This window comes from Micromonospora matsumotoense, assembly GCF_900091525.1.
Taxonomy (GTDB): Bacteria; Actinomycetota; Actinomycetes; order Mycobacteriales; family Micromonosporaceae; genus Micromonospora; species Micromonospora matsumotoensis.
In genome coordinates, this window is the sequence record NZ_FMCU01000033.1 from 1 (window position 1) to 48,634 (window position 48,634).

The 48,634-nt window shown below is 74.0% G+C and carries 52 protein-coding genes; 19 read left to right on the forward strand and 33 right to left on the reverse strand.

Annotated features, from left to right (window positions below; translation table 11 throughout):
- Positions 1-143: 143 nt before the first annotated feature.
- The 5 genes from sepX to GA0070216_RS32070 all read right to left on the reverse strand — a co-directional run bounded on the left by sepX (position 144) and on the right by GA0070216_RS32070 (position 6,420).
- Positions 144-956, reverse strand: coding sequence for a divisome protein SepX/GlpR (sepX, locus tag GA0070216_RS32050; protein ID WP_176739252.1), 813 nt, complete (start codon positions 954-956; stop codon positions 144-146).
- A gap of 178 nt (positions 957-1,134) precedes the next feature.
- Entirely contained in the window at positions 1,135-1,743 is a 609-nt protein-coding gene (locus tag GA0070216_RS32055; protein WP_091254274.1) for a GNAT family N-acetyltransferase, read from the reverse strand.
- Positions 1,744-1,828: 85 nt separating this feature from the next.
- The gene (locus GA0070216_RS32060; RefSeq protein ID WP_091254152.1) at positions 1,829-3,121 is read right to left on the reverse strand and encodes a molybdopterin molybdotransferase MoeA; all 1,293 of its coding nucleotides are present in this window, start codon (positions 3,119-3,121) and stop codon (positions 1,829-1,831) included.
- Positions 3,118-4,119, reverse strand: coding sequence for a UTP--glucose-1-phosphate uridylyltransferase (locus GA0070216_RS32065; RefSeq protein ID WP_091254155.1), 1,002 nt, complete (start codon positions 4,117-4,119; stop codon positions 3,118-3,120). The genes GA0070216_RS32060 and GA0070216_RS32065 overlap by 4 nt, the downstream gene beginning before the upstream one ends.
- Positions 4,120-4,128: 9 nt before the next feature.
- Positions 4,129-6,420, reverse strand: a complete 2,292-nt coding sequence (locus tag GA0070216_RS32070; protein WP_176739253.1) for a GGDEF domain-containing protein — start codon at positions 6,418-6,420, stop codon at positions 4,129-4,131.
- A gap of 85 nt (positions 6,421-6,505) precedes the next feature.
- Here GA0070216_RS32070 and GA0070216_RS32075 point away from each other — a divergent pair, with 85 nt between their 5' ends.
- The 3 genes from GA0070216_RS32075 to GA0070216_RS35940 all read left to right on the forward strand — a co-directional run bounded on the left by GA0070216_RS32075 (position 6,506) and on the right by GA0070216_RS35940 (position 8,615).
- Entirely contained in the window at positions 6,506-7,171 is a 666-nt protein-coding gene (locus GA0070216_RS32075) for a 5-formyltetrahydrofolate cyclo-ligase (RefSeq protein WP_091254162.1), read from the forward strand.
- A 61-nt stretch (positions 7,172-7,232) separates the two neighbouring features.
- A complete protein-coding gene (locus tag GA0070216_RS32080; RefSeq protein WP_091254165.1) occupies positions 7,233-7,634 on the forward strand; it encodes an FmdB family zinc ribbon protein in 402 nt (133 codons plus the stop codon).
- Between the two features lie 282 nt (positions 7,635-7,916).
- Positions 7,917-8,615: a flagellar biosynthesis protein FlgA gene (locus tag GA0070216_RS35940; protein WP_245722877.1), complete on the forward strand. Its 699-nt coding sequence runs from the start codon at positions 7,917-7,919 to the stop codon at positions 8,613-8,615.
- A 105-nt stretch (positions 8,616-8,720) separates the two neighbouring features.
- Here the strand turns inward: GA0070216_RS35940 and GA0070216_RS32090 are convergent, their stop codons facing one another.
- Both GA0070216_RS32090 and GA0070216_RS32100 read right to left on the reverse strand, forming a co-directional pair.
- Positions 8,721-8,903 (reverse strand): hypothetical protein, encoded by a 183-nt coding sequence (locus GA0070216_RS32090; RefSeq protein WP_091254168.1) that lies wholly within the window; start codon positions 8,901-8,903, stop codon positions 8,721-8,723.
- Between the two features lie 1,108 nt (positions 8,904-10,011).
- Positions 10,012-10,494 (reverse strand): DUF2231 domain-containing protein, encoded by a 483-nt coding sequence (locus tag GA0070216_RS32100; protein WP_091254172.1) that lies wholly within the window; start codon positions 10,492-10,494, stop codon positions 10,012-10,014.
- Positions 10,495-10,727: 233 nt separating this feature from the next.
- On the opposite strand from GA0070216_RS32100, the gene GA0070216_RS32105 reads away from it, so the two are divergent.
- Positions 10,728-11,567 carry an oxygenase MpaB family protein gene (locus GA0070216_RS32105; RefSeq protein ID WP_091254175.1) on the forward strand — a complete coding sequence of 280 codons (840 nt, stop codon included), beginning with the start codon at positions 10,728-10,730 and terminating at the stop codon, positions 11,565-11,567.
- A gap of 96 nt (positions 11,568-11,663) precedes the next feature.
- Here GA0070216_RS32105 and GA0070216_RS32110 read toward each other — a convergent pair whose 3' ends face one another.
- The 10 genes from GA0070216_RS32110 to GA0070216_RS32150 all read right to left on the reverse strand — a co-directional run bounded on the left by GA0070216_RS32110 (position 11,664) and on the right by GA0070216_RS32150 (position 19,519).
- Positions 11,664-12,500, reverse strand: a complete 837-nt coding sequence (locus tag GA0070216_RS32110) for a RecB family exonuclease (protein ID WP_176739255.1) — start codon at positions 12,498-12,500, stop codon at positions 11,664-11,666.
- Between the two features lie 126 nt (positions 12,501-12,626).
- Positions 12,627-13,241 (reverse strand): MarC family protein, encoded by a 615-nt coding sequence (locus GA0070216_RS32115; protein WP_091254181.1) that lies wholly within the window; start codon positions 13,239-13,241, stop codon positions 12,627-12,629.
- A 40-nt stretch (positions 13,242-13,281) separates the two neighbouring features.
- Complete coding sequence (locus tag GA0070216_RS32120; RefSeq protein ID WP_091254184.1) at positions 13,282-14,148, reverse strand: PHP domain-containing protein; 867 nt, start codon at positions 14,146-14,148, stop codon at positions 13,282-13,284.
- A 35-nt stretch (positions 14,149-14,183) separates the two neighbouring features.
- Positions 14,184-15,437 carry a WD40 repeat domain-containing protein gene (locus GA0070216_RS32125; protein ID WP_091254187.1) on the reverse strand — a complete coding sequence of 418 codons (1,254 nt, stop codon included), beginning with the start codon at positions 15,435-15,437 and terminating at the stop codon, positions 14,184-14,186.
- Positions 15,434-16,231 (reverse strand): SigE family RNA polymerase sigma factor, encoded by a 798-nt coding sequence (locus tag GA0070216_RS35945; RefSeq protein WP_245722878.1) that lies wholly within the window; start codon positions 16,229-16,231, stop codon positions 15,434-15,436. The genes GA0070216_RS32125 and GA0070216_RS35945 overlap by 4 nt, the downstream gene beginning before the upstream one ends.
- Before the next feature lie 103 nt (positions 16,232-16,334).
- Positions 16,335-17,201 carry a PH domain-containing protein gene (locus GA0070216_RS32135; protein ID WP_091254189.1) on the reverse strand — a complete coding sequence of 289 codons (867 nt, stop codon included), beginning with the start codon at positions 17,199-17,201 and terminating at the stop codon, positions 16,335-16,337.
- A gap of 6 nt (positions 17,202-17,207) precedes the next feature.
- The gene (locus GA0070216_RS34900; protein WP_165942702.1) at positions 17,208-17,366 is read right to left on the reverse strand and encodes a hypothetical protein; all 159 of its coding nucleotides are present in this window, start codon (positions 17,364-17,366) and stop codon (positions 17,208-17,210) included.
- Positions 17,367-17,482: 116 nt separating this feature from the next.
- Positions 17,483-18,244, reverse strand: a complete 762-nt coding sequence (locus GA0070216_RS32140; RefSeq protein ID WP_342670818.1) for a DUF6758 family protein — start codon at positions 18,242-18,244, stop codon at positions 17,483-17,485.
- 98 nt (positions 18,245-18,342) lie between these two features.
- Complete coding sequence (locus tag GA0070216_RS32145; protein ID WP_091254192.1) at positions 18,343-18,966, reverse strand: TrmH family RNA methyltransferase; 624 nt, start codon at positions 18,964-18,966, stop codon at positions 18,343-18,345.
- Positions 18,967-19,033: 67 nt separating this feature from the next.
- Complete coding sequence (locus GA0070216_RS32150; RefSeq protein ID WP_091254282.1) at positions 19,034-19,519, reverse strand: hypothetical protein; 486 nt, start codon at positions 19,517-19,519, stop codon at positions 19,034-19,036.
- A 657-nt stretch (positions 19,520-20,176) separates the two neighbouring features.
- Here GA0070216_RS32150 and trxA point away from each other — a divergent pair.
- The 4 genes from trxA (at position 20,177) to GA0070216_RS32170 (ending at position 22,941) form a co-directional block, all read left to right on the forward strand.
- A complete protein-coding gene (gene trxA / locus GA0070216_RS32155; RefSeq protein ID WP_091254194.1) occupies positions 20,177-20,539 on the forward strand; it encodes a thioredoxin in 363 nt (120 codons plus the stop codon).
- 85 nt (positions 20,540-20,624) lie between these two features.
- Complete coding sequence (locus GA0070216_RS32160) at positions 20,625-21,671, forward strand: Rv2578c family radical SAM protein (RefSeq protein WP_091254284.1); 1,047 nt, start codon at positions 20,625-20,627, stop codon at positions 21,669-21,671.
- 191 nt (positions 21,672-21,862) lie between these two features.
- Positions 21,863-22,270 (forward strand): CoA-binding protein, encoded by a 408-nt coding sequence (locus GA0070216_RS32165; RefSeq protein WP_091254198.1) that lies wholly within the window; start codon positions 21,863-21,865, stop codon positions 22,268-22,270.
- Positions 22,271-22,383: 113 nt separating this feature from the next.
- Positions 22,384-22,941: a DUF4190 domain-containing protein gene (locus GA0070216_RS32170; protein WP_091254201.1), complete on the forward strand. Its 558-nt coding sequence runs from the start codon at positions 22,384-22,386 to the stop codon at positions 22,939-22,941.
- Here GA0070216_RS32170 and GA0070216_RS32175 read toward each other — a convergent pair whose 3' ends face one another.
- Positions 22,942-23,778: an SDR family NAD(P)-dependent oxidoreductase gene (locus GA0070216_RS32175; protein WP_176739256.1), complete on the reverse strand. Its 837-nt coding sequence runs from the start codon at positions 23,776-23,778 to the stop codon at positions 22,942-22,944. It lies immediately after the preceding gene.
- 184 nt (positions 23,779-23,962) lie between these two features.
- On the opposite strand from GA0070216_RS32175, the gene GA0070216_RS32180 reads away from it, so the two are divergent.
- Positions 23,963-24,526, forward strand: coding sequence for a DUF4190 domain-containing protein (locus GA0070216_RS32180; RefSeq protein ID WP_091254206.1), 564 nt, complete (start codon positions 23,963-23,965; stop codon positions 24,524-24,526).
- Here GA0070216_RS32180 and GA0070216_RS32185 read toward each other — a convergent pair.
- The gene (locus tag GA0070216_RS32185) at positions 24,508-24,699 is read right to left on the reverse strand and encodes a hypothetical protein (RefSeq protein WP_091254209.1); all 192 of its coding nucleotides are present in this window, start codon (positions 24,697-24,699) and stop codon (positions 24,508-24,510) included. The two genes, GA0070216_RS32180 and GA0070216_RS32185, sit on opposite strands and share 19 nt — an antisense overlap.
- Positions 24,700-24,773: 74 nt before the next feature.
- On the opposite strand from GA0070216_RS32185, the gene GA0070216_RS32190 reads away from it, so the two are divergent.
- Entirely contained in the window at positions 24,774-25,598 is an 825-nt protein-coding gene (locus GA0070216_RS32190; protein WP_091254213.1) for an SDR family NAD(P)-dependent oxidoreductase, read from the forward strand.
- 241 nt (positions 25,599-25,839) lie between these two features.
- On the opposite strand, the gene GA0070216_RS32195 is transcribed toward GA0070216_RS32190, so the two are convergent.
- The 4 genes from GA0070216_RS32195 to GA0070216_RS32210 form a co-directional block, all read right to left on the reverse strand.
- Positions 25,840-28,065, reverse strand: coding sequence for an APC family permease (locus GA0070216_RS32195; protein WP_091254215.1), 2,226 nt, complete (start codon positions 28,063-28,065; stop codon positions 25,840-25,842).
- Between the two features lie 120 nt (positions 28,066-28,185).
- Entirely contained in the window at positions 28,186-29,148 is a 963-nt protein-coding gene (locus tag GA0070216_RS32200) for a DMT family transporter (protein WP_091254219.1), read from the reverse strand.
- A 198-nt stretch (positions 29,149-29,346) separates the two neighbouring features.
- Positions 29,347-29,811 carry a hypothetical protein gene (locus tag GA0070216_RS32205; RefSeq protein ID WP_425413214.1) on the reverse strand — a complete coding sequence of 155 codons (465 nt, stop codon included), beginning with the start codon at positions 29,809-29,811 and terminating at the stop codon, positions 29,347-29,349.
- A gap of 86 nt (positions 29,812-29,897) precedes the next feature.
- On the reverse strand, positions 29,898-30,767 hold the full coding sequence (locus GA0070216_RS32210; protein WP_091254224.1) for a PhzF family phenazine biosynthesis protein: 870 nt from the start codon (positions 30,765-30,767) through the stop codon (positions 29,898-29,900).
- Positions 30,768-30,800: 33 nt separating this feature from the next.
- Between GA0070216_RS32210 and GA0070216_RS32215 the strand changes: the two genes are divergently transcribed.
- The 3 genes from GA0070216_RS32215 to GA0070216_RS32225 all read left to right on the forward strand — a co-directional run bounded on the left by GA0070216_RS32215 (position 30,801) and on the right by GA0070216_RS32225 (position 34,027).
- Positions 30,801-32,117, forward strand: coding sequence for a magnesium transporter MgtE N-terminal domain-containing protein (locus tag GA0070216_RS32215; protein ID WP_091254228.1), 1,317 nt, complete (start codon positions 30,801-30,803; stop codon positions 32,115-32,117).
- The gene (locus GA0070216_RS32220) at positions 32,110-32,745 is read left to right on the forward strand and encodes a DUF1003 domain-containing protein (protein WP_091254230.1); all 636 of its coding nucleotides are present in this window, start codon (positions 32,110-32,112) and stop codon (positions 32,743-32,745) included. The genes GA0070216_RS32215 and GA0070216_RS32220 overlap by 8 nt, the downstream gene beginning before the upstream one ends.
- Positions 32,746-32,878: 133 nt before the next feature.
- Complete coding sequence (locus tag GA0070216_RS32225) at positions 32,879-34,027, forward strand: Mrp/NBP35 family ATP-binding protein (protein ID WP_091254233.1); 1,149 nt, start codon at positions 32,879-32,881, stop codon at positions 34,025-34,027.
- Between the two features lie 343 nt (positions 34,028-34,370).
- Here the strand turns inward: GA0070216_RS32225 and GA0070216_RS32230 are convergent, their stop codons facing one another.
- Both GA0070216_RS32230 and GA0070216_RS32235 read right to left on the reverse strand, forming a co-directional pair.
- Positions 34,371-34,796, reverse strand: a complete 426-nt coding sequence (locus GA0070216_RS32230; protein ID WP_091254237.1) for a twin-arginine translocase TatA/TatE family subunit — start codon at positions 34,794-34,796, stop codon at positions 34,371-34,373.
- A gap of 73 nt (positions 34,797-34,869) precedes the next feature.
- Positions 34,870-36,219, reverse strand: coding sequence for a S1C family serine protease (locus GA0070216_RS32235; RefSeq protein WP_176739257.1), 1,350 nt, complete (start codon positions 36,217-36,219; stop codon positions 34,870-34,872).
- 388 nt (positions 36,220-36,607) lie between these two features.
- Here GA0070216_RS32235 and GA0070216_RS32240 point away from each other — a divergent pair, with 388 nt between their 5' ends.
- Positions 36,608-37,216 (forward strand): O-methyltransferase, encoded by a 609-nt coding sequence (locus tag GA0070216_RS32240; RefSeq protein WP_245722879.1) that lies wholly within the window; start codon positions 36,608-36,610, stop codon positions 37,214-37,216.
- A 181-nt stretch (positions 37,217-37,397) separates the two neighbouring features.
- Here GA0070216_RS32240 and GA0070216_RS32245 read toward each other — a convergent pair whose 3' ends face one another.
- Positions 37,398-38,867, reverse strand: a complete 1,470-nt coding sequence (locus GA0070216_RS32245) for a leucyl aminopeptidase family protein (RefSeq protein WP_091254244.1) — start codon at positions 38,865-38,867, stop codon at positions 37,398-37,400.
- Positions 38,868-39,008: 141 nt separating this feature from the next.
- Positions 39,009-39,176 carry a DUF3117 domain-containing protein gene (locus GA0070216_RS32250; RefSeq protein ID WP_007455245.1) on the reverse strand — a complete coding sequence of 56 codons (168 nt, stop codon included), beginning with the start codon at positions 39,174-39,176 and terminating at the stop codon, positions 39,009-39,011.
- A 191-nt stretch (positions 39,177-39,367) separates the two neighbouring features.
- On the opposite strand from GA0070216_RS32250, the gene GA0070216_RS32255 reads away from it, so the two are divergent.
- Both GA0070216_RS32255 and GA0070216_RS32260 read left to right on the forward strand, forming a co-directional pair.
- Entirely contained in the window at positions 39,368-40,186 is an 819-nt protein-coding gene (locus tag GA0070216_RS32255) for a PaaX family transcriptional regulator (RefSeq protein WP_091254247.1), read from the forward strand.
- A 4-nt stretch (positions 40,187-40,190) separates the two neighbouring features.
- On the forward strand, positions 40,191-40,982 hold the full coding sequence (locus GA0070216_RS32260; protein ID WP_091254250.1) for an enoyl-CoA hydratase/isomerase family protein: 792 nt from the start codon (positions 40,191-40,193) through the stop codon (positions 40,980-40,982).
- A 71-nt stretch (positions 40,983-41,053) separates the two neighbouring features.
- Here GA0070216_RS32260 and GA0070216_RS32265 read toward each other — a convergent pair whose 3' ends face one another.
- The 5 genes from GA0070216_RS32265 to GA0070216_RS32285 all read right to left on the reverse strand — a co-directional run bounded on the left by GA0070216_RS32265 (position 41,054) and on the right by GA0070216_RS32285 (position 44,308).
- Positions 41,054-41,806: an SDR family NAD(P)-dependent oxidoreductase gene (locus GA0070216_RS32265; protein WP_091254252.1), complete on the reverse strand. Its 753-nt coding sequence runs from the start codon at positions 41,804-41,806 to the stop codon at positions 41,054-41,056.
- A 65-nt stretch (positions 41,807-41,871) separates the two neighbouring features.
- Positions 41,872-42,456: a hypothetical protein gene (locus GA0070216_RS32270; protein WP_091254255.1), complete on the reverse strand. Its 585-nt coding sequence runs from the start codon at positions 42,454-42,456 to the stop codon at positions 41,872-41,874.
- Positions 42,453-43,049 carry a DNA-3-methyladenine glycosylase I gene (locus GA0070216_RS32275; RefSeq protein ID WP_091254290.1) on the reverse strand — a complete coding sequence of 199 codons (597 nt, stop codon included), beginning with the start codon at positions 43,047-43,049 and terminating at the stop codon, positions 42,453-42,455. The genes GA0070216_RS32270 and GA0070216_RS32275 overlap by 4 nt, the downstream gene beginning before the upstream one ends.
- Positions 43,050-43,208: 159 nt before the next feature.
- A complete protein-coding gene (locus GA0070216_RS32280) occupies positions 43,209-43,721 on the reverse strand; it encodes an SRPBCC family protein (protein WP_091254257.1) in 513 nt (170 codons plus the stop codon).
- Complete coding sequence (locus GA0070216_RS32285) at positions 43,718-44,308, reverse strand: DivIVA domain-containing protein (protein WP_091254260.1); 591 nt, start codon at positions 44,306-44,308, stop codon at positions 43,718-43,720. The genes GA0070216_RS32280 and GA0070216_RS32285 overlap by 4 nt, the downstream gene beginning before the upstream one ends.
- A gap of 190 nt (positions 44,309-44,498) precedes the next feature.
- On the opposite strand from GA0070216_RS32285, the gene folP reads away from it, so the two are divergent.
- Positions 44,499-45,368: a dihydropteroate synthase gene (folP, locus tag GA0070216_RS32290; RefSeq protein ID WP_091254262.1), complete on the forward strand. Its 870-nt coding sequence runs from the start codon at positions 44,499-44,501 to the stop codon at positions 45,366-45,368.
- Between the two features lie 146 nt (positions 45,369-45,514).
- On the opposite strand, the gene ndhC is transcribed toward folP, so the two are convergent.
- A complete protein-coding gene (gene ndhC / locus GA0070216_RS32295) occupies positions 45,515-45,892 on the reverse strand; it encodes an NADH-quinone oxidoreductase subunit A (RefSeq protein ID WP_091254266.1) in 378 nt (125 codons plus the stop codon).
- Between the two features lie 144 nt (positions 45,893-46,036).
- Between ndhC and GA0070216_RS32300 the strand changes: the two genes are divergently transcribed.
- Together GA0070216_RS32300 and GA0070216_RS32305 are read left to right on the forward strand one after the other, a co-directional pair.
- A complete protein-coding gene (locus GA0070216_RS32300) occupies positions 46,037-47,464 on the forward strand; it encodes a hypothetical protein (protein ID WP_091254269.1) in 1,428 nt (475 codons plus the stop codon).
- A gap of 344 nt (positions 47,465-47,808) precedes the next feature.
- Positions 47,809-48,634, forward strand: an 826-nt coding sequence (locus tag GA0070216_RS32305; RefSeq protein WP_176739254.1) for a 2-oxoacid:acceptor oxidoreductase family protein, incomplete at its 3' end; no start/stop codon positions are given.

Consider the following 48,634-nt stretch of genomic DNA (forward strand, 5'->3'; position numbering starts at 1 on the left):
CCGCGGGGATCGGGGGCGGGGGCGGGGCCCGCGGGGATCGGGGGCGGGGGCGGGGCCCGCGGGGATCGGGGGCGGGGGCGGGGCCCGCGGGGATCGGGGGCGGGGCCCGCGGGGATCGGGGGCGGGGGCGGGGCCCGCGGGGATCAGCGGGGGTCGCGGCCGGACTGGTAGGGGCGTCCGCGCAGGCCACCGGAGCGGCGGTAGGACACCGAGCCGCCCCCGCTGGCCGCCGCAGGCAGGTCGGTCGGCCGGTCGAGGCCCATCGCCGTGCGGCGTACCGCCTCGCGTTGGGCGGCCAGACGGCGCTGCGCCTCCCGACGGGCCGCCGCCCGACGGGCCTGTTCGCGGCGCACCTCGGCCTGCCGGGCGGCCAGCCAGGCCGCCTCCCGGGCCCGCAGCCGCCGCTTACGGCGCTCGGCCAGCGCCCGTCGCCGCAGGTGTACGACGTACACGACGAGCAGACCGGCGGTGACCGAGAAGCTGATCCAGAAGCCGGGGCTGACCACGATCACGCCGACCAGCTCGACGAAGTTGAGCAGCAGCAGCGCGGCGAGCACCCGACGCCGCCGGTAGACGGCCGGGGTGTGGTGCCGGGGCGGCCGGCGGCGGGCCTGGCGGAGGGCGGGCGGCACGGCGCGCAGCCGGCCGGAACGGCGGGCGGACGCCAACGGGGCGGCGCGGCGGCCGGCGGCCGGCGGTGCGGAGACCGGGGCGGCGAGATTTCCGGTGGCGGCATCCTCGGCGAGGGTGACCACCAGCGCCCGGGGCTGGTTGACCGGTCGCCGGCCGGGGACAGTACGCCGCCGCCGACGGCGCTGGAGCACCCGCGCCGTCGACTGCGCCCGCTCCGCCACCAGCCGCTCGGTGGCGTCGTACCGACGAACCAGCGCCGGCGCGAGGGCGAGCAGACCGGCAGCGGCGAGGACGGCGAGGAGCACCGAGGTCGGCACCCTCACCCCTCCCGTCACCGAATTCGGGACAACCGCCGATCGACAGCAAGATCTTTCCCGTAAACCCGTCCTGGGCGCAGATCCTGCGGCCGGGCAGCGCTTGCCGCAGCTTGCAGTTACTTGAGGTTACGGGCCACCGACCGGGATGCCGACACGCCGCGCCGGATCCCATCCGTGGGACGACTCACCCGGCCTCGTGACGCATCCGGTGCCAGCGGGCCAGCAGGCCACCCTCGGCGGCCACCTCCTCGCTGGTCAGCGCGTATCCGATATGGTCCCGCCAGGCCCCGTCGATGTGCATGTAGCGCACGTGGTACGCCTCCTCACGGAAGCCCAGCTTCTCCACCACCCGCCGGGACGGCTTGTTCTCCGGCCGGATGTTCACCTCCACCCGGTGCAGTCCACCCGGGCCGAACGCGTGGTCGACCGCGAGCGCCATCGCGGTCGGGATCACCCCGCGACCGGCCACCCGGGAGTCCACCCAGTAGCCGACGTACCCGGAACAGAACGCCCGCCGGACGATGCTGCCCACGTTCAGGTGCCCGACCAGCCGCTCCTGCCCGTCCTCGCGCAGGCAGACCGCGAACGGCATCCCCTCACCGGTACGCGCCGAACGCCGCTGGTCGGCGTGCACGTACCGGAAGGCGGCCGGCGAGTTCGTCTCGTCCCAACTGCCGGGCAGGTGCGACTCCCAGGGCGCCAGCCAGGCCCGGTTCGCCCGGCGCACCGCCGACCAGGCGGTGGCGTCGTTGCGCCGGTACGGTCGCAGCACCACCGGACCGTCCATCAGCATCACCGGCCACCCCGGCACCCGCCCGAACCAGCTCACCGCGCCGACCTCCCGTCCGCGCCCGGGGCCACGGCCGACCCGCGCCGGCTCACCGCCGTCGGTCCAGCAGCAACACGTCCACGGTGGAGCCGGCCGCCGCGGTGGTGACCCGCTCACCGAGCACCATCAGCCCGTTCGCCTCGGCCAACCCGGAGAGGGTGTACGGCCCACCGCTGAGCGGCTGCACCGTGTAACCCCCGCCGCGCCGCTCGGCCACGTGCGCGGGCCGGAACTCGCGCAGCCCACCGGGCGACGAGATGGTCTCCAACAGGTGCGCCCGTACGCTCGGCCGGAACACCGGCTCCGCGCCGGCCAGCAGCTGGATCGCCGGGCGGGCCAGCACCTCGAAGCCGATCAGCGCCGCACCGGGCTCACCGGGAAGACACACCACCGGCACCTCCTCGGCCCCGACGGTACCGAACCCCAACGCCGTGCCCGGGTACAGCGCCACATCGGTGAACGTCACCGGCCCGGCCCGGCCGCCCTCCCGGCGGGACAGGATCCGCCGGACCATGTCGCCGGGGCCGGTACCGGTGCCGCCGGTGGTGATGATCAGATCGGCCCGCAGGGTCTGGTCCTCCAACAGGCCGCGCAACCCCTCCGGGTCGTCGTCGCAGATCCCCACCCGGTACGCCAACGCGCCCACCTCGGCGGCGGCGGCGGTCAACGCGTGCGAGTTGGCGTCCACCACCTGACCGGGCTGGCTGCCCCGGCCCACGTCGACGAGTTCGTCGCCGGTGGCCACGATCACCACCCGGGGGCTGGGCCGGACCACCACGTGTCCGATGCCGGTGGCGGCGAAGACGGCCACCAGTGCCGGGGCGACGTACGTGCCGGCGCGGGCGAGGACGGTGCCGGCGGGCAACTCCTCACCGGCGCGGCGGACGCCGTACCCACGCTTGGGGGTGCGGAAGATCTCCACCGCGGCCATGCCCTGGTCGGTCCACTCCACCGGCACCACCACGTCGGCGGCGATCGGCATCGGCGCACCGGCGGCCACCGAGAAGCACGAGCCGGGGGTGAGCCGGACCGGCCGCCAGCTCGCCGCGCCCAGGTCACCGACCACGTTGAGCCGTACCGCACGGCCCGGCCCGCCCGAGGGCACCGGGCCGTACCCGACGAGGTCCTCCCAGCGCGCGGCGTACCCGTCCACCGCCGCCTGGTCGAAGGCGGGGAACGAGTGCGGGGCGACGACGTCCGAGGCGAGGACGTTGCCGTATGCCTGGGTGAGGTCGAGGTCGAGCGGAGGCAGCGCGCGCAACCTGCGCAGCACGCTGCCCAGGTAGTCGGCGAGCGGCGTCAACTCGTTCGCGGCCGCCTCGGCGTCGGCCGTCGAGGTCATGTACCGGAGCCGCCCGCCGTGTCGCGTACCCCGTTGAGGATCGCCGCGGTGACAGTCTCGTCGCCGTTGTTGACGAACTCGGTCAGCCAGGCGCGGAACTCACCGCCGAGGTCCTCCCGCTCGACGGCGATCTGCACGACTGTCTGGAGGTAGCCCAGCGGCATGCCGGTGTCGTAGCGGGTGCCCCGGTAGACGATCGCGTGCACCGGCACGCCCTCGCTGCGCAGCAGCTCCATCGCGTCGGTCAGCTGGATCTCCCCGCCACTGCCCGGCTCGGTACGCCGGATCGCGTCGAAGATCCGCCCCGGCAGGACGTACCGGCCGAGGACGGCCAGGTTGCTCGGGGCGTCCTCCGGCTGGGGCTTCTCCACCATGCCGGTGACCCGCACGACCTCGCCGATGTCGGTCAGCTCGGCCTCGGCCGGCGCGACCGAGGCGATGCCGTACCGCTTGGTCTCGGCCGGGTCGACCTCGAAGAACGCCAGCACCACCCCGCCGGTGCGGGCCTGTAGCTCCAACATGGCCGGCAGCAGCGGCTCGGACGGCTTGACGAACTCGTCGCCGAGGAGCACCGCGAAGGGCTGGTCGCCGACGTGCGACTCGGCGTACCCGACGGCGTGGCCGAGACCGAGCTGCTCGGGCTGCCGGCAGGTGTAGATCTCGGCCAGCTCGCTGGGGCGCTTCACCGCGGCCAGCCGCTCGGCATCACCCTTGGCCTCCAGCCGGGCCTCCAGGTCGGGGCGACGGTCGAAGTGGTCCACCATCGACGTCTTGCCCCGACCGGTGATCAGGAGCACGTCACCGATGCCGGCCTGGGCCGCCTCCTCGACGATGTACTGGAGCACCGGCCGGTCGATCACCGGCAGCAGTTCCTTGGGCACCGCCTTGGTGGCCGGCAGGAACCGGGTGGCCAGGCCGGCGGCCGGAATGACGGCCTTGACCGCACGGGCACGACCGGTCGCGGTGGTCGATGAGGGGTTCGCTGAGTGCTCCGACATGCCGCGAGACTATCGGCCACGGCTCTGCCGCGGCGGGTGAGGACCGCAAGACGCGCCGCCCGGCTGCGTCACACCGGGAGCACCGACGGCGTGCCGACCCGTCGGCCCGTCGATCGACAGGTCGGTCGACAGGTCGTCGGCGGGAGCCCGATCGGGGGGCGGACGGTGGGCGGACGGCTCGTCGATGGAGGGCCGGTCGGTGGGCGGGCCGGCGCGGGGCAGGCCGTCGGCCGGGCTGGTCGCCCCCGACGGTACGCCGATCTCCTCGACCGCACCGTCCGCGACCGGCGTCGGTCGGTGCCGCGCGGTCGCCACCCGGTAGCCGTCGCGGCCGGCGCCCTTGGCCGCGTACAACGCCTCGTCGGCGGCGTCCAGCACCTCCGCACCGGTGCTGGCGTGATCCGGATAGACGGCGATGCCGATGGAGACCGACACCGCGATCGTGGTCAGGATGCCCGCGTGCCCGGCGACCACGACCGGGGTGTCCCGCACGGCCGCGCCCAGCCGCTCGGCGACGGTCGCCGCGCCCGGGGCGTCGGTCTCCGGCAGCAGCACCACGAACTCCTCGCCGCCCTGCCGGAAGGCCAGATCCACCTCGCGGATCTCGCCCCGGACCCGGCGGGCGAACTCGGCGAGCACGGCATCCCCGGCGGCATGCCCGTAACTGTCGTTGACGATCTTGAAGCGGTCCAGGTCGAGGACGAGAATGCTGAGCATCCGACCGAACCGGCTGGCCCGCTCCACCTCCCGGCGCAACGACTCGCGCAGGTAACGGTAGTTCCACAGCCCGGTCAACGGGTCGGTCAGCGACAACCGCTGCGCCTCCTCGTGCACCCGGACGTTCTCCACCGCCACCGCCGCGTGCCCGGCGAAGGTCCGCAGGGTCGCCAGGTCGTCGTCGTCGAACTCACCGACGCCGAGCCGGTCGTAGAGGACCAGCACGCCGACCGCCGGGTCCCGGCCGGGAGGGTCCGCACCGGCCCCACCGGGTGCGGTGAACGGCACCGCCACGTACGTCTCGCACCACGGCTCACCGGTCGGCGTCGGGCCCGGCGGGACCCGGCCCCGCTGCGGTTCACCGGTGGCGGCGACCAGACCGACCACCCCCGTACCGACCGGCACCCGCAGCTCCTCCGGCTCGGTGCCCGGCGGGCAGCGCCCGGCCAGCCCCTCGGCGCACTGCCCGACGAGCACTCCGGCGTCGTCGCGCAGCAGCACCGCCCCGGCCCGCGCCCCGGTCGCCGCGATGGCGCTGTGCAGGATCACCCGCAGGATGCGCTGCAGGTCGTGGGTGCTGGCCAGGGTGTCACCGAGCACCCCGAGATGGCCCCGCAACTGATCCCGGCTGCTGGTCAACGCGGTCACGTACCCGGCGGTCTCCCGGGTCATCCGGTTGAAGGCGGCGGCGAGCCGGCCGATCTCGTCCCGGCTGCGCACCGGCACCCGGGCGGTCAGGTCGCCCCGGGCCACCCGGTCCACCGCACCGGCCAACTCCACCAACGGCCGGGTGGTGACCCGGGCCAGTCGCCACGCGGTCAGCACGGCCAGCGCGGCGGCGAGCAGCACCGCGCCGACCAAGGCGGCCGGCAGGCCCGACGGTCGCTCACCGGCCACGGAGAGGACCAGGGGCAACGGTTGCCCGGGGGCCGGCCGGAGCCGCCGGACGTAGCGACCGTCCGGGGTCGCGGTGACCCGGTCGCCGTCGACCGCGCCGGCGGCGGCGAGCACCGCATCGCGTACCCGACCGCCCTCGGTGGTGTGGGTGATCCGGTCGGTGCCGGCGGTGTCGTCGAGGAGGGTGACCGCGACGCCGGTCGCGGCGGCCAACCGGGCCATGAACGCCGGGTCGACCACCTCGGCGGCGGCCACCGCGCCGAGCGGCGTGCCCGCCGGGTCGCGCAGGTCCACCCGGGCGCTGAGCGCCCGGACCGGTCCGCCGGTCCGGGGGCCCGCGCAGTCCTGCCACGGGGTCACCGGCCCACCCGGGGTGGCGTACGTGGTGCCGCCGGCCACGTCGGTGACCAGCACGGCGGTGGCCAGCCCTCGGCTGACCACCTGGCCGGCCGCGCCCGCCCGGGTCGCCGGGTCGGGACGCAGGGCCACCGCGTCGGCGGCCGCCCGCAACTGCTGGCAGAGCGCATCGATCGAGGTACGGACGGCGGACGCGGCCAGGCCGAGCCGTTCGGCGGACCGGCTGCGGTCCACCGCCGACAGGGTGGTGCCGACGAAGACCGCGCCGAGCAGCACCGGACCGAGCACCACCGTGAGGAAGGCTGCCGTCAACCGCCCGCGTAGCGTCAACGCTGTCCCCCCGGAAGTTCCAGGCCCGTTCCTGCGATGCTGACACAGAGCGACCAGTTCGACAGCGTTGCGTCAGGAGTGTTGCGTGCCCGATTTTTCTGATCAGGCGGAAGTCGCCCATGCGGCCAAACGCGAGACGCGCGCCGCGCTGCTCGCCCGCCGCCGGGCGCTCACCGCACCCCAGCGGGCCGCCGCTGCGACGCGCGTCCAGGCCGGGCTGACCGAGCTGGTACGCCGCCTGCGGCCGGCCACGATGACCGGGTACGTCCCGGTCGGCTCCGAGCCGGGCGGCCCCGACCTGCCCGAGGTGCTCCGGGCCGCGCTGCCGGCCGGGGCGGAGCTGCTGCTGCCCGTGCTCCGCGACGACCTCGACCTGGACTGGGCGTCGTACGCCGGTCCGGGCACCCTGGTCGCCGCCGGCCGGGGCATGCGCGAGCCGGACGGCCCCCGGCGCGGCCGGACGGCGATCGTCGGGGCCACCCTGGTGGTGGTGCCCGCGCTGGCGGTGGACCGGCGTGGTCTACGACTGGGCCGGGGTGGCGGTTCCTACGACCGGGCGCTGGCGCGGGTGCCGGCCGCCACCCTGACCGTGGCGCTGTTGCACGACGGCGAACTGCTCACCGCCCTGCCCACCCAGCCCCATGACCGTCCGGTCGCTGCGGTGCTCACCCCGTCGGACGGCCTGCGGCCGCTCCCCGTCGACCCGGATGACGATCGCCACACCCCCGCTGGACGAACCCGGGTCCGATGACGCACCATTGGCACTCGAATACGTCGAGTGCCAATCGACTGGACCAGATCCGGAGGAGAACGTGCCCACGTACCAGTACGCCTGCACCGCGTGCGGCCACCAACTCGAGGCGGTGCAGTCGTTCTCGGACGAGCCGCTGACCGAGTGCCCCGCATGCGAGGGGCGGCTGCGCAAGGTCTTCAACTCGGTCGGTGTCGTGTTCAAGGGCTCCGGCTTCTATCGCACCGACTCCCGGGCCTCGGGCACCGAGGGCAAGGGTGGCGCGGCGAAGCCGACGAAGTCGGAGGGCACCTCCTCCGGTGGGGACTCCTCGGGCTCCGGCTCGTCGTCGGGCTCAGGCGGGTCCTCGACCCCCGGCTCGTCCTCCCCCGGCTCCCCCTCTACCTCCAAGTCCGGCTCGTCAGGCTCGCCCAGCGGCGGTTCGTCCAGCCCCACCAAGTCCTCCACCACCACCTCCCCCTAATCCCGCCCCCCTCCCCCTCTCCCACCCACCTGCATTTGTTGATCAAGAGGTTTGCGTCATCCGCCGTCGGCCGGATGACGCAAATCTCTTGATCACTCCGCTGAGGGTGGGGTGGGGGTGGGTGGGTGGGTGGGTGGGTGGGTGGGTGGGTGGGGTTTTCCACAGGGAGGGTGTTGTCCACAGGGGGTGGGCGTGGGGGGTCGTGGGGTAGGGGGGTTACTGCCTAGCCTGCTGAGCGGGGGGTGCCGCCGGGGCATCCGGCGAGCGGCGGAGGGTGTCGTCATGGCGGCCGGTGGCATGAAGGGCGAAGGTTCACTGCGACCGTTCCACTGGCCGCGCCGCCCCGGTGGGGGGACCCTGCTCCGGGCGGCGTTGGTGACCGTCCTGCTGGGGCTGGCGGTGATCGTCATGGACAATCCGTCGGGCTGCCCCACCGGCGCTCCGCCGCCCGCCGTGGCCCTCGGCACCGCCGGACCTCCCACCGCCGCGTCCCACCCGGCGGGCTGTCCCACCCGCCCGACCGGGACCATGGCCGGGTCTGCCGCAGGTGGCCAGCCGGGCCACGCTCCCGGCACACCGAACGGTCGGACGGCACCGCGAGGTGCCGGCGGGACCGCTGTCCCGGGTGCAGCAGGCGGCAACCGGGCCGGTGCGGAGGAGATCGACCGGCCCGCCGGTGGGGGTGCCCCGGTCGCGCTGCCACTGCCGAGTGGCTTCGTGGGAGTGCCGGTACGCCTGGCCGAACCGGCCGCCCTCGCGGTCCTGCGCCCCGGCGCCCGGGTCGACCTTCTCGTGTCGCCTGCCGGACGCAGCGCCGGTGCGCCCGTTCTGCTGGCCGCCGACGCCCTGGTGCTCGACGTGGTGGGTGCCGGGGTCGGCGACGGCTCGTCCGCGCTCTACCTGGCGGTCCGGCCCGATCAGGCGCAGCGGTCCGTCGGGCAGCCGGAGGGCAGCCGATTCAGCGTCGTCATCCGAGGATGATCCACTCTTGTGGGCCGGGACAGCGGTATCGCGCCCACCCGGACACCGCCGCGTCGCCACCCAAGAGCGAATCTTGTCGACCTACCGCCCGCCCGCCGACGGTGGTCAACTCCAGTGCGGAGGGCGTTCGGCGAGCAACCAGTCATCGTTGCCGTCCCGGCGCTCACCCCACCCGGAGTCGGTGTCGTCGGCGGTCTGCTCGGGCAGCACCACGAAATCGTCGCTGAGGTCGACCGTGCGGTCGTCATCGCCGGGCACGCCACTGCCGACCAGGTCCTCGGTGCTCACGAGCGGCAAGACTACCCGCGGACCGCCCGCTTGCCGCGCACCACCACGTCAGCCGACTGCCGGGCCTCCCCCGGCAAGGGCCGGCCGCGTCGGGCCGCTGACGGGTCGCCGCGTTGGTAGCGTCGGACGGCGTGACGACGCCCCGCGGTGCCAGCCCCGACGATGAGTACTGGCGACGCCCACCCGCACCGCCACCCGCCCCCTCACCCACCGGACCGCCACCCCCGATGCGCCCGGCCGTCCCCACGGACGCCACCAACCCGTCGACCCCGGCGCACCCGCACACCACCACCGACGGGTCGCGCGCCTCGGACCGCCCGAACGAAACTCCCGCCGCCACCGACGCCGCACCCGCAGCCGGGACCGAGACCAGCGCCGGAACCCAGGCCGGGACCAGGGCCGAAGCCGGGACCGGGACCGAAGCCGGGGCCGGGACCGGGACCGAAGCCGGGACCGGGGCCGGGACCGAAGCCGGGACCGGGGCCGGGGTTGAGGCCGGCGCGGGAGTCGAGGGCAGGACACCGCCACAGCCCTCGCCCTGGGCCAGCCCGGTCAACGCGCCGGCACCCGGCCTGCCGTCCGGTCGGCCCTCCAGCCCTCCTGGCGGCCTGCCGTCCGCTGAGCTGTCCGGTGGGTCCGCCCCGCCGAGGGCGGGCACGTCGACCTCGGGGAGGACCCCGGCCACCCCGGCAGCGGGCACCGCCGCACCGGGGACGAGATCGGGATGGTCGGTGCCGGGCGGTTACGCCGGACCGCCGCCCACCACACCACCACCGCCGGGCTGGCGTCCCCCGGTTCACCTGGAAGCGACTCCGGCCCGCACTTTGCCGGCACAGGACATGGAGGCGATGGACGCGGCGGAGCAGCGGGCCCAGCGGGTCACCTGGAGCGTCGGCGCGGTCATCGGCATCGTGTTGCTGTTGCTGCTCTGCCTGCTCTGCTCCCGGGCACTGTTCTGACCAGCCGCCGGACGTCCAGAGGCGCACCCGCACGCCGGACGCGCCGATGCACGATCCGGTCCGTGTGCTGACCAGCCGACCGCCGCCGGCCAGCACACGGGCCGGCCGGTCAGCACAGCTAGCGGCCGGTCAGCACCGTAGGCGACCGGTCAGAACGTGTTGCTCCACACCGAGGCGGCCCCGCTGTCCCCGGTGAGATAGACGTAGACGATCGCCAACACCGACAGCACCACGATGATCGCGGTCAGCACCCAGGATGCCCACGCGGGCAGGTTCGGGGTACGCACCCGGTTGCTGGTCACCGCCAGCAGCAACAGCGCCGCCACGGCCAGCCCGAGGCTGAACCAGAGCAGCCTGTCGCCGTACTCGGAGTGCTCATGGATCTTGGCGAGCAGCTCGGGCGAGTAGCCCTTCGCCTTCAGCGCCTCCTCGAACGCCTCCCCCGACTCCGTCGCCACCCAGGCGAGGACCGGGGTGATCACGGCCAGGATGGCCACCGCCCAGTCGAGGCGCGGCCGCCAACGCGGCATCAGCCCGTACGCGCTGGCCAACAGCGCGAGCAGGGGAACGAAGACCACCACGGCATGGACCACCAGGACGTGACCTGGCAGACCGTTGATCTCCTTGAACACCGACACCTCCGAGCGTGGAATGCGGGTTGCGGCAGACAGCGTACGTCCAGCTTGCTGTCGCAGCGTCTACCCGTACGCGTACACGCGGTGGCGGACGGTCCGGTTCACCGCGATTCATCCCGGCCGCCACCTGGGCCCCGGCGGTCCCGATGCTGCCACGCCACCGGCCGACCCCGATGATCCCGACCGGGCGACCGACGGCGGCACGACGTCGGGCATGGCACTGTTGACGGGTGGACAACGACGATCTCGGCCTCTTCGGTCCCGGTTCGGTCACCTGGAAGGTGCACGACGAACCGATCCTGATCGTCGCCGGCCTGCGTTCCCTCTACCTTCAGGCCCTGCACCCCCGGGCGATGGCCGGCGTGGCCCAGAACAGCAACTACCGGTCGGACGCCTGGGGGCGGCTGGTCCGCACCGGCACGTACCTCGACACGGTCTTCTTCGGCACCACCGCCGAGGCCGAGACGGCCGGTCGGCGGCTGCGGGCCATGCACGCCCGGCTGCGCGCCACCGACCCGTTCACCGGGGAGCGGTTCCGGATCGACGAGCCGGATCTGCTGCGCTGGGTGCACGTCACCGGGGCCGAGTCGTTCGTCGGCACCGCCCGCCGGGCCGGCCTGTCGCTGACCGACGCCGAGGTGGACGGGTACTACGCCGAGCAGCGGCGGGCCGCCGCACTTGTCGGGCTGGATCCGGCCGAGGTGCCCGGCAGCGCCGCCGAGGTGGCCGACTACTACCGGGCGGTCCGGCCGGAGCTGCGGATGACGAAGGCGGCGGCCGAGACCGCCCTGTTCCTGACCGCCCCGCCGATTCCGTGGAAGCTCAGCCGACCGGCCCGGCTCGGGCTGAGCCTGGGCCCACCGCGCTGGGCGTACTTCGGGGTGGCCGGCACGGCGCTCGGGCTGCTGCCCCCGTGGGCGCTGCGGTTGTACGGCGGCCTGGGGCTGCCCACCACCGCGCTCTCCGCCGACCTGAGCGTACGGGCGCTGCGGCTCACCCTGGCGGCGCTGCCCCGCAACTGGCGGGAGAGCCCGATCCGGCAGGCGGGCAAGGACCGCGCCGCCGCCTGAACCGAGGTCTCGCCCCACCCCGCCGAGGCAGGTTCGTCACCCCCGAGCCGGGGCGGTCACCCGGGTGGCACCTGCCCCTGACGGCCCGGGACCCGGTCAGTCGACCACCGGAGTGGCGGGGCGGTCGATCGCCGACCACGGCTCACGGCCGGGCGTCTGTGCGCCCACGGGGCAGGTACGCCGGTAGTCGCACCAGCCGCAGCGGGGCCCGGCCACGGTGGGGAACGCCTCGTCCGGGTCGACGCCGTCGGTGACCGACCGCTCGGCGGCCATGATGTCCCGGGCGGTGTCCTCGGCCCGGCTGAGCTGGCGGTTCAGCGACTCGACGCTGTGGTCGTGCCCGGCGACGGTGCCGGTCGGCAGGTGGTGCAGCTCGACCCGGCGGCACGGCCGGCGGAACGTCCGCTCGGCGGCGTACGCGTAGAGGGCGAGCGCCTGGGAGCCGCGCGCGTCGTCGGCGTCCAGCCCGGTGCGGCCGGTCTTGTAGTCGACGATGACCAGCTCGGGGCCGTCCGGGCCGGGGCGGGAGTCGATCCGGTCGGCCCGCCCGTTGAAGGCCAGCACGGCGGTCTTGACGGCGACCACCCGTTCCACGCCCAGCGGGTCGTCGCCGGGGTCGAGGGTCGCGACGTACCCCTCCAGCCAGCCGAGCGCCCGCTGGTAGGCCGCCCGCTCCTGCTCGTCGTCGCGGTAGCCCTCCCGGACCCAGGTGCCCTTGAGCAGGGCCGGCAGCGCCTCGGGACGCCGACGGTCGACGGGCAGCGCATACCAGTTCTTCAGGGCGGTGTGCACGCTCGCGCCGAGCGAGTTGTGCGCCCATGGCGGCCCCTTCGGCGGGGCGGGCCGGTCCAGGTAGGCGTAGCGGTAGCGCCGGGGGCAGTCGGCGTACGCGCCGAGTTTGCTGGGTGTGCAGGTGAAGAGCCGTTCGGGCATCCCGGCGAAGCCGAGCTGTTCGGGTTGGCCGGAGCGGGGCCGGGGGGTACCGGCGGAGGAGGCTCGTCGCACCCCCCAGATCCTGCCAGCCCGGTGTGACAGCCCGGCGGCGGCACGACGGGCGGCTCAGGTCATGTTCACGTACTGGGTGACGAAGGCGGCCACCGCGTCGGCGATGAGCTGCACGGCGATGGCGGCCAGCAGCAGGCCGGCGATCCGGGTCAGCACCTCGATGCCGCCCGGTCGGAGGATCTTGACGATTCCGCCGGAGAAGCGCAGCACCACCCAGACCGCCAGCATCACCGCGACGATCGCGGCGGCGATCGCCGAGACCTGTCCGATCCCGTCGGCCTGCTGCACGAACAGCATGGTCGCCACGATCGCGCCGGGGCCGGCCAGCAGCGGGGTGCCCAGCGGCACCAGGGCGATGTTGGAGGTGGCCTGCTGGCTGGGGTCGTCGGCCTTGCCGGTGAGCAGTTCCAGCGCGACCAGGATCAGCAGCAGGCCGCCGGCCGCCTGCAACGCCGGCAGGTCGACGTGCAGGTAGGCGAGGAGGGTCTGGCCGGCGACGGCGAAGACCACGATGACGCCGAGCGCCAACGCGACCGCCTGCCAGGCGGCCCGGTTGCGGTCACGGGCCGGCAGCGGGCCGGTCAGGGCGAGGAAGATCGGCATCATGCCCGGCGGGTCGACGATGACCAGCAGGGTCACGAAGACCTCACCGAAGAGCTTGAGATCCACCGGACGAGGGTAGCGGTGCCGCTGGCAGGCGGAACGCGGATCACCCGGAAGCGACGCCGGTCACTCCGGAGGACGCCTCGACGATCCGCTCGTACGCCTCCGGCGCGGTGGTGTGCGCCCCCAGCCGGACGCTCTTGTGGCTGCCGTGGAAGTCCGACGAGCCGGTGACCAGCAGGCCCAGGTCGGTGGCGAGCCGCCGGACGTGCGCCGCCTCGGCGGGCGTGTGGTCCTCGTGGTCGGCCTCCAGCCCGGCCAGCCCCACCCCGGCCAGCTCGGCGATCAGCGCGTCCGGGACGATCCGCCCCCGCCGGCTGGCCCGGGGGTGGGCGAACACCGGCACACCCCCGGCCGCGCGGACCAGGGCGACGGCCCGGAACACGTCGATGTCGTCCTTGGGCAGCCGGTACCGCTCCCCCAACCAGTCCCGGCCGAACGCCTCGGTGGTGGTGGCGACCAGGCCGGCCCGGATCAGCGCGGCGGCGATGTGCGGCCGGCCGACCGTCCCGCCGTCGGCGGCGGCCAGGATCTCCGGCCAGCTCACGTCGACCCCGTCGGCCCGCAGCAGCGCCACGATCCGTTCCCCGCGTACCTCCCGGGCCTGTCGCACCCGGGCCAGCTCGGCGACCAGCTCGGGGTGGTCCGGGTCGAACAGGTACGCCAGCAGGTGCAGCGGCAGCGCCGGTGCGGCGCCGTGCCAGCGGCAGGACAGTTCCGCGCCCCGGACCAGGCTGAGCCCGGGGGGCAACGCGTCGACCGCCGGCGCCCACCCGGCAGTGGTGTCGTGGTCGGTGATCGCCACGACGGCCAGTCCGGCGTCGGCGGCGGCCCGGACCAGCTCGGCCGGGCCGAGCGTGCCGTCGCTGGCGGTGGAGTGGGCGTGCAGGTCGATCAGCGGGCGCGCGGGCATAGCCCGACGCTACCGGGCCGTGCGGGGCGTGCGGATCACCCGGTGCCGGCCACCACCACCGGTCGGACGCCGTCGCCGACCCCGGCCACCGGGGTCGGGGTGGCCGGTTTCCCCGCCAGCACCTCGTCGGGGCGCAACCGGGCCAGGGCACCGTCGCGGTCCACGTACGCCGCGTGCCGGGTGTCCGTCCAGACCACCTCGCCGCCGATCACCGGGCCGGCGTTGCGCGGTGGCGGGGCGGTGCCGGTCAGCTCGGCCAGGTCGACCAGGATGGCGCCGTCCGATCCGGCGAGTCGACCGTTGACCAGCAACCAGCGTCCGTCGGGGGAGACCGCGCCCCGGCCGTCGGCGGCGGGGGTCGTGTCGCACCGGGTGACGGCCGGGGTCAGGTCGGTGTCGAGCAGGGCCAGGCAGTTCCGGCCGCCGACCCGCACCCCGGCGACCAACCGGCCGTCCGGCCGGGCCCCGTAGACCTTGAGAACGTTCGGCGCGACGACACCGGGCGGTGCCGCCGGGGTCCACCGCCACCACAGGTGACCGCCCTCGGCGGCGGCCCGCAGCAGGACCCGGTCGCCGACGACCCGGACCGGGACCGCGTCGACGGCTGGTCCGGCCACGGAAGCGATGAGCTGACCGGCCACGATCCCGGCGGCGAAGAGCCGGCCGTCGTCGCGCCAGACCACCTGCCGGCCGTCCGGCGACAGCACGATCTCCTCGGCCCCGGCGAGCAACGCCCGCGGTTCGCCGCCCGAGGGCACCACCCAGAGGGTACGGCCGGCAGCAGTGACCGCCCCGGTCAGCAGCCAGCCACCGTGGTCGGGCAGTCGTTGCGCGCGTTCGACCGGCCCGACACCCAGCTCGTACCGCTGGCCGGTGGCGGTGACCAGGACACCGGCCACGACCAGGTCGACCTCGCCCGGGGTCGGCCGGTCCGCCGGGTCGGGCGCGACCGGGCCGGCGGACAGGGTGACCACCCCACGCGGGTCGCCGAGCACCACGGTGGGGGTGGTGGGACGGTCCGCCTGCCCACCCAGCTGGGTCATCCCACCGGCCGCCAGGGCGGTCACGACGCTGGCCAGCGTGAGCCCGGCGACCGTGCGCCGGCGTCGCGCCCGCCGGGCCCGCCCGAGCGCCAGCCCGGCCGGGTCGACGGGCAGCCGGTGGGGCACGGCGACCCGCTGGGAGAGGGTCTCCCGCAGTGCCCGCTCCAGCTCTTCGTCGTGCGTCACCAGGAATGGACGCTCGGGCCCGTCGGTCTGGTTGCCGGGCCGGGACGGTGAGGGGCTCATCGGGTCTCCGCAGCGAGCGGTGTGGTCGGAATCGGCCGGACGCCCGCGCCCACCGGCCGGATCGCCGCCGGGCCACTCGCCCGTTCCCCGGGTACGACGCGCGCCGCACCGGCCCGCGCCGCACCCGCCCGCAGCGGGATTGCCCCGGCCGGGGCAGCCCCGCTGTGCTCCGGCGTGGGATCGCCCGACGTGCCCGGTGCGGGTGCCCGGGTGCTGCCGGAGGCGCGGCCGGACGATGGCGGGCGGCTGGCGGGAGCCGGACGGGTGGTCGTGGCCGGCTCGGGGGCGAGGTCGAGCAGCGCCTCCGCCCCGAGCCGGCGGCGCAGGGTGGCCAGGGCGCGGGACGTCTGGCTCTTCACTGTGCCGGGGGAGATCTCCAGCAGGGCCGCCGTCTGGGCCTCCGACAGGTCCTCGTAGTAGCGCAGCACCAGCACGGCGCGCTGCCGGGCGGGTAACGCCCGTAGGTGCCGCCAGAGCGCGTCCCGGTCGAGCTGCTGGGCGATCTCGTCCACGCCGGCCCGCTCGGGCAGCACCTCCGTGGGACGCTCACCGTGCCACCGTCGCCGCCACCAGCTGGTGGACGTGTTGACCAGCACCCGCCGGGCGTACGGCTCGACCGCCTCGATCCCGCCCAGCCGCCGCCAGGCCAGATACGTCTTGGTCAGCGCGGTCTGGAGCAGGTCCTCTGCGGTGGCCCAGTCCCCGGCGAGCAGGTAGGCGGTACGCAGCAGGGCGCTGGAGCGCGCCGCGACGAAGTCGCGGAACTCGTCCTCCAGGGGGTCCCGGTCGGCCACCGCTCACCTCCGCACGCCGTCCCGCCTGGCAGGCTGTCACACCGGACACCACCCGGTCGACGGCGAAAGGTGTGCAGTTCGCCCGACGGACGGACGACAGATCTCAGGCGCCGTCGTCGGCCTTGGCCTCGTCGGCCTCCTTGCCCAACCGGGCCTCGACCGCCTGCGGCTCGTACATCTCCTCGACCACCCGCAGGTAGAGCTCGTTCGGGTTGGGCAGGTTCTTGATCTCCCGCAGCGCCTGCTCCTGGCCGGCGGACTCCAGCACGAAGGTGCCGTAGTTGAGGGCCCGGCCGGTCGGGGTCTGCTCGTACTTCATGTCGGTGACCCGGGCCAGCGGCATCATGGCGACCTTGCGCGTGATGATGCCGTTGACCACCATGACCCGCTTGTTGGTCAGGATGAACCGGTCATACCACCAGTCGGCGACCTTCCAGGCGACCCAGCCCATCACCGCGAACCAGAGGAGCACCGCGATGGTGGTGAGGGCGCCGACGTCCTGCCCGGCGAGGAAGCCGGAGAGGTAGCCGAGCACGAAGGTGGCCGCCACGCCGACGATGATCGGGGTGGTGAGGTGGATCCAGTGCCGCTTCCACTCGCCCCGGTAGCGTTCGGTGGGGAAGAGGTAGCGGGCGACCAGCGAACTGGGCTCGTCCTCCAGCGGGAGCACCCGGCGGGGGGCCATGCCCTGGGCGTCGGACCGCAGGCCGGACAGCTCCTCCTCGGAGATGACCGGCTGCTGGTGGCCCGCCTCCGGATCACGGTTCCAGGAACGCCCCTCGCCGGCGTAGGCCGGGCCGTCGCCGTAACCGGCGTCGTCCGAGAAGGACGGTCCGTTGGAGAGTCCCGCACCGGACCCGTAGCCCGGCCCGTCGTCGGGCCGGTATCTCGGGATGGGCTCGGTGTCCCGCTCCCGGCGGTCCCGGCCGGGATCGTCCGGGTCGAACGGGGGTCCGGAGGGGCTGCCCATCGCTGGCTAGGCGACGAGGCTGGTGAAGAAGTCGCCGAAGCCCTGGGCAATGTCCACGATGCCACCGCCGAGAGACTTGAAGACATCCGCTGCCGAGTTTGGCCGGTAGGCAACGAAGAAGATCAAGAATGCGATACCGGCCCAGGTGAGGACCTTCTTGACCATAGCGGGCCATCCTCTCGCGCGGCGCCGGGTCCGTTTACCGCAGCGGCACCCAGAGTATCAGCATGATGTCGTAGCGTGAATATCTGCGTCCCATCTCCGACTCACCCGGAGGGCCGTCAGGCCCCTCCGTGCAGGTACGGGGACGGTGCGCCGTACACGAGCTCGGGCGGAGTCCACTCGGTGAGGTCGTGCAGGACGACATCTTCCGCGAGGAGGTGACCCGCGCTCGCCGGCCAGGCTATCGCATGAAGCCACATTCCCCGAGCCTCACCGGCGTACGCGCTTCGATCCGTGGCCGAATTGATGAGCCACAGTGGAGTCGGATGGCCACCGACCCTGATCCGCGCCGGCTCCACGTGCTCGGGATGACCAGGGCCGGGACCCGGCCCGGCCAGCACCTCCGTCAACTCTGGACCGGGGTCCGGGCCGGCCACCCCGGCGAACCGGGTGCCCAGTCCGACCCCGGGCTCCTCGGCCACCAGGACCAGCTCGGCCGGTCCACCTCCGAGCGGTGCCGGCCCGGCACACGCGACGGCGGTGGCGCGGACGCCACCGGCCTCGTCACCGGCCCAGGCCACCCCGGTCACCGTCCAGCCGGCCGGCAGCGGCCACGGGCACCACAGCGGCAGCGCGGGCCGCTCCGGGCCGCCCTCGGCGGCCACCCGGTCCACCACGCTCGCCACGATCCCGGCGTCGATGTGCTCGGGCACGTGCAGCGGGGCGACCGGCCCGCACCGGACGCAGCGCGACTCACCGTGCATCAGGTCCGGTGGGCGCACCTGACCCGCACACCTCGGACAACTCACCACGACACTCACATCCCCACCGTGGCCCCCCGGTGCCGGTCCGTCAAGCCGACCCCACCGGCGCGCCGCCACCTTTTCCGCCCCACCAGCCGCCCCGGCCTGCGGAGACACTGGCAGGTCTCCGCGCCTGAGGGCCGAGTTGTTTCAGGGGTCCAGGAGGCGGGGGTGGGTCACACCGGCGGGTCGGTGGCGTGGGCGCGGACCCAGGCGTGCATGGCGATGCCGCTGGCCACCCCGGCGTTGATCGACCGGGTCGAGCCGTACTGGGCGATCGAGAAGAGCTGGTCACAGGCGGCCCGGGCGGCGTCGGAGAGGCCGGGACCCTCCTGGCCGAAGAGCAGCACGCAGCGCCGGGGCAGGGTGGTGGTCTCCAGCGGCCGGGAGCCGGGCAGGTTGTCGATGCCGACCACCGGCAGGTCGTGCCCGGCGGCCCACCCGACGAACTCCCCGATCGTCGGGTGGTGCCGGACGTGCTGGTACCGGTCGGTCACCATCGCGCCCCGCCGGTTCCACCGCCGCAACCCGACGATGTGCACCTCGGCGGCGAGGAAGGCGTTGGCGTTGCGGACCACCGTGCCGATGTTGAAGTCGTGCTGCCAGTTCTCGATGGCCACGTGGAAGTCGTGCCGCCGCTCGTCCAGGTCGGCCACGACGGCCTCCCGCCGCCAGTAGCGGTAGCGGTCCACCACGTTGCGCCGGTCACCCGCGGCGAGCAGTTCCGGGTCGTAGCGCGGGTCGTCCGGCAGGTCGCCGACCCACGGCCCGACACCCACGTCAAGCTGGTCCTCGGTCACGATTCCCAGAGGGTACGGCCCACCGCCGACGCCGCCGCACGCCACCCCGGCCCACGCCGCACTCCGGTCAGCGCAGGTCCAGGGCCCCACCGAGACGGTCCAGGAACCGGCGGCCGGCCGGGTCCGGGGCAGCGCTCCGGCAGACCCGCACCGCGACCGACTCCACCCACTGCCGGTACGCGGCGGAGTCGGCCGGGTCGGCCCGTCGGCGCAGCACCCGCACGGCGGCCCGGCAGGCCGGTGGCAGGTCCGCCAGGTTGCCGAGCCCACCGGTCGGGGCGGCCGCGTTGTCGTGCCGGGCGTAGATCGCCGCGACCACGGCGCGGACCAGGTCACTGTCGGAGGCCCGGCCGGCGGCTACCGCGTCCAGTCCGACGAGTCCGGCCGCGACGTCCCGCGCCGGGCGACCGGGACCGGCGGAGGCGGCGGCTACCAGCACCCGACCGGGCAGGGTGGTGAGCAGGCCCCACTCGGCGGCGGAGTAAGCGGCGGTGGTCAACGGTGCGGCACGCCGCCCGGCAGAGGGCGGCTCTCCGGCGAGGGAGTGGCTCATCAGGACCTCCGCCGCCAGCATAGGCCGACCGGACGGGCGACAGGGCAGGGTCGCTCAGGTCGGGCCCGGACGCGCCACGCAGCAGGCGGTGGCAGTAACGGCCCCACCACATCTTGTCGCCTTCAGCGGGTGGCGACGGAGTGCGGCCCCGCATGCCTTACCGCTGGTTAAGGAGATGCCGGGGCATGGACGACGCGAAAATGTCGCATCCGGCTCCACCCGGGGGGAGACGCAATGAGCGGCGGGGCCCTCCCCGGCACCCGCCGCCCACGCTCTGATGTCGAAGATTCTGCCCCACCGAAGCGATGAACGGACAGAGACGGAGGTCACATTTATCTTTTCGTAACAATACTCAGAGTCACTAAGGATCATCGAGAGAGCGATCTCTGCGGGTGAAGTAGCACCTCGTCAGGACATAAATCGACGCGTGTCTGCTGGTCCGGGCGGCGATCTCCCTGGAAACGCTCCCATCACGGGCGGTCACGCAAATGCGTCATGCAAGTGCAGTCCGCACGCGCGCATCGACCGACCCGGTTCGATGAGCATGATCGCGCCCTCCCGCCCACGCCGGTTTCGGCGTCCGCCACCCGGGAATTTGCCGGGGTACCACCTGGTTCTACCGGACGAAAAAGCAATCCGCGCTGATCGGAGAGTCCAATGGCAACCGTTGAGCTGACCACGGCCAACTTCGACGAGGTGACCGAGAGCAGCGGCATCGTGCTGGTCGACTTCTGGGCCGAGTGGTGTGGTCCGTGTAAGCGGTTCGCCCCGGTCTACGAACGTTCGTCGGAGAAGCACCCGGAGATCACCTTTGGCAAGGTCGACACCGAGGCACAGCAGGAGTTGGGCGCCAAGTTCGACATCCGCTCCATCCCGACGATCATGGCGATCCGGGACGGCGTGATCGTCTTCGCCCAGCCGGGCGCGCTGCCCGAGTCGGCCCTGGAGAACCTGATCGAGCAGGTCCAGGCCCTCGACATGGACGACGTACGCAAGCAGCTGGCCAACCACCAGCACTGAGCACCGCGACGGTGGCCGGGCCCACGGGGCCCGGCCACCGTCGCGTCACTTGCGTTCCAGTCGCACACATGTTCGAATGAACGGCATGCGCTGGGATCACCTCTCCGCTCCCCCGGACGAGGAGCATCCCGACCGGGCAGCGCCAGCGACGCCACCCCTGCCGCTGGCGCTGCCCGGAGCGATCGTCCGCACCTTCGACACCCCCGACTTCGCCGGCATGACCTTCTACGAGGTGCAGGCCAAGTCGATCATCAACCGGGTGCCGGGTGAGTCCCGGGTGCCGTTCAGCTGGACGATCAACCCCTACCGGGGCTGCACCCACGCCTGTGTCTACTGCTTCGCGCGCAACTCCCACACCTATCTCGACCTCGACGCCGGGGCGGACTTCGATCGCAAGGTGATCGTCAAGGTCAACGCCGGGGAGTTGGTCCGCCGTGAGCTGGCCGCCCCACGCTGGCGTGGCGCGGCCATCGCCATGGGCACCAACGTCGACTGCTACCAACGGGCCGAGGGCCGTTACCGGCTGCTGCCGCCGGTCATCGAGGCGCTGCGCGACTTCGCCAACCCGTTCTCCATCCTCACCAAGGGCACCCTGATCCTGCGCGACCTGCCGCTGCTCCGACAGGCCGCCGAGGCCACCCGGGTCAGCCTCTCGTTCTCGGTGGGCTTCGTCGACGAGGCGCTGTGGCGGGCGGTGGAGTCCGGCACCCCGAGCCCGCGCCGCCGGCTCGACGCGGTGCGCCGGCTCACCGACGCCGGTTTCGAGGTGGGGGTGCTGATGGCGCCGATCCTGCCCGGCCTCAGCGACGACGACGGGTCGATCGACGCCACCGTCGCGGCGATCGCCGCCGCCGGCGCCACCGGCGTCACCCCGCTGGCCCTGCACCTGCGCCCCGGCGCCCGCCAGTGGTATGCGCACTGGCTCGGCCGGGAGTTCCCCCACCTGGTCCCCCGCTATCGCGAGCTGTACCGGTCCGGGGCCTACCCGCCGCAGGCGTACCAGCGGGAGCTGACCGCCCGGGTGCGGATCGCAGCCCGCCGGCACGGCCTGCACCGGGGCGAGCCCGGCGACACCCGAAGGCTGCCGGACCCGTCGCCCACGCCCGCCCCTGAACAGCTAGCTCTGCTCTGATCACGACCGGTGGGGCTGCCGCTGGCGAGCCGGCCTTACCCTGCGGGCATGCAGCAGATCATCGGCACGCCCGCCGGGTACGCCCGGCTCCACGCCGCGCCCGGCGGAGGGTCCTGACTCCGGAGCACCCGGGCGACCGGGCTGCGCCCCGCTCGGCGGCGGGTGCTGACCGGCAGGGCTAGGCTCGGCGGATGCGGACCGCACAGCAGCTCCTCGCCGACTCCGCCCTGATCGCCGTCGTGGGCGCGTCCCGCGACCCGGGCAAGGCCGCGCACCGGGTGCCGGCGCATATGCAGCGGTACGGCTGGCGGATCATCCCGGTCAACCCGACGGTGGACGAGTTGTTCGGTGAGCGGGCGTACGCCTCGCTGGCCGACATCCCGCACCCGGTGGACCTGGTGGACGTCTTCCGGCCAGCCCGGGACGCGGTGGAGGTGGTACGCCAGGCCGCGGCGATCGGTGCTCCGGCGGTCTGGCTCCAGCTCGGCATCGTCTCGGCCGAGGCGCGGCGGATCGCCGAGGAGGCCGGCATGGACTACGTCGAGGACCGTTGCCTGATCATCGAACGGGCTGCCGCCGGCCTCTCCCGACTCGCCTGAGGCCGGTGCCGATCCGGCACGGCCGGTCCACCCAACCTCGGTGAAAAGGTGCACCGCTACCGGTAGCGTCCGCAGGAGAAGGGGCCACTGACCTGCGGCGGAAGGCGGGCACCGTGAGTACGCCAGCGGAGGAACCGGAGCAGCCACCATCACCGTACGAGCCGCCCCGGCCCGACCCGTCGCCCTGGGCGCAGCCCGCCGAACCACCACCGTCGGGACACCCGGCCGAACCGCCACCATCCGGTGAGCCGGCCGAGCCGCCGCAGTGGGGACAGCCGCCACCGGGCGAGCCGCCGCGCTGGACACCGCCGGCCCCCGCCGCACAGCCCTGGGGGCAGCCGGCTCCGGGCAAACAGCAGTGGGAGCAGCAGCAGTGGGGGCAGCCGACGTACCCGCCCTCCGGGCAGTACGGGCCGCCGGCCGGCGACGGGACCAACGTGCTGGCGATCCTGTCCCTGGTCCTCGCCTTCGTCTTCGCCCCGGCCGGCATCGTCCTCGGCCATCTGGCGAAGCGGCAGATCCGACGCACCGGCGAGGCGGGCGACCAACTCGCCACCTGGGGACTGGTCCTCAGCTATGCCTTCACCGTGATCGGGGTGCTCGTCTGCTGCGGCTGGCTGGCCCTCGTCGTGTGGGCCGGCGCCAGCGGCAGCAGCGGCACCGACTACTGATCAGCGGAACTGCGCCTCGCGGACGCTGTTGCCGCCGTCCACCACCAGCATCTGCCCGGTGATGTACGACGCCGCCGGTGAGCAGAGGAAGCTGATCGCGGCGGCCACCTCGTCGGGGGTGCCGGGCCGGCCGACCGGGGTGCCCAGCCCCTGCTTGATCTCCGCCATCGTGGACGCCGCCGTGTAGATCGTCCCCGGTGCCACCGCGTTCACCGTCACCCCGTCGGCGATCATCTCCATCGCCAAGGCCCGGGTCAGCCCGACCACCCCGGCCTTGGCCGCCGCGTACGCCGCCTCGGTGGGCAGCGCCTTGACCGGGCCGGCGGTCGCCGACAGGTTGACGATCCGCCCCCAGCCCCGCTCGGCCATTCCGCCGATGAAGGCCCGGCTGCACAGGAACACGGTGGTCAGGTTCCGGTCGATCTCGCCGCGCCACTCGTCGTAGCTGAGCTGGGCCACCGGACGCAGCACCTCGGGGCTGGCCCGGCTGGCCAGGCCGGCGTTGTTGACCAGCACCTCGACGTCGCCGAGCTGCTCGGCGACCGCGTCGGCCAGCGCGCCGACCTCGGACTCGTCGGTCAGGTCGGCGACGAAGCCGGTCACGCCCAGCTCACCGGCCCGCTCGTGGATCCGCCGGGTGGTGGACACGATCGCCACCCGGGCGCCCAGGTCGGCCAGTCGGCGGGCGGTCGCGTACCCGATGCCGTCCGCGCTGCCCGCGCCGGTGACCAGTGCGACCCGGCCGTCCAACCGCATGGTGACCAGGTCGGCCACCGGCAGCGGCTCGTCCTGGCCGGCGTCGCTGCCACCGCTGACGGCGCGGGTACGCCGGGCCAGGCCGGGACGGCTCACGTCCCGCCTCGGTCGGCTGCCGGATCGGTCGGCCCCACGCGCGTCGATAGCCATGCCGCGATCCTGCCCGCTCGGCGCGACGTGGGCAACGAGCCACCACGGGCGGACCTCACCACTGTTGCCTCCTGGCTACCCTGACGGCGCACCTACATGCGACGGAGAAGATCAAATGACCTACCCCCCGCCCTCGGACGGCTGGCAGGACCCGGCATGGTCGGGCCACCAGCCCGATCAGACACTGCCGGCCAGCGGCCCACCGATTTCCGCCCAACCGATCGGCAAGGACCCGTACGCCCCGGCTGACCCGTACGCGGGTGCGCCGCTCATCCCCGGTCAGGCCGGCCCGGTCGACCCGTACGCCGCCGCAGCCGCCTACCCGCAACAGTCCGGTTACCCGCAGGTCGCAGGGTTTCCCGGCTACGGCGGTTACCAGCCCCCGCCACCACAGAACGGTCTCGCCATCGCCTCGATGATCGTCTCGATCATCGGCGCGATCGGCCTGTGCGGTTACGGGCTCGGCGGTTATGTCGGCGTCATCGGCGCGATCCTCGGCCACGTGGCCCGCAAGCAGATCAGGGAGCGGGGAGAGGGCGGTGCCGGCTTCGCCACCGCCGGCATCGTCGTCGGCTGGATCTCCACCGTCATCGCGGTGCTGGCCACCATCGCCCTGGTGGTCTTCTTCGTCTGGCTGGCCAACCAGGAGTCGTCGACCGGCTACGGCACCACGTACTGAGCGGTGGGGCCGCCCCGGGTTCCCGGGGCGGCCCCACCGGTCACTGCTGCGGCGGAGTGACGTGCGAGGTGCGGGTCATCCCGGCGGCCCGCCCCCGGCCGGGACCGCCAGGACGCGTCGGTGTCGCGGATCTGGAGGAACGGCCCGTCGATGGCCCGCACGGCGCTGGACATGACGGGAACTCGACGGCCCCCGGGGCTTGGTGACGCCACGGTAACCTCGTGCCGTGACCGGGGAGAGCGGACCTGTGGAAGATCTCACTGGGCGGCGGACCGTCGTGGTGACCGGAGCCAGCTCCGGCATCGGGCTGGCCGCCGCCGTGGCGCTGGCCCGGCGGGGCGACCGGGTGGCGCTGGTCGGCCGGGACCCGGCCCGGCTCCAGGCCGCCGGTGACCGGGTACGCGAGGCGTCCGGCGAGCGCCCCGAACTGTTCCGCGCCGACTTCGCCGTGTTGGACGACGTACGCGGGCTCGCCGAGCGGCTGCGGGCGGCGTACGACCGGATCGACGTGCTGGCGAACAACGCCGGCGCGATCGTGTTGGAGCCGCTCAGCACGGTCGACGGGTTCGAGCTGTCGATCCAGGCCAACCACCTGGCCCCGTTCCTGCTGAGCAACCTGCTGATCGACCGGGTCGGCCGGCTGGTGGTGACCGCCTCCGGCGCGCACCGCAGCGGGGTCCTCGACCCGGACGACCTCAACGCCGCGCTGCGCCGTTACCGGCCGATGCGCGCGTACGGCACCAGCAAGCAGGCGAACATCCTGTTCGCCGCCGAGGCGGCCCGGCGCTGGCCCGACGTGCCGGCGTACTCGTTCCATCCGGGGGTGGTGCGGACCCGGTTCGGCGCGGACAGCCGACTGCTCGCCCTCGGCATGCGGGTACTGCCGTTCCGCAGCCCGGAGAAGGGTGCGGAGACCCTGGTCTGGCTCGCCAACCAGCCCGCCTCCCGGCTGGTCGACGGCGGCTACTACGCCGACCGGCGACTGCGCCGGCCCTGGCCGAGAGCGGCCGACCCGGCCCTGGCCGCCCGCCTCTGGACCGCCAGCGCCACCGCCGTCGGCCTGGCCGACTGACCCGGCCGCACCGTCCCACCGAACACCATCGGCACCACTGCGGGAGCTGCGAACGCTCTCGCCTCGGCCTCCTCCAAGGGCAGGTAAGCCCTGCCGTCCCGAGCGTCCACTCGTCGCCTGGATCGCACTCGTCAGCAGCCTCAGGGTGACCGCCGAGCGGAGGCACCCTGCTTTGTGGAAAGTTGTTGTCGCCGTAGCGACAACAACTTTCCACAGTCATGACGCTCTGCCGGGGTCGCCCTCACTCGGGGACGTGGATCGGGATGCTGGTCACCACCACACCGGGGAGCGCCCGCAACGCCCGCCGCAGCCGCTGCTCGGTGCGGCTGTGCAGCAGGCGGTGCCAGGGCCGGCGCAGCACCACCGCCGGCACCACCACGGTCAGCACCAGCTCCGGCGCGGCCGCGTGCAACGCCGCCAGGTAGTGCGCCAACGGCCCGATCACCGCCCGGTACGGCGAGACGATCGTCTCCAGCCGGACGTGGTCCCCCCAGGCCCGCCACTGCTCCCGGAACCGGTCCGCCTCGGCGTCCTCCGGGGCGAGGTGCACCGCCAACGTCGGCCGGCCCAGCGACACCGCGTACGCCAGGGCACGCATCGAGGCCCGGTTGAGGCGTACCACCGGGACCACCACCAGGTGCCGCAGCTCCTGCGGTAGTTCCTCGCCCTCGACCGACCCGGGGCCGTGCTCCGGCACGGCGGCTGGCGGGCCCGGTCCGCCCGCCACCGACGGCGGCCGCGCCCCGGGCCCCCCACCGGTGGGCGGGGGTTGCAGGGCCAGGGCGGCGTGCAGGTTGCGGTAGTGCCGGTGTATCCGGTGGAAGAGCAGCACCAGCAGCGGTACGGCGACCACCACCACCCACGCGCCCTCGGTGAACTTCGCCACCGCCGCGGTCAGCAGCACCAGGCCGGACAGGACCGCGCCCACCCCGTTGACCAGCGCCCGACGCCGCCAGCCGGCGTCCCGGTGCCGCCGCCAGTGCACCACCATGCCGCTCTGCGAGAGGGTGAAGGCGAGGAACACCCCTACCGCGTACAGCGGGATCAGCCCCTCGGTGTGCCCGCCGAACGCGACGAACACCATGATCGCCGTCCCGGACAGCGCCACCAGGCCGTTGCCGAACGCCAGCCGGTCGCCCAGGTGCAGGAAGCGGCGCGGCGCGTGACCGGCGCGGGCCATGAAGAACAGCAGCCGGGGAAAGTCGTTGAACGCGGTGTTCGCCGCCAGCAGCAGGATCAGCGCGGTGGTCGCCTGGACCACGGCGTACCAGGGGCCGGTCGGGAAGGTGACCCGGGCGAGCTGGGACAGCAGCGTCTCACCGGGGCGGGGCACCAGGCCGGCCAGGTGGATCAGCAGGGTCAGCCCGGCGAAGAGGACCACGAGCATCGCCACCATCCAGGCCAGCGTGGTCCGCGCGTTGCGCCACTCCGTCGGGCGGAACGCCGGGACCGCGTTGGAGACCGCCTCGATGCCGGTCATCGACACCGCCCCGGAGGCGAACGCCCGCAGCACCAGCAGCAGGCCCAGGCCCTCCGCCGCCGGCACGACCGGCGGGGCCACCGGTGTGAACCCCCGGCCCGCCGCCCGCAGGTAGCCCACCACCAGCAGCCCCAGCACGGCGACCACGAAGGCGTACGTCGGGAGGACGAAGATGTTGCCGGCGGCGCGTACCCCGCGCAGGTTGCCGGCGAGCAGCAGCAGGATCACCAGCACCCCGAGCGGTACCGCGAACGGCGTCAGCCCCGGCAGCGCCGAGGTGATCGCGTGCAGGCCGGCGGCGATCGACACCGACACGGTCAGCACGTAGTCCAGCATCAGCCCGGCGGCGGCGGTCAGCCCCGCGCCCACACCCAGGTTGTCCCCCGCCACCAGGTAGGACCCGGCCCCGTGCGGGTACGCCGGAATGGTCTGCCGGTACGAGATCCCGACGGCGACCATCAGCAGCACCAGCCCGGCCGACAGGGGCAGGGCCAGGCCCAGCGCCCCGCTGCCGGCGAGCACCAGCACGGTGAGCAACGCCTCCGGCCCGTACGCCACCGAGCTGAGCAGGTCGGAGGAGAGCACCGGCAGGGCCACCAGTTTGCGCATCCGCTCGTGCAGCACCGCCGCGCTGGTCAGCGGCGGACCGAGGACCGCCCGGCGGACCCGGCCCAGCCGCCGGCCGAGGCGGGAGTCGGGGCGGTTCGCCGGTTCGGCGGCGACCAACCCGTCCCGCCTGCCCCGGTCCCCCGGCTCCGGCCGGAACAGGGCGATCGGGGCCAGCCGACTGAACCGGCCCGGGGCGGGGCGGCTGCGGTAGCGGTCCAGGGTCGGGTCGACCGGCAGGGCGGGCGGGACCCCGGTCCGCCACTGCGCGCCGACCCGCCGTAGGGCGTCCACCTCGGCCGGGTCGAGCGGCGGGAACTCGGCCGACGGGGTGACCACGGTGCCGCTGCGGTCGTCGTCGTCCGCGCTCCGCCCCGCCATCGGCCCCACCTCCCCCCGCACTCTCACGCGCGGACGGGACCCGTGCCCGCTGTTCCGGCGGAATCGCGACGAACGGGCCGCCCGCAGGCAGTCGGGTGAGGCCGCCCGGCCGGCGACCGGTCAGGGTGCCGGTGGGGCGACGTCGGCGGGGAGCGCGGCCGGGGTGGCGCGACGGCCGGGGCGGGCCCCGCCGAGCACCACCACGGCCACCCCGGCGAGCAGCAGCGCCAACCCGGGCAGGGCGAGCGGGCGCGGCAGCTGCCCCAGCCAGGCCCAGGCGATCAGCGCCGCACCGGGCGCCTCCAGCAGGATCAGCACACTGATCGTGGTCGCCGACACCTGGCGCAGCGCGTGGTTGAACATCGAGTGGCCGAGCAGTTGGGCACCCACCACCAGCCCGATGATCGCCAGCCAGGTGCTGGTCCCGTAGCCGTGCAGCCGTACCCCGCCGACCAGGCAGACGACCAGCAGGATCACCGCGCACACCCCGTAGCAGATGGTGGTGTAGGTGGCGGTGCTGATGGTGGCGCGGGCCCGCTCGCCGAATGCGGTGTAGACGGCGGCGAACATCCCGCCGACCACCGCGAGCAGGTCACCGGCGAAGGCCCGGCCGGAGACCCCGACGTCCGCGCCGGTGGCGAGCACCGCGCCGAGCACCGCCAGCCCGATGCCGCCCCAGACGGCGTACGGCAGCCGCCGGCCCTGCCAGCGGGCGATCAGCCCCTGCCAGACCGGCTGGGTGGCACCCAGCGCGGTGGCCGCCGCGACCGAGGTGAGCTGGGCGCTGGGCATCCAGGTGGCGAAGTGCGCGGCCAACGCCACCCCGGACAGCACGCAGTACCAGCCCTCCCGGCGGCCCGCCCCCACGGTCAGGGCGCGGAGTTCAGCCCGGCGGCGGACCAGCGTGAACGGGGCGAGCACGGCGGCCGAGAGCAGGTTCCGCCACAACGCGACGGCCAGCGCCGGGGCCGCCGCAAAGGCGATCAGCGGGGCCGACGACGAGACCGAGGCGACGGCGAGCGCGAGGACACCGACGGTCAGCGGATCGACGGGCGGGCGCGGCTGCGGCGCGACGGAGGACACGGGGCGTAATCCTCACACGGGCGACCTCGCCGCAGCCGACGGCGGGCGGTGCCACCGCGAGATCGGTGCAACGGACGCCGGGCGGCAGGTCAGCAGCGGCGCGCGGTGGGCCAGCGGAGCCGGCCGATGGGTCAGCAGACGCCGGGCGGCGGGTCAGCAGACGCCGGGCGGCGGAGTAGCGGACGCCGGGCGGTGGGGTCAGCGGCGACGGACCCGGTGCAGGCGGAAGGGTTTGCGGGTGGCCCGGACCACGGCCGCACCGCGTGGCTCGGCAGCGAGGGAGGCGTCCGGCAGGGCCTCCCCGGCATCCGGCGGGCCGTCCGGGGCGAGACGGGTCAGCGCGCAGTCGTCGGCGGCCCAGCGGGCCACCAGGTCGGCGGTCGGGCCGGAGGCGTTCAGCCGCTTCGCCGCCACCAGCGGGGCCGACGTCTCCCACTGCGGGGTGCCCGGGATCAGCCGGGTCACCCGGGCCGGCCAGGTCACGATGCGTCCGCCGTGGTCGCCGCGCAGGGTCACCCGGGCGGCGTCGGCGTCGGCCAGGCCCGGCGCGGTCTGCTCCCCCGGGCCGCTGACCACGAACAACGACCCCTCCAGGGGTACGCACCACAGCGCGGTCGCCGGCCCGCCGCCGACGCTCACCCAGGCCACGGCGGCCTTCTTCATCGCCTCGTCGACAAGTGGCGTCGACCGGGAAGCGTCCACCTCGTCCGTCACACCCGCATCCTCTCGCAGCAGCCGGGCGTCCGCGTTCAGCCCACGAACGGTGGGACCAGGATCTCGCCCCGGGCCACCGACATCACCTGGCCGGCCACGGTCGTGCCGACCACCACCCCGTCCTCGGCGGTCACCGTGCAGGTCAACGCGGACGGACGGCGGATCTCCACGCCCTGCCGGACGGCGTACTCGGAGCGGCCGTCGCCGGGGAGGAGACCGCTGGCGACCAGCCACACCCCCAGGCCCAGGGCGGCCGAGCCGGTGGCCGGGTCCTCCGGCACGCCGAGTCCGGGCACGAAGACCCGGGCGTGCGCGGTTTGCGCGTCGGCGTCCCAGGAGAAGACGCTGACGTGTTCCACTCCGTACCGCTGGGCCGCCGCCGCATTGACCCGGGCACGGGCCACCGCGTCCGGGTGCACCGGCAGGTAGGGGAACTCCAGCCCACAGCCGGCCACCCGGGGCGGCGGGCCGGCGTGGTCGGCGGCGGTGAGCCCGGCCATCTCCAGCAGCGGCTCCGGGTCGAGTTCCGGCCCGAGGGTGGGGGTGCCGCCGGTCAGGGTCGCACCGGTCGCGGTCACCTCGATCGGAAGCACCCCGGCGTGGCACTCCTGACTGACCGACCCGGTGCCGAACAGCCCGCGTCGGCTGGCGGTGACCGCCGCGCCCACGCTGGGATGACCGGCGAAGGGCAACTCCCCGGTCGGGGTGAAGATCCGGGCCCGGTAGGTGGCGCCCACCTGGGTCGGCGGCAGCACGAACACCGTCTCCGACAGGTTGAACTCCATCGCCAGCACCTGCATCTGCTCGGTGGCCAGCGCTTCGGCGCCGAACACCACGGCCAGGGGGTTGCCCGCGAACGGGCGGTCGGTGAAGACGTCCACGATCTCGTAGGCCAGGGTCGACATGGTGATAAACACTAGGCGCTTAGGCTGGGGGCCGTGAGCACGCCGAACCGGGTCTACATCGCTCGACTCGCCGGAGTCGCCGTCTTCGACCCGAACGGCGACCAGGTGGGGCGGGTCCGCGACGCCGTGGCCCGGATCCGGCCGACCCAGCGTCCGCCCGAGGTGGTGGGGCTGGTGGCCGAGATGCCGATGCGCCGTCGGATCTTCCTGTCCATCAACCGGATCACCTCCATCGACGCCGACGCGGTCGTCCTCGGCAGCGGCACCCTCAACCTGCGCCGCTTCTCCAAGCGCCCGAACGAGCTGCTCGTCCTCCAGGAACTGCTGGACCGGCGGGTGCAGCTCGACCCGGGCGGTCAGCCCGGCGCGGTGGTGGACGTGGCGATGGAGTGCAGCCGGGGCGGCGAGTGGGCGTTGTCCCGGGTCGCCGTCCGCGAACAGACCAGCCGGTTGACCCGCCGTGGTCACCTGCACCAGGTCGACTGGGACCGGGTACGCGGCCTGAGCGGCATCGCCGACAACCGGGGCACCGCCAACCTGCTCGCCGTGCTGGAGGACATGCGCCCCGCCGATCTGGCCAACGCGCTCCAGGACCTGCCCGACGCCCGACGCAACGAGGTCGCGGCGGCCCTGGACGACGAACGCCTCGCCGACGTGCTCGGCGAACTGCCCGAACGCGACCAGGTGGAGATCCTCGCCGCGCTGGACCGGGAACGGGCCGCCGACGTGCTGGAGGAGATGGACCCGGACGACGCCGCCGACCTGCTCAACGAGCTGCCCCCGCCCGAGCAGGACGTACTGCTGGACCTGATGGAACCGGACGAGGCCGACCCGGTCCGCCAACTGCTGAAGTACACCTCCGGCACGGCCGGCAGCGTGATGACCTCCGAACCGGTGATCCTGCCGCCGGACGCCACCGTCGCCGAGGCGCTGGCCCGGATCAGGGAGGAGCAGCTCTCCCCGGCGATCGCCGCGCAGGTCTTCGTGACCCGCGCCCCGATGACCACCCCTACCGGCCGTTACCTGGGCATCGTGCACTTCCAGCGGCTGCTGCGGGAGCCCCCGGCCGACCTGCTCGGCGGGGTGGTGGTCAACGACATCGACCCGCTGCGGCCGACCACCCCGTTGCCGGAGATAACCCGCCGGATGGCCACCTACGACCTGGTGGCGATGCCGGTGGTCGACCGGAACAACCGACTGGTCGGCGCGGTCACCGTCGACGACGTGCTGGACCACTCGCTGCCCCGGGACTGGCGGGACCGGGACGCCGCGGCCACCCCGTCCGCCGACGACGGGTCGGAGCCCTCCACCGCTGCGGCCGGGCCGGCGGGCGGTGGCACCGATGGCTGACCAGCGACGGGCCGAACGGCTGGACCAGCCGCGCGAACCCCGGGGCGTCAAGCTGCCCCGGTTCGACGCGGAGGCGTTCGGGCGCTGGTCCGAGGGGATCGCCCGGGGGATGGGTACGGCGAACTTCATCGTCTACATGACGGTGGTGATCGCGCTGTGGTTCGGCTGGAACACCCTGGCACCGGCGGATCTGCGCTTCGACCCGTACACCTTCACGTTCCTGACCCTGGTGTTGTCGTTGCAGGCGTCGTACGCGGCCCCGCTGATCCTGCTCGCGCAGAACCGGCAGACGGACCGGGACCGGGTGGCCCTGGAGGAGGACCGCCGCCGGGCGACCATGCAGAAGGCGGACACCGAGTACCTGGCCCGGGAGGTCGCCGCGCTGCGGATCGCCCTGGGTGAGGTGGCCACCCGGGACTTCCTCCGCTCGGAACTGGTCCGGCTGGCCGAGGAGCTGGACGCGGCGGCACAGCGCCGGCAGAAACGGGAACTCCGGCAGTCGGAGCGCGCGGTCGGGCGGTCCGGGGGCGGCGAGGGGCGGTCCGGGGGCGGCGAGCCGCCGCTCGACGAGCCCCGGGACGACCTGGACGGCGACTACGTGCGGGACGGCCGCCGCCCGGAGAGCTGACCCGGCAGGGTCTCGTACCTGATCGTCCGGCTTTGTCCGGCGGACCGGGACGGGCCCGACCGGCCGATCGATTCGCTCACACCCGCCCCCGCTGCTGGCGGGGGCCCCGCGCCGCCGACGTAGCATTGCCCACATGTCAGCTCCCGTCAGCACCATCTCCGACGCGATCCAGGCCGCCCTGGCCACCGTCAACGACCCGGAGATCCGCCGGCCCATCACCGATCTCGGCATGGTCCGCTCCGCCGAGATCGGCGAGGACGGCGTGGTTCGGGTCGGGCTGCTGCTCACCGTCGCCGGGTGCCCGCTGAAGGACAAGCTGCGCGGCGACATCACCGCCGCCGTCGGCGCGGTGCCCGGGGTGACCGGCGTCGAGATCGACTTCGGGGTGATGAGCCCGGAGCAGCGGCAGGAGCTGCAGGGCAAACTGCGCGGGGGCGCGGCCACCGACGAGCCGGTGATCCCGTTCGCCCAGCCCGGCTCCCGTACCCGGGTCTACGCGGTGGCCAGCGGCAAGGGCGGTGTCGGCAAGTCCAGCGTCACGGTCAACCTGGCCGCCGCGCTGGCCGCCCGGGGCCTGTCCGTCGGCGTGGTCGACGCCGACATCTACGGCCACTCGGTGCCCCGGATGCTCGGCACGGACGGCAAGCCCACCCGGGTGGAAGACATGATCATGCCGCCGCAGGCGCACGGCGTGAAGGTCATCTCGATCGGCATGTTCACCCCGGGCAACGCGGCGGTGGTGTGGCGCGGCCCGATGCTGCACCGGGCGTTGCAGCAGTTCCTCGGCGACGTCTACTGGGGTGAGCTGGACGTCCTGCTGCTCGACCTGCCCCCGGGCACCGGCGACATCGCCATCTCGGTCGCCCAGTTGCTGCCCAACGCCGAGATCCTGGTCGTGACCACCCCGCAGGCCGCGGCGGCCGAGGTCGCCGAGCGGGCCGGCGCGATCTCCCTGCAGACCCACCAGCGGATCGTCGGCGTCATCGAGAACATGTCCTGGCTGGAGCTGCCGGACGGCACCCGGATGGAGGTCTTCGGATCCGGCGGCGGCGCGGCGGTCGCCGAGTCGCTGACCCAGACGATCGGCGCACAGGTGCCGCTGCTGGGGCAGATCCCGATGGACACCCGGGTCCGCGAGGGCGGCGACGCCGGCACCCCGATCGTGCTGTCCGCGCCGGATTCGCCCGCCGCGAAGGCGCTGCACCAGGTGGCCGACCGGCTGGCGGTACGCCGCGAGTCGCTGCTCGGCAAGCCGCTGGGCCTCAAGCCCGCCGGCCGCTGACCGCGCCCCCGACCACGCGCCGCACCCCCACCACGCGCCGCACCCCCACCACCACGGTCCGGCGTGACCCCTCACGCCACCGCCCGACGTGACCCCCTCACGCCACCGCCCGGCGTGATCAACTCATGTGAGCCGATGATGCGGTATTCCCTGCTGGGGATAGCGCATCATCGGCTCAATTGAGTGGATCAAGGCCGTCACACCCACGGGACGGCGCGGTTCAGGCGGGCAGAGCGACGCCACTTCGGCCGGCAGGGCCGGGCGGAACGGACGGGGGTCGCGCGGTGGCGATGGTGGACAGGGGTGGACGGTGGTGGACAGGGGTGGGGCGGGCTGACCCGGGTCAGGTGGCGTCGTCGTAGCTCGGGCGGGGGGCCGGCGCGGGGGCGGGGGCGGTGCTCGTCGCGGTGCTCTTCCGGGCGGCGGCCCGCGGGTCGACCCGGTCGGCGACCTCCTTGAGCTCCTCGTGCACCCCGGTGACGTCGGCCCGCAGGTTGTCGTAGACGCCCTGAAGGGGCTTGCGGATCGCCTGCTCGTCCTCCTCGCTGAGGAGGTGCTTGCGGATGAACGCCTTCGGGTGCAGATCCTCCAACTGGATGTCGGTGCCCAGCTCACGGCTCAGGTCGCCGGTGGCGTTGCGGGCCATGTTGCGCAGGTTGCGCACCAGCCGCAGGCCGTCGCTGATGACGTTGGGCAACCGGTCCCCGAAGATCAGCAGTGCCAGGAGCAGCAGTACGCCGATCTCCCACCAGTTCAGGTTGTCGAGCACCGCGGGGCCTCCTCGTCGCGTCGGGCCAAGCCTACGCACGTCAGGCCCCGCTCCGGGAGGGGGTGACCGGCCCTCACTTGGCGTCCGCGGCGAGCGTCACCGAGGCGTTCTGCCGGGCGGTGCCGCGCCGGTACTCCACCGTCACCACCGACCCCGGGGCGAACTTGCGGACCAGGGCGATCAGGTCGGTCGGCTCGTTCATCGGCCGCCCGTTGAGCCGGAGGACGACGTCCCCGGTCTTCAGGCCCGCCGCCGCCGCCGGACCCGCCGGCTCCACGGCCGCCAGGCGCACCCCGGCACCGGCCCGGGTGGCGGTGCCGGCGACCTGGGCCCCGATCACGGTACGCCGGGCCTTGCCGGTGCCGATGATGTCCTGGGTGATCCGTTTCGCCTGGTTGATCGGGATGGCGAAGGCGAGCCCGATGTTCCCCGCCTCCTGCCCCTCGGCGACCAGCGACCTGATCGTCGAGTTCACCCCGATCACCCGGCCGGCCGAGTCGACCAACGGGCCGCCCGAGTTGCCGTGGTTGACGGCCGCGTCGGTCTGGATGGCGGCGTAGTAGCGGACCGGCCCACCGGGCTCCCCGGCCTGCATGGTGCGGTCCAGGGCGCTGATGATGCCGGCGGTGACCGTGTTCGCCAGGGACAGTGGCGAGCCGATGGCCAGCACCGGGTCACCCACCGCGAGCGACTCGGAGTCGCCGAACTCGATCGGCCGCAGGCCCTTGCGGTTCACCTTGATCACCGCGATGTCCGACTCCGGGTCCTGACCGACCACCGTCGCCGGGGAGCTGCTGCCGTCGTCGAAGGTCACCGACGCCCGGCCGGTGCCGTCGGCGACCACGTGATCGTTGGTGACCACGTAGCCGTCGGCGCTGACGATGAACCCGGACCCCTCGCTGGTGCCGCCCAGCCCGGCCACCCGGATGGTCACCACGCTGGGCAGGACCCGGCCGGCGACCCCGGCCAGCGAATCCGGACGACGCTGGGCCAGCGCCGGACCCTCGGCCGGAGCGGACCCCAGGGTGATCCCGCCGCCGACCCCGCCGCGCACCGCGAAGGCGTAGCCGAGGGCACCACCCAGGGTGCCGGCGAGCAGTGCGACGATCAACGGGACGAGCAGCAGTTGGCGCAGCTTCGGCCGGCCCGGCGCATCCGGGTCGGTGACCGGCTCCGGCGCCGCCCCGGTGGTCCGCACGCTCGGCAGCACGACCGCCGCCGGGGCGTACGGGTCCCGCCAGGGGTCGGCGAGCGCGTCGGACCACCACGGCGACGCCGACCCGCCGTGGCCGCCGTACGGCGACGGTCCGCCGTACGGCGTCGTCGGGCCCGTCTGCGGTGGACCGGGCGGCGGCCCCGCCGACCCCGGAGTCCCGCCGGGCGCTCGCCAGTCCCAGCCGTCGGTCACGTCGGTGCCTCCCAGTCCGTCCCCCGGTGCCCCGGGCCACGACCGGGGGTGGCGGTCACGGCGCAGGGGGCACCCCATCCAGGATTGCACGGATGCGCCGGACGCAGTCAGCTCTTGCCCTGCCGCGATCGCCCCACCGCCGCCGACCTTCCCGGGCCGCCCGCCGTGACCCGCCCCGGGCAGCCCCCGCCCACACCGGGCAGCCCCGCCCGCCACGGCAGCACACGCGCCGGGCCTGGACCCCGACACGGGCGGTCCGGACCACCACGGGTGGACTCGCGGCTGCGCCGAATGAGCCTCGCCTCTAGGCTCATACCGCCCACCCGCCCTCGCACCATCGCCACCGCCCAGGAGGTGTCCCATCGCCACGGTCGCCAGTTCCGGCAGCCCGACGGCGCAGACGTTGCAGTTCGCCGAGTCGTACGTCGGCGAGGACATCGTGCTGCGGACCGCCCGCAGCCTCGCCCGGGAGGTCGGCCTCGACGCAGTCACTCCGGGGGCCGGGGCGGCGTTGCGCCTGCTCGCCGCCGCCGGCAACGCCCGCGCGGTGGTGGAGATCGGCACCGGCACCGGGGTCAGCGGGGTGTGGCTGCTGCGCGGAATGCGCGCCGACGGGGTACTCACCACCATCGACGTGGAGGTCGAGCACCAGCGGATCGCCCGGCGGATCTTCGTGGAGGCGGGTTTCCCGTCCGGCCGTACCCGGATCATCACCGGCCGGGCGTTGGACGTGCTGCCCCGGCTCGCCGACGGCGCGTACGACCTGATCTTCGTGGACGGTGAGGCGACCGGCTCCGCCGCGTACGTCGACGCCGCCCTGCGGCTGCTGCGCCCCGGCGGGGTGCTCGCCCTCAACGGCGGCTTCGCCGGCGGCCGGATCGGCGACCCGGCCGCCCGGGACGCCGAGACGGTGACCATGCGGGAGACGGTCAAGGCGATCCGGGAGGCCGAGCAGTGGATTCCGGCCCTGCTCCCGGTCGGCCACGGCCTGCTGGCCGCGGTCAAGTGCTGACCGGCTGACCTCCCCGGCGCACGACCGCCGGCCGGCACCGCACCGACCTGCCGGGCGACACCGCCGCCCGACCCGCCACAGGCGGGCCACAGACCGGACCGGGCGGCCGGGCAGCCGTGGGGCCGGACGGCCGCAGCGTCGGGCCAGGGCGGCCGGGCAGCGTCGGGCCAGGGCGGTGGCCTCAGCCCAGGGTCTCCAGCCAGCGCAGCAGGCCACGGACGCCCCAGCCGGTAGCGCCCCGGGTCAGCTCCGCGTCGTCGCCGTCGGCCCAGGACGGCGCGGACATGTCGATGTGCAGCCAGCGGTCCCGCAACTCCCCGGTGAACTCGCGCAGGTAGAGCGCGGCCATCACCGAACCGGCCCCCCGGTCCGGGGAGCTGTGCCGGTCGGCCAGGTCGCTGCCGAGGTGTTCGAGGTAGTCGGCGGGCAACGGCATCCGCCAGGCCGCCTCGCCGGCATCGTCCACGGCGGCCAGCACGGCGGCGGCCAGCTCGTCGTTCTCGCTGTAGAGCGCGCCGGTCCGCTTGCCCAGCGCGACCGCGTTGGCACCGGTCAGGGTGGCCAGGTCGATCAGCAGGTCGGGGCGGAGTTCCCGGGCCGCGTAGCCGAGCGCGTCGGCGAGCACCAGCCGGCCCTCCGCGTCGGAGTTGGTGCTCTCGCTGGTCGTGCCGTCGTAGTGCCGGATGATGTCGCCGGGGCGGAACGCCGCGCCGCTGACCATGTTCTCGGCCAGCGGGGTCAGGGCGGTGACCCGGACCGGCAGCCGCAGCGCCGCCGCGCCGAGGGTGGCCGCGACCACCGCCGCCGCGCCGGCCATGTCCTTGCGCATCAGCTTCATCGCCGGCACCGGCTTGATCGAGATGCCGCCGGTGTCGAAGGTGATCCCCTTGCCGACCAGGACGACGTGCAGCCGGGCGTCGGCGGGCCGCCAGTCCAGCTCCACCAGGCGGGGGCCGCTGGCCGAGCCGGCACCGACGGCGACGATGCCGCCGAAGCCCTCGGCCGCCAACTCCTGCGGCTCGCGTACCCGTAGGTGGAGATCGGGTTGGTCGGCTGCGGCGGAGGCGACCTGGGCGGCGAACCACTCCGGGTTCTTCACCGCCGAGGGGGTGTTGGTGAGGTCCCGGGCGAGCCGGGTCATCCGGGCGGTGGTCCGGGCCGTCTCGACCGCGTCGGCGTACGCGTCCGGCGCGGCGGTCAGCAGGGTCACCCCGGTCAGTGCCGGCGTCGACCCCGCCTCGGTCAGCCGGAACCGGTACGAGGCGAGCAGCAGCCCCTCGACGAGGGCCCGGACGACCCCGGCCGGCACGTCCACCGGCAGTGCCAACGTGACATGTGTCTCATCTACGGCGGCGCGGGCCAGGGCGGCGCCAGCCGTTCGCCAGGCCCGTTCCCCGCCGTCGCCCACGCCGAGCAGCAGCAGCCGCGCCGGGGTACGACCGGGGCGCAACTGGGTCAGGGTCTCGCCGGCCCGGCCGGTCAACCGGGTGACCGGCAGCAGCGCCTCCGCCTCGGTCCGCACCTCGTCGGCGGGCGGTGGCGCGGTGGCGACCAGCGCCGGCGCGGCGTCGTCCGGGTCGGTGGCGACGCGGACGGGCAGGACGAGGACGTCCGCCCCGTCGGTGGCGACGGCGAGACTGATGGCGAGCACGCTGGACCGTACCTCCGGGAAAGTTCGTGGTGCGGGACCTCGACGACCCGCGGGGGACAGACGAAGTCCCTGAGTCACCGGCAGCGCCGGTGACTCAGGGACAGGAACCTTCCGCGCGGCACCGCGCGGAGTGCCGGCCGATCAGCCGGCAGCCGCCTTCAGCGCGTCACCGAGCGCGTTGGCCTCGTCGGGAGTCATCTCGACGACGAGCCGGCCACCGCCCTCCAGCGGGACACGCATGACGATGCCCCGACCCTCCTTGGTGACTTCCAGCGGACCGTCGCCCGTCCGCGGCTTCATCGCCGCCATGTTGTCTCCCCTCAGACCTAAACATCAGGGTCGGTGTACTGCCCCACAGCCACTTCGTGTCGACCACCCGCAAGGTACGCGGGGGCGTCGACCACGATTTTCCCTGATGAACACCGCCGGACCCAAACCGGAGCAGCATTGATGTAACAGCACCTAGCTTATCTTGAGAAGGCCTGTCACAATGTGCGGTCATGCAGGCACGGTCGGCACTCTTCGACCTCTACGGCGACCATCTCCGCACGAGAGGTGGGCGCGCACCGGTCGCCGCCCTGGTGAAGTTGCTGGCCCCGCTCGGAGTCGCTCCCCCGGCCGTCCGGACCGCCGTGTCCCGGATGGTCCGCCAGGGCTGGCTCGAACCGCTGCGGCTCGCCTCCGGCCCGGGATATTCGATCACACCCAGGGCGGTCCGTCGCCTCGACGAGGCCGCCGCCCGGATCTACCGGACCGGCCGGATCACCTGGGACGGGCGGTTCGACCTGCTCGTCCTGGCGACCCCGACCGCCCGCCGGGACCGGCAGCGGCTCGCCGCCAACCTCAGCTTCCTCGGCTACGGCACGCTCGACGAGCACACCTGGGTGGCGACCCGGGCCAGCGAGGACGTCGACGTGCTGCTGGAGGAGGCCGGGGTGCGCTACGAGCGGTTCACCGCCGCGCACGCCGCCGGCACCCCCGGCGCGATGGGCGTGGTCCGCCGCGCCTGGGACCTCGGCGAGATCGGGCACGCGTACGAGCGGTTCGTCGCCGAGCAGCGCGCACAGCTGGCCGGGGTGACCGTGCGCAGCGGCGACGAGGAGGCGTACGCGGCCCGGTTCCGGCTGGTGCACGCGTGGCGTACCTTCCTCTTCCAGGACCCGCAGCTCCCTCCGGCGCTGCTTCCCGAACGTTGGCCCGGCACCGCCGCCGCCAGCTTCTTCGACCGGCACGCCGCCCGGCTCCGGCCGGCCGCCGACCGGTACGTCGAGCAGTGCCTCGACGCCGGTAACCGGGTCCCCCGACAGAAGGGCCGTTAGAGACGTGACCGAGCCGCTGCTCGTCGACCGCACCGATGGCGTGGTCACCCTGACCCTGCACCGCCCCACCGCGATGAACGCGCTCGACGTGGCACTCAAGGAGGCCCTGCGGGACGCCCTGGCCGCCCTGGAGACCGACCGGTCCTGCCGGGCCGTGGTGCTGGCCGGGGCGGGCGGTTCGTTCAGCGCCGGGCAGGATCTGCGCGAGCACGTGCAGATCCTGGAGTCGCCCGGCCGGGACCCGCTGGACACCGTCCGGGCGCACTACAACCCGATCGCCGCCCGGCTGGCCAACCTGCCCAAACCGGTGGTCGCCGCGGTCCGTGGCATGGCCGCCGGGGCGGGCGCCTCGCTGGCCTTCCTGGCCGACTTCCGGATCGGCGGGCCGCGCACGAAGTTCCTGATGGCGTTCGCCGGGGTGGGCCTCGCCGCCGACACCGGCGCGTCCTGGACGCTGCCCCGGCTGGTCGGCCACGCCAAGGCCGTCGAGCTGCTGATGCTCGCCGAGCCGGTCGACGCCGCCGAGGCGCACCGGCTGGGCCTGCTCACCCGGTTGGTCGACGACGACGAGCAGGTGCTGCCCACCGCGCACGAGCTGGCCGCCCGGCTCGCCGCCGGCCCGACCGTCGCGTACGGGGCGATCAAGCGGCAGCTCTCCATCGCCGACGCGGGCACCCTCGCCGACGCCCTCTCCGCCGAGGCGCAGGCCCAGTCGATCTGCGGGGCCACCGCCGACCACCGGGCCGCCACCCACGCGTTCGTCAACAAGCAGAAGCCGGTCTTCCAGGGCAACTGAGCGCTGGACCGGGCCGGGGAAGCCGGCCACGCCGTACGGTCACCCGTCACCTCGACGACCCGACCGGGCCGTCAGCGGGCGACATAGCCGCCGTCGACGGGGACGGTGTGGCCGGTGATCCAGGTGGCGTCGTCGGAGCAGAGGAAGAGCACCACCCCGGCCACGTCGTCCGGGGTGGGAATGCCGGGCTTCGGGTTGAACGACTCCATCCGGGCCCGCATCTCCCCCGGGTCGGGCGCGCTGTCGATGAAGTGCTGCACCAGCGGGGTCATCACCACCGTGGGGGCGACCGCGTTGACCCGGATGTTGCGGGCCGCGTACTCCACCGCCGCCGACCGGGTCAGCCCGACGATGCCGGCCTTGGTGAAGGTGTACGGGGAGATGTTCTCCTGCGCCGCCAGGCCGGTGGTGGACGAGGTGTTGACGATCGCACCCCCGCCTCCGCGCAGCATCGCCTCGATGCCGTACTTGAGCACGTGGAACACGCCGTCGCCGTTGATCCGCCGGACCTTCTGCCAGTTCTCCACGTCCATCTCGTGCAGCGGCTGCTGCCGGCCGTCGATGCCGGCGTTGTTGAAGATGACGTCGAGCCGTCCGTAGCGCTGCACCGCGTCCGCGATGCCCTGCTCCACGGCGGCGGCGTCGCCGGTGTCGACGGTCACCGCGAGGGCGTCGGGCAGCTCACCGGCCACCCGCTGCGCGCCGTCGGCGTTGATGTCGGCGATCACCAGTCGGGCCCCCTCGGCGGCGAACCGGCGGGCGGTGGCCTCCCCGAGCCCCGAGGCGCCGCCGGTGACGAACGCGACCTTGTCCTGGAACCGCATCGACTCTCCCCCGCCCGGCCGACCGGCTGTCGGCACCCGAGCGCCCATACCCGGTCGGCGGGTCGCTAGTCGTCCTCCTCCGGGTCCTGGTTGGCCTCGACGCCCAGCACGAACGCCTGCATGGCCAGCTCGTCGCCGCTGGGCGAGACGAACGCGGGCAGCTCGGCCGGACCCAGCTCCCGCACGTACGACCAGAAGAGCCGGACCGCCTCGGCCTGCGACTCGGCCTCGATCGGCAGGTCGAGGCTGACCAGCCAGGTGCGGCGCAGCGGCGGCGGGCCGAGCCGGTCGACCAGCTGGCGGTAGGTGCCCGGGTCGAGCGCGCTGACCGGCCCGGTGACCGCCACCGATCCGACCGGCACCGGCGTGTCGAACGACCGCCGGGTGTACGTCACCAGGAGCGTCTCCCCGTCGAGGCGGGCCACCCGGCCCAGCGCCACCAGGCGGGGCGGCTCGTCGGCCAGCACCGCCACCGGGTCGCCGGGGGGTGGCGCGGGCGCACCGGCCGGGAGGGTCAGCTCCAGGGTGTCGTGGTGGACGAGGCGTTCGGCGTCGTACCGCCCGGCCGGGAGCAGCACCGCCCAGGCGCCGTCGCCCCGCCCGCCGTCGACATCGGTCGGGCCGGTGCTGCGGTGGTCGGTCACGGTCATGACCCCATCCCATCACGGGCCCCGGCGGTGCCGGCGTGGCAGCCCGCGAGATGGTCGTCGACCATGCCGGTGGCCTGCATCAGCGCGTACGCCGTGGTGGGGCCGACGAAGCGGAAACCCTGCTTCTTGAGCGCCTTGGCCAGCGCGGTGGACTCCGGGGTCGTGGCCGGCACCTCGGCGAACGATCCGAGCCGGGCCGGCCGGGGCGGCGGCGCGTGCGACCAGAGCAGCGCGGAGAGGCCGTCGGGCAGCGCCAGCGCGGCGCGGGCGTTGGCGATCGCCGCCTCGATCTTGGCGCGGTTGCGGACGATCCCCGCGTCGGCGAGCAGTCGGGTGACGTCCGCCTCGCCGTAGGTGGCGACCCGCTCGATCCGGAAGTCGGCGAAGGCGAGCCGGAACGCGGGACGCTTGCGCAGGATCGTCAGCCAGGACAGCCCGGACTGGAACGCCTCCAGGGTGAGCCGTTCGTAGAGGGCGTCGTCGCCGCGCAGCGGACGGCCCCACTCGGTGTCGTGGTAGAGCGCGTAGTCCGGGGTGCTCGCCCCCCAGGCGCAGCGGGGCAGGCCGTCGGGGCCGGTCACCAGGTCAGTCACCCGGTACACGCTAGGTCAGGGGGCTGACACCCGACGCCGGGCCGGCGGGTGTCCGACGGCCCGGCCGGGTTCGTGGGACGGCCCGACCCGGTTCGGCCGCCGTCGGGCCGATTCAGCGCGGGCAGGTCAGCCGGGAGGCGCAGCGCGTCCCCGGGCCGGTCAGCGGGCGCGGGGCAGGCGGCCGGCCTCGACCAGGCGGGCGAAACGCTTCAGCGCCAGCGTCAGGCTGGCCTTGGAACCCGGCCAGAGCAGCGGCCAGGCGACCCGGCCGGCCGAGCCGCCGGGCAGGTGGAACCACTCGTGCCAGACCACCTGTGTGCGGCCGTCGGCCAGGGGGGTGCAGCGCAGCACACCGGGGCCGCGCAGCAGCTTGCCGCAGTGCACCACACCCACCTCGTACGGGGCGTCGACCCGGACCACCCGCATCTCGTCGCGCAGCGCCGCCGGACCGAGCGCGGTGACCGCCTCGATCAGGCTGCCCTCTCCGCCGTCGCCCTCGACCACCCGCACCCGGGTCAGCGGAATCCAGTCGGACTGCCCCTCCCAGTCGGTCAGCGCGGCGAAGACCCGCTCGGCGGGAGCGTTGACGATCACCGTGGCGGTGAACTCGCCGGCGCCCGGCTGGGCGGCCTCGTCGGCCAGGCCGCCGCCGGCCGGATCGGGTCCGGTCACACCGGCTCCGACCGGGCCACGGCACCGCCGGGACGGTCCGCGTCGGCCCGATCCGTCTCGGTGCGGTCCCCGGCCCGATCCGTCTCGGTGCGATCCGTCTCAGTGCGATCCGTCTCGGTGCGGTCCGTGGTCGGGGTGGGGGTGATGTCGATGGGCTCGACCTCGACGGTCGGGCCTTCCGGACCGGGCGCGTCCGGGGCGGGCGTCGCCGGGGAGGCGTCGGGCGGGGTGGCGACGGCCTCCTCCCGGGTGCGGCGCAGCACGTCGGCATCGGCGGTGCGACCCTCCCGCAGCGCGACGACCTCGGCCTCCAGCACCCCGATCAGCTCGCTCTTGTAGCCGATGTCGTAACCGGCCCGGCGCATCGCCTGGTCGACCTGATCCATCCGGTAGCCGCGCAGGGCGGTGTCGAAGCGGAGCGCGCCGACGTCCGACTCCCGCAGGGGTCGGCCACCGGGCAACGGGACGGCTCTGCCGTCGGGCTCGGTGGGGGCGAGCCCGTCCCGACCCGAGATCAGCACCGTCACGCCGAACACGACCGCCGCCACGGTCAACGCGACGACCACAATGAGCAGAGTCTGACCCATAGGGAGATCGTGGCACGGGGACACCCTCCGGAGCGACCCCAACCACCATCATCGTCACCGATCTTCTGGCCGTACCGGCTCCGGAGCGGGGCGGGGGCCTGGGGTCGTACCGGCCCGAAGGCCGGGGCGGACGACCGGCTAGCGTCGGCATCGGCCGGGTCGTCCGGCCGGTGACCTGCGGGAGGCGGAATTGTCCGGGGCGCTGCGGCTCGGGGGGCGGACGTTCGCCCCGGGAGAGCCGGTGGTGATGGCGATCGTCAATCGAACGCCGGATTCTTTCTTCGACCGGGGTGCCACCTTTGCGCAGGACAGCGCGTTGCGCGCGGTGGAGCGGGCGGTCACCGAGGGCGCGGAGATCATCGACATCGGCGGGGTGAAGGCCGGGCCGGGCGACGAGGTCGACGTGGCCGAGGAGATCCGCCGGACGGTGGACACCATCGTCGCCGTCCGGGCCGCGTTTCCCGAGGTGGTCATCTCGATCGACACCTGGCGGGCCGAGGTGGCGGTCGAGGCGGTGGCAGCCGGCGCGGACCTGCTCAACGACACCTGGTCCGGGGCCGACCCGGCGCTGGCCCGGGTGGCCGCCGAGACCGGTGTCGGGCTGGTCTGCTCACACGCCGGCGGGCTGACGCCCCGGACCCGGCCGCACCGGGCGGCCTTCACCGACGTGGTCGCCGACGTGGTCACGACGGTGACCGGCCTCGCCGAGCGCGCGGTGGCCCTGGGGGTACGCCCCGACGGCATCCTGATCGACCCGGCGCACGACTTCGGCAAGAACACCCGGCACTCGTTGGAGATCACCCGCCGGTTGGGCGAGTTGTCCGACACCGGCTGGCCGCTGCTGGTGGCGTTGTCGAACAAGGACTTCATCGGCGAGACGCTCGACCTGCCGGTGTCGCAACGGTTGGAGGGCACCCTGGCGGCGACGGCGGTGTCGGCCTGGCTCGGCGCCCGGGTGTTCCGCGCCCACCAGGTGCTACCCACCCGTCGGGTGCTCGACATGGTGGCCTCGATCCGGGGCGACCGGCCGCCCGCCGCCACCCGCCGCGGCCTGGCCTGAGCACCACGCGGCCTGGCCGACCATCACCGCGGCCTGGCCCGACCACCTCGGGGCCTGACCTGACCACCACGTGCCGGGGCCAGGACCATCGCCTGGCGCGGCTCGGGCCGCCGTACCGTCCCCGCCGACCGGGGCCGGTGGGGTGGTCAGGTCCAGTGCAGGATGCGCTTGCGCCAGGCGTAGAGGATGCCGAGCGCGACCACGGCCACGAAGACACCCATCTCGGCGACCGTCACCGCGCCGAAGCCGGGCCGGTCGAAGACCATCGCCCAGGGGAAGAGGAAGACCGCCTCGACGGCGAAGAGCACGTAGAGGTACGCGTACACGTAGTAGCGGATCTGCATCTGCGCCCAGTCGCCACCGACCGGGTCGAGGCCGCACTCGTAGCCGGCCCGCTTGCCGGCCGGGTCGGCCGGGCGGGCGGGACGTAACACCCGGTTGGCAGAGAACGCCGTAACGAAGAAGAGGACGGCAGCGAGCAACAGCAGCCCGAGCGTCGCGTACGAGCCCAGGTAACCGGTCACGGTGGCTCAGCCTACCGGGTGGCGGGCCGGTCCGGACGACGCGAGCGGCTCCCGGACCCGGCACCGATTGTCTTCCGCCGGTACTAGTGCCTCGCCGCAACTGTTACCGAATAATGAACTCACACCCAGAGTCACGGAGGTCAGATGCCCCGCGTGGACGCGCGTACCGTTCGGCGGTCCCTCGCCCGGCGTACCCCCGCTCTGGTCGGGGCGGTGCTGGCCGCCGGGCTGGCGGTCGTGCTCGGGGTGACGCCGGGCCTGGCGGCGGCACCCGCCGTGACGCGGACGGTCACCGACCCGACCGACGTCCGGACCCCGGGCGGTGACCCGACCGACGAGACGACGCCCCCGGTCGAGCCGACGGCGACCGGGCCGGCCCCGACCGGCGCACCGCCGACGCTGCCGCCGGACCCGGAGCCGACCACCCCCGCACCGGAACCGACCGGCACGACGCCGGAGACCACCGCACCGGCACCGACGGCCACCAGCGCGCCGACCGCCGCGCCCACCCCGAAGCCGCCGCTGCCCAGCAGGTCCGCGCGGCCGCCCGGACCGAACCCGGACCAGCCGGGCGGCGACCGGGTCGGGGTTCAGGTCACCACCGGGGACATCCCGCTCGACGACCGGTACTGGCGGGACCCGAGCACGGTCGCCACCCTGCGGGTCACTGTCACCAACACCGGTCTCGTGCCGGAGCGGCTGCGGCTGGAATACCGCCTGCCGGCCGGGCTCACCGACGCCGGGACGCCGGGGTGCGCGGCGGCCGGCGACGGCGGCTGGCAGTGCGGCGAGTGGACCACCGCGCCCGGCGACCGGTTCACCAGCCTGATCCGGGTACGGGTCGGCGGCACCGCCTGGCGGCAGATGCCTCTGAGTGGGGCGGTACGGGTCACCGCCACCGGGCCGGACGCCGGTGACACCGCGCAGGACAACGAGGGCTTCGCGGTGCTCTTTCCGCCCGGCCCACCGGTGCCCGGGATACTGCTGGACGCCGAGGAGGTGGTCTTCGACATCAGCGGTGGCCCCACCGCGCTCGCGGCCCACCTGGGCAACACCGGCAGGGTGGACGCCGCCGGACGGGTCGAGGTGCTGTTGCCCGCCGGGGTCAGCGTGTTGAGCCCACCGGCCGGCTGCACGTCGATGTCGCCGACGCGGACCCGTTGCGACCTGGACGTGGTGCCGGCGGGGCACACGGCGACGCTCCGGTTCACGGTGGCCGCCACCCCGGACGCCCAGCGTGAGGCCCCGCTGGCCGGCGCGTTGATCGGCTGGCTGGACCCGGAGAGCGGGCCGACCCGCCAGGTCCAGATGAGCTTCCGGATCACCGCGGCCGCCGCGCTGGCCAGCCCGCCGGTGGGCGTTCCCGCGCCGACCGGTTCGCAGGGGTTGATCGCGGCGGCGGGCGGGGCGGTCGACGTCGGCGGGATGTCCCCCGCCCAGCGGACCGCGCTCGGGCTGATCGTGCTCTCCGTCCTGCTGGTGGCGCTGGCGCTCGTGCTGGCCACCGGCTCGCTGCGGCGACGGACGGCCGGGCCGGCGACGGACCCGCCGATGACGGAGCACTCGGGCTGACCGACGGGCGGCCGGGACGAGGGGCAACCGGAAGGGAGTGCCGGGAGGAGGGCGGTCGGGACGGGGTGGCCGGGCGAACCGGTGATCTCAATTACGGCGGGCCCCCCAAATCACCGCATACCCTCCCGTATGCCGCTGACCCGGTTCCCAGGTGTCGGACCTCCACCAAGGAGACCCTAAGACCGGGACGTAGGCTCGGAGCGAGAGACGACAGCGGGCCGGGGCCCGCCCACGGGCGGACCGGGCGCAGCGGCGCATCAGGGAGGTCGCGTGGCCGGGCAAGGCGGGGTCACCATCATGTGCAGCCGCGCGCGCGGCGGGGCCGAGCGAAGCGAGGTGCAGGCGTGACCAAGCAGATTCGTCAGTTGGACCGGGTGGTGATCCGGTTTGCGGGTGACTCGGGTGATGGGATGCAGTTGACGGGGGACAGGTTCACCTCGGAGACGGCGCAGTTGGGTAATGACATTTCGACGTTGCCGAATTTCCCGGCGGAGATTCGGGCGCCGGCGGGGACCCTGCCGGGGGTGTCGAGTTTCCAGGTGCATTTCGCCGATTACGACATTCTGACGCCGGGTGACGCGCCGAACGTCCTGGTCGCGATGAACCCGGCGGCGTTGAAAGCGAATGTGGGTGATCTACGTCGGGGTGCGGACATCATCGTGAACACCGACGAGTTCACGAAGCGGAACCTGGTCAAGGTCGGTTACGCGGTCAGCCCCCTGGAGGATGACTCCCTGGCCGGGTTCGTGGTGCATCCGGTGGCGTTGACGTCGATGACGGTAGGCGCCCTGGCCGAGTTGGCGGTGTCGAAGAAAGACGCCGAACGAGCGAAGAACATGTTCGCGTTGGGGTTGTTGTCGTGGATGTACTCCCGCCCCTACGACTCGACGCTACGGTTCCTGGAACGGAAGTTCGTCAAGCGTCCCGACCTCGTCGCGGCGAACATCGCCGCGTTCAAGGCGGGTTGGAACTACGGCGAGACCACCGACAGTTTCTCGGTCCGCTACGAAGTGAAACCCGCCAAGATGCTCCCGGGCACCTACCGCAACATCACCGGTAACGCCGCCCTGTCGTTGGGGTTGGTCGCCGCCGGGGTCCGCTCCGGACTACCCGTGTTCCTCGGCGCGTACCCGATCACCCCCGCCTCCGACATCCTCCACGAACTGAGCA

Coding starts and splice junctions, on each gene's coding strand:
- GA0070216_RS32055 (WP_091254274.1), bottom strand. CDS start 1,743: ATGCTGATGGACGGTCCGGTGGTGCTGCGACCGTACCGGCGCAACGAC.
- GA0070216_RS32060 (WP_091254152.1), bottom strand. CDS start 3,121: ATGACCTCGACGGCCGACGCCGAGGCGGCCGCGAACGAGTTGACGCCG.
- GA0070216_RS32065 (WP_091254155.1), bottom strand. CDS start 4,119: ATGTCGGAGCACTCAGCGAACCCCTCATCGACCACCGCGACCGGTCGT.
- GA0070216_RS35940 (WP_245722877.1), top strand. CDS start 7,917: ATGGCGGCCGGTGGCATGAAGGGCGAAGGTTCACTGCGACCGTTCCAC.
- GA0070216_RS32110 (WP_176739255.1), bottom strand. CDS start 12,500: ATGCCCGAACGGCTCTTCACCTGCACACCCAGCAAACTCGGCGCGTAC.
- GA0070216_RS32120 (WP_091254184.1), bottom strand. CDS start 14,148: ATGCCCGCGCGCCCGCTGATCGACCTGCACGCCCACTCCACCGCCAGC.
- GA0070216_RS32125 (WP_091254187.1), bottom strand. CDS start 15,437: ATGAGCCCCTCACCGTCCCGGCCCGGCAACCAGACCGACGGGCCCGAG.
- GA0070216_RS32135 (WP_091254189.1), bottom strand. CDS start 17,201: ATGGGCAGCCCCTCCGGACCCCCGTTCGACCCGGACGATCCCGGCCGG.
- GA0070216_RS34900 (WP_165942702.1), bottom strand. CDS start 17,366: ATGGTCAAGAAGGTCCTCACCTGGGCCGGTATCGCATTCTTGATCTTC.
- GA0070216_RS32150 (WP_091254282.1), bottom strand. CDS start 19,519: ATGAGCCACTCCCTCGCCGGAGAGCCGCCCTCTGCCGGGCGGCGTGCC.
- trxA (WP_091254194.1), top strand. CDS start 20,177: ATGGCAACCGTTGAGCTGACCACGGCCAACTTCGACGAGGTGACCGAG.
- GA0070216_RS32160 (WP_091254284.1), top strand. CDS start 20,625: ATGCGCTGGGATCACCTCTCCGCTCCCCCGGACGAGGAGCATCCCGAC.
- GA0070216_RS32165 (WP_091254198.1), top strand. CDS start 21,863: ATGCGGACCGCACAGCAGCTCCTCGCCGACTCCGCCCTGATCGCCGTC.
- GA0070216_RS32180 (WP_091254206.1), top strand. CDS start 23,963: ATGACCTACCCCCCGCCCTCGGACGGCTGGCAGGACCCGGCATGGTCG.
- GA0070216_RS32185 (WP_091254209.1), bottom strand. CDS start 24,699: ATGTCCAGCGCCGTGCGGGCCATCGACGGGCCGTTCCTCCAGATCCGC.
- GA0070216_RS32195 (WP_091254215.1), bottom strand. CDS start 28,065: ATGGCGGGGCGGAGCGCGGACGACGACGACCGCAGCGGCACCGTGGTC.
- GA0070216_RS32205 (WP_425413214.1), bottom strand. CDS start 29,811: ATGAAGAAGGCCGCCGTGGCCTGGGTGAGCGTCGGCGGCGGGCCGGCG.
- GA0070216_RS32210 (WP_091254224.1), bottom strand. CDS start 30,767: ATGTCGACCCTGGCCTACGAGATCGTGGACGTCTTCACCGACCGCCCG.
- GA0070216_RS32220 (WP_091254230.1), top strand. CDS start 32,110: ATGGCTGACCAGCGACGGGCCGAACGGCTGGACCAGCCGCGCGAACCC.
- GA0070216_RS32225 (WP_091254233.1), top strand. CDS start 32,879: ATGTCAGCTCCCGTCAGCACCATCTCCGACGCGATCCAGGCCGCCCTG.
- GA0070216_RS32250 (WP_007455245.1), bottom strand. CDS start 39,176: ATGGCGGCGATGAAGCCGCGGACGGGCGACGGTCCGCTGGAAGTCACC.
- GA0070216_RS32255 (WP_091254247.1), top strand. CDS start 39,368: ATGCAGGCACGGTCGGCACTCTTCGACCTCTACGGCGACCATCTCCGC.
- GA0070216_RS32265 (WP_091254252.1), bottom strand. CDS start 41,806: ATGCGGTTCCAGGACAAGGTCGCGTTCGTCACCGGCGGCGCCTCGGGG.
- GA0070216_RS32270 (WP_091254255.1), bottom strand. CDS start 42,456: ATGACCGTGACCGACCACCGCAGCACCGGCCCGACCGATGTCGACGGC.
- GA0070216_RS32285 (WP_091254260.1), bottom strand. CDS start 44,308: ATGGGTCAGACTCTGCTCATTGTGGTCGTCGCGTTGACCGTGGCGGCG.
- GA0070216_RS32300 (WP_091254269.1), top strand. CDS start 46,037: ATGCCCCGCGTGGACGCGCGTACCGTTCGGCGGTCCCTCGCCCGGCGT.